Source organism: Saccharothrix sp. DSM 118769, assembly GCF_052936295.1.
The window spans coordinates 3,762,959-3,820,629 of the sequence record NZ_CP193627.1; the positions used below are offsets into that span (position 1 = coordinate 3,762,959).

Consider the following 57,671-nt stretch of genomic DNA (forward strand, 5'->3'; position numbering starts at 1 on the left):
TCACCAAGGCGTCCCTGGCGTTCTACCGGCGCGCGAACCTCATCTGACGGCGACCATGGCCTACGCGATCACCCAGACCTGCTGCAACGACGCGTCCTGCGTCGCCGTCTGCCCGGTCAACTGCATCCACCCGACGCCGGACGAGCCCGACTTCGGCACCACCGAGATGCTCTACGTCGACCCGCGCGCGTGCATCGACTGCGGCGCGTGCGCGGACGCGTGCCCGGTCGACGCGATCTTCCCGGTGGACGCCCTGAGCGCGGCGATGCGGCCCTACGCCCGGATCAACGCCGAGCACTACGCGGACCGGGACGTGATCGCGGAGGCGGCCGACCCCTCGCCGAACTTCCACGCGTGGGGACCGCCGGTGTTCGACCGCGCCCTGCCCGGCGACCTCAAGGCGCCGGACGTGGCCGTGGTCGGCACCGGCCCGGCCGGCATGTACGCCGTGGAGGACCTGCTGCTGCACACCAACGCCCGGGTTACGCTGATCGACCGGCTGCCGGTCGCGGGCGGCCTGGTGCGCTACGGCGTCGCGCCCGACCACCCGTCGACGAAGAAGATCGGCGAGGTGTTCGCCCGCTTCCACGCCCACCCGCGGCTGCGGCTGCGGCTGGGCGTCGAGGTGGGCCGGGACGTCACCGCGGCGGAGCTGGCCGCGCGGCACGACGCGGTGGTCTACGCCGTCGGCGCGTCGGCGGCCCGCCCGCTCGGCGTCCCCGGCGAGGACCTGCCCGGCAGCCTCGCCGCCACCACCGTCGTGGCCTGGTACAACGGCCACCCGGACGTGCCGGCGGACGCGGTGGACCTGTCGGCCGAGCGGGTCGTGCTGGTGGGCACCGGCAACGTCGCGCTGGACGTGGCGCGCATCCTGACCGCCGACCCGGACGCGCTCGCGGGCACGGCGATCGCCCCCGGCGCGCTGGCCCGGCTGCGGACGAGCGAGGTGCGCGAGGTCGTGCTGCTCGCCCGGCGCGGCCCGGACGTCGCCGCGTACACCAGGCCGGAGCTGCTCGCCCTGCTCGCGCGGGACGGCGCGGACCTGGTGGTCGACGCGCACGACCCGGAGGTGCTGCGGGCGATCGACGCCGCCGCGCCCGCCGACAAGGCCGGGCTGCTGCGGGACGTGCCGCGCGAGGCCGTCGACTGGTCCGCGCCACCGCCCGCCGGGCGGCGCGTCGTGCTGCGGTTCCGCTCCGCGCCGCTGGAGGTCGTCGGCGACGAGGAGGTGCGCGGCCTGCGCGTGACCGGCCCGGACGGGGACGTGGAGATCACCGCGGGCCGGGTGGTCCGCGCGGTCGGCTACCGGGGCACCCCGGTGCCCGGCCTCCCGTTCGACGAGGCCGCCGGCACCGTCCCGCACACCGGCGGGCGGGTGGAGGGGCGGCCCGGCGCGTACGTCGTGGGCTGGATCAAGCGCGGCCCGTCCGGCGGCATCGGCGCGAACCGGGCGTGCGCGGCGGAGACCGTGGGCACGCTGCTCGACGACGTGGTCTCCGGCAGGCTGCCCGTCCGCCCGCGACCCACCGGCCTGGCCGGGCTCGTCTCCCGTTTCCGCCGCTGACCTGCGGTCCATCCGGCCGGGTGTGTTCGCCGCACCCGGTCGCGGGTACCCGACGACCAGGAACCGAGTGGTCTTCGTGATGGAGGAACCCGTGGCGGACGAACTGTCGGGGCGTGGCGCGAGCGTCCCGCACCAGGTGAGCGCGGAGCAGGTGAACGCCGGTGGGGCGACCGCGAACGAGGTGGACGCGGGCCAGGTGAACACCGTCGTCGAGGCGCAGTTGGACAAGGCGGCCGAGGAGGTGGCGCGGCGCTTCGGCGAACGCGTCGACCAGGACGTGGTGCGGCAGGCGATCGGCGACGCCTACGGGCGGCTGGCCCGCCGCTCCCGGCTCGTCGGCTTCCTGCCGCCCGTGGAGGTGGGCGCGGAAGGCGCTGAACGCGAGGGCGTCGAACGGGAGGGCGCGGAACGGGGACCGGTCGCCTGAGCCGCCGCCCCGCGCGGGACGGCGGCCCAGGCAGACGGATCAGGCGGTGCCGGGCGCCACGGGAACCTGCTCGGGCACGTCGCCGCGGGTGCGACGCCGGTCGAGGCGGTCGAACAGGGACAGCAGCGGCGTCGCCATGATGGTGGTCACCAGCGCCACCACGACCAGCGCGCTGAACAGCGCCGGCGTCACGATGCCCGCCGCGAGGCCCACGTTGATCGCGATGAGCTGCATGAGGCCGCGCGCGTTCATCAGCGCCCCCACCCGCAGCGCCACCGGCTGCGGCTCACCCACCGCGCGTGCGGCGAGCCAGCAGGCGCCGAACTTGCCGACGACCGCCACGACGACGCACGCCACCGTGAACAGCAGCAGCGACCCGCTGCCCAGCAGCGCGAAGTCGGTGTTGAGCCCCGAGTAGGTGAAGAACAGGGGCAGGAACAGCGCGCCCACCGGCGTCAGCGCGGACACCGCCCGGTCCAGGGCCTCCGAGCGCGGGAAGACCACGCCGAGGCTGAACGCGCCGAACACGGCGTACAGGCCGATCGTGTCGGTGTACCAGGCGGCCAGGAAGAGCACCGCCACCACGACCAGCAGCAGGTTCTCCGCGGTGAACCGCTCGGTCAGCACGACCGCGCGCCCGTGCGAGCGCAGCAGCACCACCAGCAGGCCGGCCAGCAGCACCGACCCGCCCACCGCGATGGCGACCGGCCAGGCGTCGCCGGTGGCCATGCCGAGCACCCCGGCCAGCAGCACCCACGCCAGCGCGTCGTCCACCGCGCCCGCGCCGAGCGAGATGGCGCCGAAGCGGGTCTCCTGGAGGCCGCGCTCGGTGATGATGCGGGCCAGCATCGGGAACGCGGTGATGGCCAGCGCCACGCCGACGAACAGCGCGGACACCAGCAGCGGGACGTCGTCCGGGAACACGTCGGCCCGGCCGTCTGCGAACCAGGTCAGCGCGCCGCCCAGCAGCAGCGGCACCAGGATGCCCGCCGCGGAGATCACGCCGGCGGGGCGGGCCACGCCGCGCACCCGGTCGATGCGGAACTCCCAGCCCGCGCGGAACATGAACGCCACGAGCCCGATCTGGCCCACGACGTACAGGACGGGCCTCAGCTCCTGGGGGAACAACCCGGCTTCCACCCCGGGCAGCAGCGCGCCCAGGACCGAGGGGCCGAGCACGACGCCGGCGACCATCTCGCCGACGACGGGGGGTTGCCCGACGGCGCGCAGCAGGCGCCCGACGAGCCGGCAGGTGAACAGGACGACCACGACCGCTAGGAAGAACGCGGGGGCAAGTTCGGTGGGGGTCAACGCGCCTCCAGTGTCAGTGGACCACCGGGCAGCGCCCGGCTCGGTCGGTATCAGCGGCGGCGGAAGTGGCGGTGGTGGTGGTCGGTGCGGGAACGTCGGGAGCGGCACCACTCGGGGTGGCACCGTCGAGGGCGGCGAAGTAGCGCTCGGCCAGGCGCAGGCGGCGGGCGTCGAGCACCATCACGGTGCCCAGCACCAGCTGCACCAGGCTGCGCGTCACGTCCTCGCAGCGGTCGCGCAGCCGCACGAACAGGCGCAGCGCCGGCAGCACCCCGGGTCGGGGCTCGGCACCGCGCGGCACGAGCAGGCACGGCGCGCGGTTCGGGATGGACCGGGTGTGCGAGGCGGTCGACTCCAGGCGGAAGCGGCGCAGCACCTCGCGGACGCAGGCGCGCATCGCCAGCGGCGCCAACCGCCACGCCGGGCAGGGCCGGTTGGCGGCCACCCCGAACGGGATGTGGTGGGCGTCGCGGGCCGACAGGTCCCGCCAGCGGTCCGGGTCGAACTCGTCGGGCCGGTCGTAGCCGGTGGCGTGGTAGTCCGGGTAGCTGAAGCACACCACCGTCCCGGCGGGCAGCGAGGTCCGCTCGTCCAGCCGCACCTCGCCGGTGGTGACGCGGTGGGCGATGCCGAACAGCGGGTACAGCCGCAGCACCTCGTCCAGGACGTGGTCGAGGTAGCGGTCGTCGTCGGGGTCGGCGACCAGCCTGCGCTGCACGTCCGGGTGCCGGGCGACGGCCAGCAGCAGGTGGGCGGTGCCCTCGGCCATCTGCACCACGGCGGTGTTGAAGAACGTGCCCTGGAGGTAGTGGACCTGCTCGGCGGTGGTCAGCGAGGCGGGCAGCTCGTGCGGCACGTCGCCCGCCTCGACGCGGGCCCGCAGGTACCGGGTCAGGCGCGCCCGGCGGCGCGGGTGGCGCAGGCCGGTGCACTTGAGCGAGGTGACGACGTCGTTCGCGTGGCCCACGACCAGGTCGCGGGCGTGCGGCGGGCACGGTTCGCGGAACACCAGCTCGTGGAAGTACTCCGCCCACACCGGCATCACCAGGTCGCGCAGCCGGACCAGGCTCACCCGGTCGTCGGGCAGGGCGTCCAGCGCGGTGGCCGCGGCGCGGGTGGCGGCCTCGGCCAGGGTCGCCGACGCGCCGCCGACGATCCGGCGGGTGGTGCGGGCGACGTCGTCGTAGCGCGGGCCGTCCTCCAGGTGCTCCTGGTGCACCTCGGGCCCGGGGGACAGCCAGTACCAGAACAGGTCGGACAGGCCCGCGCCGCGGCTGCGGCCGTTGACGGCCGGGTCGGCGTACACGCGCTCGAACACCTCGGGCCCGTACCGGTCGTCCGGCAGCACCACCGCGCGGTCGCCGTTGACCAGCTCGAAGACCCGGACGCGCAGCGCCACGACCCGTCGCGGCAGCCACCGGGTCGCGCCGACCACCGCGGCGGCGGCCAGCAGGGGCAGCACCTTCACGACGCACCCCGGCGGTCGCCGGTCGGGGTGTCGGTGCCGGCGCGGCGCACCACCTGGTCCGGCGCCAGGTCGGCGTTGCCGCGCGCCCCGCACAGCGCGAGCGCGTGGTCGTACTCGTCCAGCAGCTCCTCCAGCACCCGCCGCACGCCCGCCTCGCCGTCGGCCGCCAGGCCCCACACCACGGGCCGCCCGATGCCCACCGCCGCCGCGCCCAGGGCCAGCGCGACGGCCACGTCGGTGCCGCGCCGCACCCCGCCGTCGAGCAGCACGGGCACCCGCCCGCCCGCCGCCGCCACGACGCCGGGCAGGGCGTCCACGGCGGCGGGCACCGCGTCGCACTGCCGCCCGCCGTGGTTGGACACCACGACGCCGTCCACCCCGTGCTCCACGGCCAGGCGCGCGTCGGCGGGGTGCAGGACGCCCTTGAGCAGGATCGGCAGCGACGTCGTCGCCCGCAGCCGCGCCACGTCGTCCCAGGACAGCTCCGGCGACATGGCGATGTCCCGAGTGCGGCCGGGCGGCCCGCCCGGCAGGTCGCGCATGTTCTCCGCGGCGTAGCCGGGCGGCAGGTCGGTGAAGCCGTTGCGCAGGTCCCGCTCGCGCCGCCCGAACACCGGCGAGTCGACGGTGACCACCAGCGCGGTGCACCCGGCGCGCTCGGCCCGCCGCACCAGGCACTCGGTGACCTCGGGCTCGGGCTGGAGGTAGAGCTGGAACCACACCGCCGCGCCGGGGTCCACCGCCCGCGCGGCGGCGGTCACCTCGGCCACCGCGGTGGTGGCGGCCATGCCGGTGACCAGCACGACGCCCGTGCCCGCCGCCGCCCGCGCGGTGGCCAGCTCGCCCTCGGGGTGGGCGAGGCGGTGGAACGCGGTCGGCGCGACCAGCACCGGCGCCGAGGCGGGCGCGCCGGGCAGGTCGACGGAGGTGGCGCGCACGCCGCTGCCGCGCAGGACCCGGGGCAGCAGCGCGAGCCGGTCGAAGGCGCGCTCGTTGTCGGCCACCACCCGCTCCCGTCCCGCGCCGCCCGCGACGTAGTCGTAGAACGCCGGGTCGAGCACGTCGCGGGCCCGCTCCCGCGCGGCGGCGAGCACGCCGGTCACGCGCGTACCGCGGACGCGGCAGGCACTTCGGCGGCGGGCACTTCGGCGGCGGGCACCTCGGCGGCGGCCGACTCGGCGGGGGAGCCGAGGTGGGTGCCGAGGAACGCGCGCAGCGGGGCGCGGTGCACGGCCTCGCTGTCCCACTCGTTCTCCAGGTTCTCGGTCACGTGGTGCTCGGCGACGAACTCGCCGCCCCGGTAGAGCCGCACCACCGGGTGCAGGTAGCGGCCGTCGAGGCCCTGCACGTCGTCCTGGGACTTGCGCCCCGCGGTGACGTCGAACGGGTCGACCAGGTCGTGGTCCTCGCCGTACTCCAGGGTGATCACCGCGTGCGCGGCGACCTCGCCGAAGTCGCCGCGCGGCACGGCGACCCGGGTGTGGGCGACCGGCACCTCCTCCGCGTAGCGCATCCGCCCGTCCGGCGCGACCAGCAGCACGTCGCCGAGGAAGGCGAACTGCTGCCACAGCGCCGAGCTGGTGTTGATCCGGCGGACCACCTCGTCCACGGCCGCCTCGACCCGGTCGCCGAGGTCGGCGGTGGGCCAGGCCACGCCGTGGTGGCGCTGCTCCAGGATGTGGTGCAGGGCGCGCACGCCGTAGCGGAAACCGTGGATGAAACCGCTGGTCGACTTCTTGAAGTCGCGGACCTGGGTGATGGTGCCCGCGAAGTGCAGGTCGGGCACGTTCACCGACTCCCAGGTCTCGGTCTGGGCCGGGAACCGGTCGTTGATGGTCAGCTGCGGCCGGCACTCCGGGGCGAACACCGACGCGTCGAACCGGAATCCGGTGGCCAGGACGACCCGGTCGTAGCGGATTTCCTTGACCACTTCGTTCACGCGTTCGAACGACACCTTGACGTGGTAGCCGTGCTCGTCCCGCCGAATCCCCAGGACCCGGCCGTCGAGCACCGCGTTCTGCGTTTTCAGCTGGTAGGTGTCGAGGAAGTTGTTGTTCACCGCGCGCAGGTGGCCGACGAAGTGGGTCCGCCACGCCAGGCGCAGCGAGCCCGCGCCGACCACGTGGATCACCGCGGCGGTCTCGATCAGGTTGTCCGCGGTCTCGAACGCCGAGTTGCCGCGGCCGATGATGAGCACCCGCTGGTCGGTGAAGTCGGCCGGGTCGGTGGTGACGTCGACGTACCGCTCGGCCAGTTCCGCGCCCTCGAAATCGGGCAGGTTCGGCAGCGAGACGCCGGTCGCGGCGATGACCCGCTTGGCCCGGAAGACGTTGCCGTGCTGGTCACGGGCCTCGAAGTCGTCCGGTCGGGTGATCTCCACCAGTCGGGTGTCGTACCGGACGGCGAGGTCGTGGGTGGCCGCGAAGTCGGCCAGGTAGCCCACCATCTCGTCGGCGTGCGGGAAGTAGCGCGGGGTGCGCGCGGTGAACAGCGGGGTGCGCTCGTCGGACAGCAGTGAATTCCAGTCCATGCGCAGCCGCAGTTCCGGGTCGTCCCACCCGGTGTGCACCTTGTTGCTGGAGATCAGCGTGCGGTGCCGGGGGAAGCGGGTGAAGAACGTGCCCGGCGCACTTCCCGATTCCACGACCAGGTAACTGCGTCCGGCACGAGCGAGGAAATATCCCGCCTGCAACCCCGCCGGACCTGCGCCGATCACCAGGTACTCGAACTCCTCCGTGCTGGGCACCGGAATGCTCCTCTCATCCGACGGGCATTTGCGGCGGCTGGTTGAGACTTAAACAACGCCTTGGTCAATACTCAAGGTGATCTAGCTCACATACTTTTGGTGTAATCCGATCAGAATGGACGGGCAAAAATTCTGCTCCGAACGGTCGCAATCGATGTCGAGACGCTGTCGGTTTCCCCGGCGTGCTCGGCGCGGTGGTAGTGAGTCGCCCGAGAGATTCGGAGGTCCCATGTCGGAAGAGTCCGTTTTCCCGCAGGCGCTGCTCGACGAACTGGCCCGCGACCCGGTCGCGCCCGCCTTCGAGCACCGGGGACGAGCCACCTCCCGCGGCGAGCTGCTCGACCTCGTCCGCCGCACCGCCGCCGCCCTGCGCGCCGCGGGCGCCGGACCGGGCACGGGCGTGGCGCTCGCCACCGGCGTGAGCGCGGCCGGGTTCGCCGCCCAGGCCGCCGCGCACGTGCTGGGCTGCCGGGTCGTGGGCGTGCGGCAGGGGCTGCCCGCCGCGCACCTGCGGCACGTGCTCGGCGACGTGGGCGTGCTGGTGGTCGACGCCGAATCCGACACCCCGCCGCTGCGCGCGGCGGCGGGGGCGGCGCGCGTCGTCGTGCTGGAGCGCGACCTGCCGGCCGACGGCGAGCACCTCGTGCCCGCGGGGCGGCCCGGCGACACGGCCCTGGTGGTCCTCACCAGCGGCAGCACCGGCGTGCCCAAGGGCGTCTCCTTCACCTACGCCGCGCTGACCGGCCACTGGTCGTGGCAGCCGGCGCGGTGGACCGACCGCACCCGGGACCTGGCCGCGCGCTACGACCGGTTCCTGCTGTTCGGCACCCTCGCCAGCGCCGTGGTGTCCGAGCACCTGGCGCTGTGCCTGCTCTCCGGCGGCACGGCCGTGGTCGCCGAGGGCGCGCCGGACCTGCCGCGCGACTTCGGGCGGCTGCGCGTCACCGCGTGCCTGCTCACCGTGCCCCGGCTGCACCACGTCCTGGACACCCTGCGGCCCACCGACGCGACCACCCTGCGGTCGCTGCTCGTGGCCGGGTCACCGCTGGCGCCGCACCGGTTCGCCCAGGCGGTCGAGCTGCTGGGCGACGTGGCCCACCACGGCTACGGCCAGACCGAGCTGGGCATGGTGTCGCTGCTGACGGCCGCCGACGTGCGGCGGCACCCCGGTTCGCTCGCCTCCGTGGGCAGGCCGTGGGTCGGCGTGGACGTGCGGGTGGTCGACGAGGGCGGCGCCGACGTGCCGCCGGGCGCGACCGGCGAGGTCCTGGTGCGCACCGCCAACGCCTTCCGCGGCTACTGGGGGGACGCCGCGCGCTCCGCCGAGGTCCTGCGCGACGACTGGGTCCGCACCCGCGACCTCGGCCGGCTCGACGGCGACGGCTTCCTGCACCTGACCGGGCGGGCCCGCGACGTCGTGTTCGTCAACGCGGTCCTGCACTACGCGGGCCCCATCGAGAAGGCCCTGGCCTCCCACCCGGACGTGGACCAGGCGTACGTCGTGGGCGCGCCCGACGAGCGCACCGGCGAGGCGGTGCACGCCTTCGTCATCGCCCGCCCCGGTGCCTCGCCCGACGGGGACGCGCTGCGCGCGCTGGTCGCCGCCGAACTGGGCGACGGCGCGGTGCCCGCGACCGTGACGACGGTGACCGCGGTGCCGATCGCGCCCAGCGGCAAACCGGACAAGGCGGCGCTGCTGGCGTCGCGCCCCGAAGCGGTGAACGGCGTTTGACGACGTGCCGGCGAGGTACTTGCGGGTGGTGACCGGGGGCACCGCATGACCGCTCCGTCGGCGTGGGCGCCGCTGCGCCGCGCCGCCTACCGCGCGCTGTGGCTGGCCCAGTTCGCGTCCAACACCGGCACGTGGGCGCAGACCGTGGGCGCGCAGTGGCTGATGGGCGACCTCGGCGGCAGCACGCTGGAGGTCGCGCTGGTCCAGGCGGCCACGACGCTGCCGGTGTTCCTGCTGGTCGTGCCGTCCGGCGCGCTCGGCGACGTCCTGGACCGCCGTCGGGTGCTGATGTGCGGCCAGGCGCTGATGCTGGCCGGCGCGGCGTCGCTGGCCGTGCTGGCCGCGAGCGGCGCGGCCACGCCGGTGGCGCTGCTCGCGCTCATCGCGCTGATGGGCGTGGGGCAGGCGCTGTCCATGCCGTCGTTCCAGGCGATCCAGCCGGAGCTGGTGCCGCGCGCGGAGATCCCGCAGGCGGCGCTGCTCAACGGCGTGAACATGAACGTCGGCCGCGCGATCGGGCCGGCGCTGGGCGGTGTGCTGATCGCGGCGTCCGGGCCGGAGGCGGCGTTCGCGTTCAACACGGTGTCCTTCCTCGGCGTGCTGCTGGTGCTGTGGCGGTGGCGGCGCCCGGCCGACGCGCGCCCGCTGGGCGCCGAGCACGTGGTCACCGCCGTGCGCACCGGGGCCCGCTACGTCCGCAGCTCGCCGCTGTTCTCCCGGGTCCTGGTGCGGTGCGTGCTGTTCGTCGTGTTCGGCAGCGGGCTGTGGGCGCTGCTGCCCGCCCTGGCGCGCGGTCCGCTCGGCCTCGGCGCGGGCGGGTACGGCGTGCTGCTCGGCAGCGTCGGGGCCGGGGCGATCGGCGGCGCGTTCGTGGTGCCCCGCCTGCTGGACCGGATCGGCAAGAACACCCTGATCACCGCGGCGACCTGCGCCTACGGGGCGGCGACGGCGTTGGCCGGGGTGACCGCGAGCGCCGCGGTGGCCGTCGTGGCGATGCTGGTGGCGGGCGCGGGCTGGATCGCCGTGCTGTCCACGCTCAACGCGACCGCGCAGGTGCTGCTGCCCGCCTGGACGCGGGCCCGCGCGCTGGCCTACTACCAGCTGATGCTGATGGGCGGCCAGGCGTTCGGCGCGGTGGTGTGGGGCGCGGTCGCCGGCGCGCTGGGCGTGGGGTGGGGCGTGGTCGTCCCGGCTGTCGCGATGGTGCTGGTGGTGCTCGTCGCGGCGCGCCTGCTGCCGCTGACCGACCGCAAGCTCGACACCACGCCCGCGAGCCTGTGGGACGCGCCGCCGGAGGTCGGGGACGCCGCCGCCGGCCCGGTGCTGGTGACCGCGGAGTGGCGGGTGCCGGCGGAGCGGGCCGCGGCGTTCACCGAGGCGATGCGCAAGGTCGGCCGGTCGCGCCGGAGGACCGGCGCGACCCAGTGGGGCCTGTTCCGCGACTCGGAGGACCCGGAGCTGCACCTGGAGACCTTCGTCGTCGAGACGTGGCACGAGCACCTGCGCCAGCACCTGGAACGCGGCACCGCGGTCGACCTCGCCGTGGAGGCGGCGGCGCGGGAGCTGGCCACCGGACCGCCGCGCGTGCGGCACCTGCTGTGGGTCCGCCCGGGGGCCGCCCCGCCGTCCTGAGCGCGATCCCGCGCCCGACCGCCCTCAGCCGTTGTCGGGGTCGACGTTCGAGTAGTCGGCGAGACCGACGCTGCCGGTCGGGCCGGCCTCGGGGTGCACCGACCCGCTGTCGCTGCGCCCCGGCGTGCCGTCGCCCTCGTCGTCCAGGGGGCCCGACGCCTGCTCGTCCAGCGGCGCGCGGCTCACGTCGTCGTAGTCCTGTCGGGGTGCGTTCCCGCGTTCGTCGTCCATGCCGGGCGGCTACCCGGGTCGCCGGAGGACAAACGGCGCCCGGTGGGCAGGCGACGCCCGGCCGGTGAACGGGGTGCCCCCGGCCGCGGGGCGACCGCGCCGGTACCCGACCGGTGCCCCGTACCGCCGGAGCAGTTCTCCGCATTACTGCAGCCCCGCATTTCCGGGGGAGACCGGACGGTGTCGCAATTCTGCCGTCCGGTGAATTCCGAGGCATGTCGCATAATCCTCCGATCGGCGTCCGACTCCCCACTGAATGCTAATGCGAGGCCGGTCCCGGATGCCCTGTTAATAACCGTTGCCGCTGGTAGCAACGGTGTGAAAAATATCTAACCAATTCCTGCTCACTCGGACGGCTTATTGACGGGGCCTGTGTTCGGGAGTTGAGTTCGGGGTAGCGGGACGGGTGGACTTCGTGCGGTTCGCACGAAGCAGACTGCCGTACGCCGCATTCATCCGGGAGTTCCCATGACCATGTCAAAATCCCTTGAACGCACACTGGACCAGCGCTTCGACCTCTACGACATCGACAAGAACGGGTACATCGAGGAGTCCGACTTCCGGGAAGCCGCCAAGGTGCTCGCCGGCGCGTACGGGCTGCCGGCCGGGTCGGACCGGGCCGCCCGCCTCGGGACCGTCATGACCGACATGTGGACGAACCTGTCCAGGACCAGCGACGCCGACGGCGACGGCCGCATCGACCGCGCGGAGTTCAAGCAGGGGTTCGCGCAGCAGCTCCAGGGCGGCAAGGAGGCGTTCACCGCCACCTACCAGCCGTTCGTCGACGCCCTGATGGAGATCACCGACGCCGACGGCGACGGCCGGATCGGCCTGGACGAGCACACCCGGTGGTACACCGCGGTGGCGGGCGTCTCCCCGCAGGAGGCCGCCGAGTCGTTCCGCCGCCTCGACCAGGACGGGAGCGGGTTCGTGACCCGCGACGAGATCTCCCGGACCCTGGTGGAGGACTTCTTCAGCGCGAACGTCGAACCCTGACCCCCGACGCCGACCCGATCGCCGCCACCACCGGGCCGGGCGGGTGCGCGACACCGGTCACCGGGTCGCGCACCCGCCCGGCCCGGTGGTGCGGGTCGCGGGGCCGGGTCACCTGCCGCGCACCGGGGCGCCCAGCGGGGGGAACGCGTTGCGCAGGTCCTGGACGGTGCCGCCGTTCACGACGGCCAGGGCGGCGAAGTGGCGGACCACGCCCTGCGGCGGGCGCAGCAGGGGGCGGTCGGAGGAGTCCGCCGGCCACTCCACGTCCCCCGTGAGGGTGCGGGCCGGGATGAGCCAGTGGTCGCCGCGGACCGCCCTGCCGCCCTCGGCGAACCAGACCTGCACGCCGTCCTCCAGGTCCAGCCACTCACCGGTCCGCAGGGGCACGGTGGCGGTCCGCTGGTCCCAGCGGCGCAGGAAGGGGTGCTTCGCGGCGTTCCGCCCGACGTCCGGGGGCAGGTCGCCGTCCACCTCCACCCGCAGGCGCTCGGTGTCCACGTCGGTCACCCGCACCAGGGGGCCGGGCTCGTCGCGCGCCACGTACGCGTCGTCCAGGAGCTCCACCCAGTCGCCCAGGTCGAGGTCGAGCTTGCCGTCCCGGCCGCGGTCGGTGAGGGTGATCGCGCCGTCCCCCACCTCGGCCACGCCGAAGACGACCGAGCCGTTCTCCCTCGACCACTTGAACGCGTCCGGCGTGTGCACCTCCACCCGGTACAGCTGGTTCTCCTCGCCCCGGTACCGGGCGTCCGGCGCGGCCAGGCACGGGTCGTCGTCGGCCCGGGAGGGGCGTTCGGTGCGGGCGGCGAGCAGGGCGGTGGACCGCCAGGCGGCCACCTCCTCCTCGTAGTCGTCCAGCCCGCCCGGCACCGCCAGCACCTGCCACGCCACCTTCAGCCGCGCGGCGGTGTCGAGCAGCGCGGGGCCCAGCGCGGTCTCGCGCACCGCCGGGTCCTGCACGTGGGTGACCAGCCGCTCGACCACCCTGAGGTAGACCACGAACGCCGCGTCCGGCAGCCCGTCGTCCTCGCCCTCCCGGTCGAGGTGGGCGTCCGGCTGGTCCCAGTAGGTCCACGGCCGGGGCGCGGCGGCCTCGTCGTCGCCGACCGCCCTGCCCGCGTCCGGGCGGGTCGCGTCGACCAGGACGCCGTCCACGTAGTAGCGGCCGGGGGAGATGGTCAGGTCCGCCGGGTCGCTCTCGGCGACCCGCGCGACGCCGAAGCCCAGGGCGTCCCGGGGGCCGCCGTGCCGGCCGATCAGGTCGGCGGCGAGCGTGCGCGCGCGGTGCAGGTCGAGCAGGACCTGCTCGTTGGCGTCGGAGTCCAGCTGGAGCCTGCCCTGCTGGGCGAGGACCGCGGAGTACCGCCGCTCGGGCCGGAAGCCCAGTTTCGAGAAGTCGCCGTGCACGGGACACCTCTTCCTCAGGAGACGAAGACGATCGCCGCGGTGGTGCCCGCGGGCAGGAACTCCTCCAGCCGGGCCCGCAGGTTGTCCTCCCGCTGGGGCTGGAACAGGTCGTGGAACGCGCCCAGCTCGGCCCCGTCCTCGGCGCCGCGGGCGATCTCCCGCGGGCACCCGGCGGCGAGCTGGGCGTAGTCGGGCCGGCCGTACCGGGTGCTCGCGAAGCGCGGCCGGTGCCCGGTGTCGCACCGGTACCGCCGGGGCGTGCGCGACCCCGGTGCGACGGAGCAGAAGCGCAGGCACCCGATCCCGCGCCGGGCGACGTGCAGCAGCCCGTGGAAGACGCTGTCCTCGCCGATCCGGACGGCGTGCGCGTGCACCTCGCCGATGACCGTGGTCCGGTGGACGGACAGCACGGCGTGGGCGTGGGAGCACTCGGGGCCGGACAGGGCCTCGCGGTCCCGGCCGGTGGCGTCCAGGACGCTGTCGGACAGGTGGATGCCGATCGGCTCGGTGCGCACCTCGTCGCCCAGCACCAGGATCGTGCCGATGACGCTGCGCTCGACCTCCACGCACACCGCCGGGCTCTCCACCACCAGGCTGGGTTCCTCGGGTCGCACCGGGCCGCAGTCCGGTTCCAGCGTCCACCCGGGCACGAGCGTGCTGTGCCGGATCACCACCCGGCCCACGGGCCCGCTGACGTGCACGCCGCGCCCCGTCACCAGCAGCCCGTCGAGCACCACGCCGGGCGGTCCCGGACGGCCGCGGTCGTCCGGGTCGTGGCGGTCGTCGTCCTCGGTGGCCCGGATGATCAGCGCGTCCGGCCGGTTGCTGTACCAGTCCAGCAGCCGGATCACCGGGCGCGCCCCCTCGGCCGCGCGGACCTCCAGCCGGTCGCCGCGGTCGAGCACGAACTCCAGCTGCTCCTGGAACGCGACGCTGCCGGTGATCTCCAGGACCGCGTCGGCGGGCGCCTCCCCGGCCTCCTTCTCCCGCCGCCAGCGGCGGTAGGCGTCCATGATCCCGGTCTCGTCCCCGTCGGGGCCGATCCGGTACACCCGCGCGCCGGGCCGCTCGGGGCGGTCGCGCGGGTACTCGCCGCCGCCGGTGTCGTCGCTGAACGCGTGGTGGTAGGTCACCCACACGCCGCGCTTGGGCGCGCACCGGGCGCCGAACGCGATCCGCCCCAGCACCGGGTCCACCACCACCTGCCGGCGTCGCGGCCGGTACCGCCACCGGGACAGGTCGGCGACCACGACGTCGACCGGCGGCACCGGCGAGTCCTCGTCGTCGCGGAAGACCTCGAAGCTCTTGCCCGGCCCGTAGTGGTCGGCCAACCGGTCCCGCAGCGCGCGGCGGGTGATGAAGCCCGGCACGTTCTCCGCGGTGGCGAGGTGGGTGGGCGACGGTTCCGGCACCGGCCTGGTCACCAGCGGGGTGTCGTTGCCCAGGATGGAGAACGTGTAGAGGTTGCGCGCCCGGTCGACGCAGTAGGCGGGTGCGCGGGTGACGGAGTGCGGCTCGAGGCGCCAGGCGTGCAGGCCCACGACGGCCGGTGTGCGCGCCCGGCCCGCCGTGCGGGCGACCCCGTCGAACGGCGAACCGAGCTGGTCCAGGTCCGCCCCCCGGCGCAGGTCGGCGGTGCGGCCCGGGGCGGCGAGCTGCCGGGCGTCGGCGAGGTCGGGCCGGTCGGGGTAGAGCCGCACCGGCTGCGAGCCCGCCAGCAGCGGGCCGACCTCCACCGCCCGCGCCGGCCACCCCGCGACCGTCCGGGCGATGTCCTCCAGCAGGGGCAGCGTGCCCTTGCGCCGCCTGCTGGTCACCGTCGCCGCCACGTCCGCGCGCGGGGCGAGTCGGGTCGACAGCAGCCGGGCCGCCGCACCGCCGCCCGCCACGGCCTCCTCGTACCCGCGCAGCGCCCGGTAGCCCACCAGGTCGCCCAGGTAGGGCACCGCCCAGTCCGCGCAGGTCTCGATGAACCAGTCGTCGTAGAGCTGCTCCAGGTCGGTCTCGACCAGGTCCACCTGCTCGGCGATCACCCCGAGCAGCGCCCGCAGCGCCCCGCCGGTCTCGGCGTCGCGCCTGCGGTGGAACTGCGGCAGCAGGTCGAACAGGCGGTCGGGTTCTCGGCTCACGGCCGGGCCTCCTTGAGGATCAGCGTGTCCGGCACGGCGGGGGAGAGCAGGACCAGCTGCGCCGGCCGGACACCGCGGAAGACCACCACCGAGGAGCCGGGTGCCAACAGGTCCCCGGTGGTGATGCCGGGGTTGAGCCGCAGCAGCTCGCGGACCGCGATGCCGTGCTTGGCCGCGACCGCGGTCAGCGTCTCCGGGGCCGGCACGCGGTAGCGGGTCTCGTCGAACACCGCCTTGCGCGCGGGCACCGTCGTGCGCGGCGCGGTCAGCGACGCCACCAGGTCGTCCAGGCCGGCGGGGGTGATGCCGCCCGGCACACCCGCGAACGCGTCCACGTCCACGTGGTCCACGCCCGGCACGGCCTGCGCGATCGCCAGCACCTCCGACAGGTGGGCGGGCTGCCCCAGCTCCCGGTTGCGGAACCCCAGCCGGTCCAGCAGCGCCGCCCGCACCGCGGGCTCGACCACGTCCCACCGGTGGTCCGGGTGCACCCCGATGTCCGCCGCGACGACCAGCAGCACCAGCTCGCGCACCGCCACCCGCACCGGCGGTCCGGCGTCGCCGTGGGCGGCCAGCGCCGCGCGCAGCGTCGTGACGATGTCCGAGTCGTCGTACAGGGCGATGTCGTCCACCCCGGCCACGGTCAGGTGCACGACCTGCCGCGCCCCGTCGGACAGCTGCCGCGCCGAGGCCCGGCCGATGCCCGCCCGCGCCCGCGCGAAGTCCTCGTGGTCGGCCACCGACACCAGCCGGTCGAACGCGGTGACGCCGAGCGGCACCTGGCGGCGCAGCAGGCCCGCGTCGTCGGGGTCCGCCCCGCCGTGCGCGGGCAGCGGGTTGGTCACCCCGGACACGCCCAGCGGCCGGGTCGCGAGCTGGGTGATGCGGTTCGCGCCCACGTTGCCCGCCTCGCCCAGGCCGACGCGGTAGCGCGCCCGGACGTTCTCCACGCCGGTGGGCAACCGCGCGCCGCGCACGCCGTCGCCGAACGCCACCACCAGCGAGCCCGCCTCGCCGGGGCGGGTGGTGTGGACGCGCTCGGTCGGGCCGCGCCCGGCGAAGCTGTCGACCTCGCGCCGGCGCACGCCGTCCACGCGCACCTCCAGCGTGCTCTCCGCGCCGCGCGGGTCGTCCGAGGCCAGCCACGTCAGCGGCCCCTGGCGGAGCAGGAACCGCTGACCCGGCACGCTCGCGTCACCGCTGCCGATCGGCTCGTCCCGGCTCGCGCCGTGCGTCGCGCGCACCACGTTGGCGTTGATCCGCACAGTCTCCCGCCGGTAGGTGTACGCCAGCGGCACGGCCAGGGTGAGGGTGGTGTGCACGCGGTCGCCGGGCACCGCCTCGTCGTGGTCCTGCGTGACGGCCGCGATCATGGCCAGCTCGGTGCCGGGGACGCCGGTCGGCCTGCCCGGGATGTCGGTGCGCTCGCCGGTGACCACCAGCCGGCGGCCCGGCGCCAGCCCCTCGTGCAGGTCGGCCAGCTCGACGACGGCACCGCCCACGTCGTCCGTGATCGGGTCCTCCGCCAGGGTCAGGGGCTCACCGCGCAGGTACACGGTGGTGTCGCGGACGTCGGACAGCCGGGTGTCGCGCGCGTCGAGCCACGGGCGGTCCAGCACCAGCTCGGTCACCTTGCCGCTGATGCCGAAACCCTGCTTGGCGATCGTGCGCACACCGGTGACCCGGGCGGTGACCAGGGCCAGGCCGGGTGCGCCGGGCGTGGCACCCGTCTTGCGCGGTCGCTCCACCACCACCCAGCCGCCGACGCCCACGCCGTCGTACACCGCGTCCAGGGTGAGCACGGTGGCCGGGACGGGCGCCTTGCCGGCGATGGTGACCGACACCGCGGGCAGCGGCCGGTCGGCGGACGCGGGCTTGCGGGTGAGCGTGACCTCGATCAGCCGCTCGGTGCGCGGGTCCCGCCGCTGCCGCCGCTGCTCGTCGTCGGGGGCCAGCCGGACCGGTTCGGCGAGCAGGTCCGGGATCGTGACCGCGACCCGGTCGGCCGCGTCCACCTTGGACAGCGTGATCCGGTGCTCGGGCAGGTGCGCCTCGGTCCGCAGGGTCACCGCGCCGTCGGCGCCGACGGCGTGCGCCACGCGTCCCGGCCCGAAGTCCCGCTCGCCGTCGGTGGTCAGGTCGTCGACGACGTCGCGCCAGGCGTTGGCGTCCAGCTCGAAGACCAGCTCGGCCGACGTCGGCGTGTCCCGGGGGACGGGGTCGGCCGCCGGTCCCGGGTCGGGGTCCGGGTCGGGGTCCGGCTGCTCGGCGGCGTCGTAGAACGCGGTGACCGTGAACCGCTGCGTCGCGTCCAGCTCCCACTCGGCCGGTCTGGCGGGGGAGCCCGCCGGCGGGTTCGGGTTCAGCGGGGCGGTGGCGGCGAACGGCGTGGCCACCTGCCGCATGGCCAGCAGCTCGCGCAGCGCCCGCGGCGCGCTCAGGTCGACCTGCCGCCACGCCGGGTAGAGCGCGTCGGCGAGCCGCCGGTCCAGCGCGGTCAGCAGGCGCGCGGCCAGGTCGGACCCGGACGCGTACAGCTCGCGGACGTCGCGGCGCAGCCGGCCCGCGTTGTCCGGTGAACGGGAGGGCGGGGTGCGCAGGGCGCCCAGCAGCGCGCCCAGGCCCAGCAGCGCCGACCCGGGCTCCCGGTCGGGCGGCGGCGCGCCCGAGCCGTGCTCCCCGGTCGGCCCGTGCTCCCCGGTGGCCCTGCGCGGCCTGCCCAGGCCGAGCGCCTCGTGCAGGCCGGGTTCCTCCGGCTGCGGCGGTTCCAGGCCGCGCGCCTTGTCGTGCTGCTCCACGAGCGCGGCCCGCCGCTCGCCCAGCCAGGCGTGCACGTGCGCGTAGTGCTCGGCCACGGCGCGTGCCTCGTCCAGCCGCGCCAGGTCCGCGGCCAGGCGTTCCGCGTAGTCGGTGGGGGTCGGCAGCTCGCCGGGGTCGTCCGGGTCGCGGCCGAGGTCCTCGCGCAGCGGCCGGAGCACCCCGTCCACGAAGCGCCGGAGGATGACGCTGCGCCGCATCACCTCGTCGGGCTCGGCGAACAGCTCGTCCAGGTACGCCTGGAGGGCGCCGCGCAGCGTGCGCAGGTCCTCCAGCACCAGCGCGGGCTTGCCGATGGCGGTGGTGTCGGACTCGCGGTCCACCACCACGTCGGCCACCACCTCCAGCTCCTGCCGGCCCGCCTCGCTGCCGAACACCCAGAGCAGCCGGTCGCCCGGCTTGACGTTGGTCGTCACGCCCGCGACCCGCACCACCCGCCGCCGCGCCAGGTCCTGCCTGGTCAGCTGGTACGGCCTGCGCGTGCGCACCCGCAGGTCGTTCCAGGAGTGGCGGGCCACCAGGTCCTCCACGCCCTCGAACGCCTGCGGCTCCTCACCGGGACCGGGCACGCTCTGGGCCCGCGACCCGCGCGGGACGTGCGCCTCCGCGTCCCGGCCCGGCGTGGGGTCGGCGTCCACCGCGTAGGCCAGGTAGGTGCCCGCCGCGACGCCGGGCCGCGGCAGGTGCCCCACGAGCCGGCCCAGCAGCGCCAGCGAGCGCTGCTCGGTGGCGGTCCGCAGGTAGCCCTCGCCGGCGATCCGCTCGGTGTAGAAGGTCAGCAGGTCGTTCAGCACCGCCGAGGCGTCCAGCAGCCCGATCGCCGGGTCGTCGGTCGAGCGCACGGTCAGCGCGTTCAGCGCCGGGTAGGCCGGGCTCGCCAGCCGGGCCAGCGCCGTCGCGAGGAACTCGGCGTGCGTGCCGACCCGGCGCGTCAGCGCGGCGTGGCCGGGTGGGGTGTAGACCTCCAGCGGGGTCCGCGCGACCGCAGCCGCCCGGCAGTCACCGCAACCGCAACCGCTCACCGCCCACCTCCCAGCACGATGGTCAACCGGCCGTTCTCCGGGCGGTCGGGGTCGTCGTCCAGCTGGGCCACCTCCAGCGGTCCCAGCCGCAGCACACCGCTGTCCGGCACGCCGGCGTCGCGGCCGAACAGCCGGCGCAGCACCGACACCCGCGCGCTCACCACGCCGGGCACGGCCGCCGCCGCGGCGACCAGCGCGCTCACCCGCACCGGCTCGCCGAACGTCAGCGCGTCCGGGTGGAAGAACCCGCGACCGCCCAGCGCGGCCCGCAGCGCCACCAGCACGTGCCCGCGCTGGTGGCCCTCGGCCGCGCACACCACCAGCTCCACCTCCAGCGGCACCAGCACGGCGGGCCCGACGGTCACCCGGTGCCCGATCCGCCGCACCCGCGCCAGGACCCGTTCCACGGTCCCGATCAGCGCGGCGTCCGCCTCGGCCCGGCCGACCGGGTCCACGGCGACCTGGACCTCCCGGCCCGAGCCGGTCCACCTGCCCCGCGCGGCGGCCCGCCGCACGCCCGGCACGCGCGCCGCCAGCGCCGCGTAGTCGCCCGGCGTGACCGCGCGCAGCAGCTCCCGGCGCAGGGCCAGTGGCGCGAGCTGCCTGACCTCGTCGAGCGTCTCCGGTTCCACGCCGCTCACCGCGGCCAGCGGGTTGCGCACCCGGTCCACCGCGTCGCCCTGGTCGCCGCAGCACAGCACCAGGTGGTTGACCGCCTCGGCGCCGACGTTGCCGGCGGTCCCGTTGCCGACCCGGTAGGACGCCCGCAACCGCGTCCCCGGTCGCGGTTCGGCGCCGTGCCTGCCGTCGCCGAACCGCAGGACCAGCCGCCCGGACTCCTCCACCTCGCCGACGAAGTGCCGGTCGCGGGGTCCGCTGGAGAGCAGGTCCCGCACGGGCGTCCACACCGGCGCGTCGTGCTCCGCCCTGTCGTGTCCGGTCCTGTCGTGCTCGGTCCTGTCGTGCTCGGCCCCGTCCTCGGCGTGCTCGCGCAGCACCACGGCGGGCAGCGCGGCGCGCGGGTCCGCGGTCAGCGCCGACCCGGCCGAGCCGCGCAGCACCGGGTCGTCCGGCGACAGGCCCGCGACGTGCTCCTCGCCCCAGCTCTGCCGCAGCTCCCAGGCGACCCCGGCGTCCAGCACCCCGCCCGCGAGCGCGCGGGTCCGCAGCACGTCCAGCCGGCGCAGCTTGGCGGCCAGCAGGTCGTCCCACCGGCCCAGCAGCTCGCGCAACGCCCGCGCGGGCCGCTCGCCGAGGCGCAGCGCCGCCAGCGTCCGCTGCCCGAACAGCACGGTGAGCGCGTTGACCTGCCCACCGGTCAGCCGCTGACCGGTCGCCGCCCGCCGCCACAGCTCCCGCAGCCACCGCCGCACCCGTCCCGGGATCGCGGCGAGCAGCGCGGCCTGGCCCGCGGCGACGCGCTCCGGTGCCGGGAAGGGCACCCGCTGCGTCACCGGGGCCTCGCCCAGCACCGGCCGGAACCGCCGCCGCACCACCGGGTACACGACCTGCGCCAACAGCGTGCGCACGGCGTGGTGCTGCTCCTCGGCGGTACCGGGCACGACCACCTCGCGCTCGCCGTCCAGGTCCAGCGCGATGCCCGCCCGGTCGGTCGCGGCCACGCCCAGCACGTCCGACAGCCCGCGCACCTGGTCCGGCGTCAGCGGGTCCCGGGCGGCGGTCCGGTCGATCAGGCCGTGCAGCAGCGACACCACCGGGTCCGCCGGGTCGTCACCGCCGCAGCCGCACGCGGGCCGCTCGCACGTCGGCGGCACCACCGGCGCGGGCGGCACGGTGAACTCCTCCACCGGGCCGCCGCAGGCGTCGAGTCGCCGGCCGTGGTCCACCAGCACCGCGTTGCCGCGCGCCACGCTCACGTCCGGGATCGGGCAGCAGTCCTGGCCGCCGCGCGAGGACAGGCGCACCGCGAAGGTCGTCGCGTCCTCGACGTCCCAGGTCACGTGGACCACCGGCTGGTCGTAGAGCTCGTCCACGTCGGGGGTCGCGGTGACCAGCCGCACCGCCTGCCGGTGCGCCGGGTCGGCGTCGGCGGGCGCGCCGCTGTCCGGGCCCAGCACCTCCTCCAGGACCAGCACGTCACCCGGCCGCAGGCGCAGCGCACGCCCCCTCGGCCGGTGCCCGCCGGTCCTCTCCCCGTCTCCGTCGCGGTCGTCGTCGCGGTCTCCCTCGCGGTCGTGGTCGTGGTCGACCCACTCGTCGCGCAGCGTCGCCCCGGTCGTCCCGGCGGGCAGCGCGCACTCCTCCTCGCCCCACGTCCAGAAGCGGATCTCGTCGTGCGCCGGCCACAGCCGCAGGTCACCGGGGTCGACCGGCTCGAACAGCTCCCACACCGCGCCCGGCGGCAGGTCGGTGACGACGTCCTCGCCGACCACCGTGCCGAGCTCCGGGCGGTGCAACGGGTCCACGTCGCTCAGGTCCAGCGCCAGGAAGCGGAAGTCGCCCGCGGTCAGCACCGCCTCGCGGCACGCCTCCAGCACCACGAACGTGCGGGCGTTGCACCCGTCGTGCATCGCGTAGTCCACCAGCCGGGTGTGCCGGCGGACCGACGTGCGGCGGCGCGCGGTGTCCAGGTACGCCTCGGTCGCGATCGCGTCCTGCTGGTACGACAACCGGTCGCCGACGTACGCCAGCAGCTCCACGGCGGTCACCCCGAGGTCCGGGGCGTGCCGCTCGACCCAGCGCGGCACGGTCAGCGCCATCCGGGCCAGCAGCAGCCCGCGCAGCGACGCGTAGTCCCGCGCCGTGTAGTCGATGACCGGGCGCGCACCGGCCCGCGGGGGCGGCGCGGGGTCCGGCGCGCAGTCCTGGTCGGTCGGGCACATCCGCCGGAAGTCGAAGTCGGCGCCCGCGTAGCGCGGGTCGAAGCGGCGGTACGGGGTGGTGCCGGGGAACCCGTGCTCGTCCGGCTCCACCACCGACAGCCGGTAGGTCGAGCTGTCGCCGACCCGGTCGACGCCGACCAGCAGCCGGTCGTCCAGCTCCGGGTCCTCCTCGTCCACCAGCTCGACCGAGGTCGCGACGATGCCGCGGACCCGCCGCCCGCCGTCGACGCGGATGTTCTCCGCGCCCAGCCCGCGCGGGGCCCGGCCGATGAACGTGACGGTGAGGGTGCGCCCGTCGTCGGAGACCTCCACGGCGTCCACGCCGTTGCGGTGCCGGGCGCGCACCCGCTCCCGCCTGCCACCGGTGCTGCCGGTCATCACGCGGCCCCCCTCTCGAACGTGTCGGCGCGCCGCGTGCCGGTGGGGCGGACGACGTAGACGAGGTCCACGCGCAGCGTGCTGTCCTCGCTGACCACCTCCAGCGACTCGACGTCGATCACGTCGCCGAGCCAGCGCTGCAACCCGGCCTGCACCGACACCCGCAGCGCGGCGGCGAACTCCGGGCTGTTGGGCGCGAAGACCAGGTCGAGCAGGCCGCAGCCGAAGTCCGGCAGCATCACCCGCTCCCCGGGACTGGTGAACAGCAGCTGCTCGACCATGTCGCGGACGTGCTCGTCGTAGCCCCGGTCCGCGGTGCGCCCGCGCCCGTCCACCCGGAACGGGAAGGCGATGTCGGTGCGGTTCACCGGCCCACCGCCCGCTGCTGGACCACGACGACGTTGGGCGGTCCCTGAGGGACCTGCTCGGCGCTCTGGCACAGCCCGACCGAGCCCTGGAGGATCGCGGGCTGCCCGTCCAGGGTGATCCGCCCCGACGGGGCGACCCACCGGACCGCGGTGCAGGGCTGGGGTTTGCCCGGGGTGAACGAACACCCCACGACGGTGTGCACGTCGGCGAGCGTGGCCACCGGCTGACCGCCGACCAGCACCCGCGAGCGCGCGGGCAGCAGCGTGGCCTGCCCGCCGTGCGGGCACGTCACGGTCGCGTTGACGTGCAACAGGTTTCCCGACATCGTTCCCCCTTCAGGTGACGGCGAGTGCTCCCTGGTTGATGGAGACGGTCGGCCCGACGAGCGAGATGGACGCGCCCTGGCCGTTGCTGATGACGATCCCGCCGTCGTTGACGGTGATCGTCGCCCCGCCCGCGGTCCTCAGCGTGATGCCGACACCGGGCACGTCGGACAGCACGATCGAGTGCTGCCCCGTGGTCTGCAGGACCGTGTTGGGCGAGGTCGGCAGCCCCGTGTTGGCCGCCGCCGGGAGTTCGGCCGCGCTGCCGTACCAGCAGCCCGTCCAGATCGGGAAGTCCTTGTCGCCCTGCTCGAACTCGACCCACACCCCGGCGCCGACCGGCGGCACGGCGTAGTGGCCCATCCGCGGCCCGGCGACCGGCAGGCACGGCAGCGCGAAGGTCGACGGCGACGTGCCGTACACGTCCGGCACCAGCGCCTGGATGCGTCCCCGGCGCTCCGGGTCCACGTTGTTGGACACGGTGCCGCGGTACTTGCCGAGGTACCTGGTCGGTTCGGTCATCTGCTCCCCTTCACGGCCGCACCAGCGGGGTCAGCGAGATCAGCCCTTCCCGGGCCAGGGTGAAGTTCTGCGTGTAGCTGCCGCGCTGGAGGTTGTGCGTGACGCTCTTGACGTAGTAGAGGCCGTCGTAGGCGATGCCCGCGCCGCGCACGCCGACCAGCTCGCGCGCCCGCAGCACGTGCCCGTAGCGCACGACGTCCAGCTGCCCGGACCCGGACACCGCGTCGGCCGACTCGGCGGCCTTGGCCAGCGCCTCCGCCAACGCCTGCGGCGCGTCCTTCTTCGCGGTGTCCTTGATGACGGTCTTCTTCAGCGCGGGCGCGGGTTTGAGCGCCATGCGCGGGCGCAGCACGCTCACCTCCGGGACCGGCAGCGGCAGGGAGATCTTCGTGGTGGGGATGTGCACGCTCACCTCGGGCTGCTCCCGGGCGGTGCCGTCGAAGCTGAACGTCAACTGGTCCACCGTGGACGACGCGTCGGAGTTCACGGTCAGCGCGGGCTGCGGCACCCCCAGCCGCACCTCCGGCCCCCAGTAGGCCCGGCTGACGCCCGGCACCGGACCCGGGTCGAGGTAGAAGACGTACCCGTTGGCCTTGGCGATCTCGTCGAGGTAGGCGAGGTCCGTGCCCTTCTGCGACGGCACCTGCTCGGTCGGCGCCTTCACCTGCGGGAAGATCTCCGGCACCACCACCGGCACGATCCCGTGGGTCGCGTACTCCCCGATGACCACGGCCGCGCGCGCGGCGGGGGAGGTGGCCGGGAACTGCCGGTTCTCCCTCTCCTGGAGGTCCATCAGCACGGTCAGGTCCTCGCCGGTGACCGTCAGCGTCGACTGGCCGGGCTCGTTGCTGATGCCCACCTCCTGTCGGATGCACACCCCGTCCATGATCACGTTCGGCACGCCGCGCACGGTGACCACGAGGATCACCCGCGTCTCCGGGTCGAAGAACCCGGCGGGCAGCAGCGCGTTGCGCAGGACGCCCATCTTCGACAGGTCGAACGCCAGCTGGAACCCGCTGCGCTGGCCCGCCGAGACGGTCACCTGCGCGGACAGCAGCGCGTCGGTGACCTCCCGCGGCACGGGCACCGGGATGCGCGGGCCCATCAGCAGGGTCAGGTGGACGGGGGCGAGGTCAGGCATTGGGCATCGTGATCCTGAGCAGTCGTCCGGGCTCGGTCAGGTCGTCCGGGTCGACCACCGGGTTGGCGTCCGCGATCCGCCACCAGGCCTGGGCGTCCCCGTAGTAGCGGTGGGCGAGCAGGTCGACGCGGTCGCCGGCGGTCACCTCGTGCTCGCTGACCGCCGTGCCGGCGTCCGGCGGGAGCAGCCTGCGGGTCAGGTGGGGAACGGCCTCCCCGTCCGGCATGACGTGCACGGCCGCGGGCACCCCGTGGTACCGACTGCCGCGCGGGTACGACGTGGGCGAAGGAACGGCGGCGGCCATCGCGTCCGCGGGGTTGGTCATGGTCGTCTCCCGTTCCTAGATGCTCCGGAGCCCCAGCGTTTCGAGCCGTCCCGGTGTCGAGGCCCCGGCGAACCGCTCCTTCTGCGACAGGTAGGCCAGGTAGAGGTCCGCGCCCCGGTGCCCGGCCGGCAGGTCGTTGACCGAGAGGACCCGCAACCCGATGCTCACCGTCGCCCGGTAGGGGTTGAGGGCGGCGTCGAAGGCTTCCTCGGTGATGGTCAGCTCGGTCAGGCGGACGGGCATGACCCGCTTGGCGCCCCAGACGAACAGGGTGAGGGGCATCTCGACGGGCGTGATCTCCAACGTGCCCAGGCTCGCGAGCCGGAGGTTGGTGGTGATCTGGGTGGTGGTCGGGTGGACGAGCATCTCGAGCGTGGCGAGCTGCGGGTGGATGCCGAACTCGCCGGGCAGGTCGGGCTGGTCGGAGGCGTCGATCTCGGCCGTGAACCGCCAACTCTCGATGGCCGGGCCCTTGAGGCGCAGGGCTTCGGTCCGGTCACCCTGCTCGGCCCCGGAGGCCTGGGGCGCGAGGCTGCGTTCGAGCGTGTCGGGGTTGAACTGCATCACGATGACGCGGCGCGTGCCCTGGTCGGGGTCGATGACGATGCCTGCGCGCACCGGTTTGGGTATGTCGAGGTAGCGGGTCATGAGCCAGGAACACCACCCCGGTCGAATGCTGCGAGAACATTACGTGCAATATCGCGCAGACGTCGGTCCGGATCTTCCTGCGCTGTTGTCTGTAGCAATTCTCGATACTGGGGGAAAGGTACGTACGACATAGCCCATATAGCTGCTTCCCGCAGGCGCGTATCCTTGTTGGCCAAGTTGTCCCTGATCTCGTTGAAGAGAGGTTGGTTGAAGTTCTCGGAAGCTCCTATCCCGGCTTGGACGAGCGCCCGTGCTTTATCGGCTGCGCGACGCGTTCTGCGGGCGGACTCAAGCAGTTCGTCGGTCGAGAAGGTGTTGAGGTGCTTCGCGGTCAATTGTGCGGCGGCGTCTACGGCTTGCGGGTCGTCACCGCTGACCGTCACGGCGGGGGTATTGGACAGGTCGTCGATCAGGAAATGGAGGGTCAGGGCGGGGCCGGCCGACCACTGGACCTCATATGGGATGCCTTGGCGGGGATCTGCCGGGATTTCCCCGCGGCAGGGCCACCCCAGCGCGTCCGCGAATCGTTCGACTTCCGCTTCGGCGGTCGACGGATCGGTGCGCAGGACGAGCGAACGGGCTCGATGTCGTTTTTCGATCACGGGGTCGACTCTCCTCTGGCTTGGTACATGCGCACGAAGGTCTGCCAGTCTATCCCTCGGCGTTTCGCGTCTTGCCAGAGCTGGAACATCTTGACTTCCTTGGGGGCGGTGCCGTACATGGCGTGCACCCTTTTTCGTATCTGGTCGTACAGTTGGTCCTCTGTCGACTTCTTCGAAGACCGGTCGACCTTGATGTCCAGAGTTTTTATCCACGCTTCGACGATTGCCATCTCCGCCTTCATCATTTCTTTGGCGGGGTTGCTGAGTTGGCTTTCCTGCATGCCTGAAAGTCTGCCGTGGTTGAGATAGTCGTCGAGTTCGGTTGCCGCAGCCTGGGCGCCGACCGGCGTCATCTGAAACTTGGGCAGCTCCTGGCTCAAGTCGCCGCGCATCGCCGTCTCGATCATCAGGGCGCTTGTCGTCGTCGCAGATATGCTGCGCATCCCTTCGACATCGCTGAAGATGTCGGCAAGTTCCGCCGCCAACTGCATGTCCGGTCCATGGCTGCGACCACCCTTCAAAAGCTCGGCTATCTGGGAGGTTATGGTTCTGCCAACGCCCAGCTCACGCAGGTTGCTGATGATCTTCAGGTAGCTCTCCTTGTGCTTGGTGTTCGTGCCCGAAGTGGGGATGGCGGCTGACCCGCTCTTGCTGGTCTTCGACGCTGCGGGAAAGTTGACCCGCACGACCTTGTTTCTTATTCGCTGGAAGCGGCTCATCAGGGCTTTGAAAAAACCCTGGTAGCGGGTGACCGTGATGGGGTCCCCCCGGCTGCGCTTCAAGTCGATGTCCTCGTGGACGAACGTGTACTCGGCTGGCATGCCGCGTGAGTACCGCTGGATCGCTCCGAACCCGACGCCTTCCTCGACCTTGAGGACGGTTCGCGGCTTGGGGTCGACTCCGCGCAGCTCGGTCGTCCTGGTTATGCCGGTGGCAGCTCCGGTGGCCGAGGTGCGCGAGTAGACCACTTCGCGGCCGACTCTGCGGAGGAAGAGCAGAAGCCGATCCCGGTCGACTGTGGCGCCGTTCGAGAAAACTTCGGTAGGGTTTAAACGTGCCCGAATTCTGAAGTTCTCATTGCCGGTGGTGGACAGTTCATTTAGTCGGTACCAGGCCCGGAACGAAGTCAGAACAGTGCGGAGTGTTCCATTGCGCATCCCTCGTCGCAGCATGGAATCGATCCTGGGCCTGATCTTCGCGACGATGAGGTCCAGGCGGCGTTGCTTCGCTTGTGGGGAGTTCTTCTGTTCGTCGCGCTTCTGCTTGGCGTCCTGCCGCTGCTTGGCCTTGGCCTTCATGCGGTCGCGGAAGTTCCGGTACTTGTCCCTCAGCTTCTTCGCAGTATTCATGAGCGACTTGCCGATCTTGCTGTTCGCGACCTTCTTCCCGACCTTCTTCAGCGTCGTGGCGACCCGCTTGACCCCGTTCGCCACGGCCCTCTTCGCCTGGTTCGCTCGACTCCGGGACGAACCGGCCTCAGGACGAGCTGGACGACCAGGACGGCCGGGGCGCTCAGGGCGGCGACCGGGCGCGCCGGAGCGCGTGGGACGGGCGACGGGACGTCCGGGGCGCGGGCGACCCGGAGGGCGGCGGAGGGCGGCACCCGCGCGTTGCGCCCCGCGACGAGCCGCGTTGACCGCACGACCGGCGGCCTTGCGCGTGCCCTTCCCAGCCCGCTTCAGGCCGGCCATGATCTTCTTGGCCATCCCCTTCAAAGCGTTGCCCACGCCCTTGGCCGCACCGGCCAGCTTGGCCATCAGGAAGTTCGTGATGAACTCCAGCAACGCCACCACACCGGCTGCCACGGCCGCCGCGAACAGGCAGGCGGCGGGGCCGGCCTTGACCGCCTTCACGAAGGCGATGAAAGCCCCGACCGCGGCGATGATCTTGCTGATCGTCCCCCACGCCGCCATCAGGCCCTGGACCACGGCCAGCACCGCACCGGCGGCGGGGACGATCAGGGACACCAGCCGCTCGACCACGACCATCACGATCATCACGGGCAGCGCCGCGATGATCGCGTCCCACACCATCTTGCCGATCTTGGCCATGTTGATGCAGCCCTTGACCAGGACGTCGATCACGGTCTTGCCCAGCCCGACGATCGCCTGGACCTTCTCGTTGAACCACTGCCGCACGGCCACCTTGATGGCGTCCCACAGGTGGTTGCGAATTCCCTCGACCGCCGCCGCACCGAGTTTGCCCAGCCACGCGCCCACGCCCATCGAGGCGATGTCGGCGATGATCGCGGCGAACTCGCCGAGCATCTGGATCGCGGCCTTGGCGAACTCGATCGCGGCGTTGACCGCGCTGCGCACCACCTCGACCGCCGCCTTGAGGCCCTTCTCCAGCAGGCGCAGCAAGCCGGTCAACGCCTCGGCCAGCTTGTTCAGCAGGAACTCAACGCCCGCCTTCAGGGCGTCCGCCAGCTTGTTCACGGCGGCTACGGCCGCGTCGCGCGCGGCCTCGATGCCCTTGCGCATTCGCGCGGCCAGCTCGGGGAAGAACAGCGCCAGGACGTCGCAGAGCTTGAGCAGCACGGTCGCCAGCGCGTTGATCAAACCGATGATCGCGTTGCGGGCGGCGTCGATCAGGCCGGTGACGATCGAGGCGAAGGTCTTGATGATGCCGTTGACCAGTGCGACCGCGGCGTCGAAGATCGCGGTGATCGCGTTGAGCAGGCCCTCGAAGAAGCTCTTGACCTTGGAGGCGATCCAGCTGAAGAAGCCGCCACCCTCCGACTCCCTCTGCTTGGCCTCCTTCTCCTTGCGCGCCTTCTCCTCGGCCTGTTCGCGCTCGTGCTGGATCTTGTCGTTGTCGTCCTCTTGACGCTGCTCGGCCTCCTTGTCGGTGTCCTCCTTCTCCTCGTGGATGCCGGTCCGCGACGCCTCGTGCTCCTCGGTGGCCTCGCTGTTGCTCTCCTCGACCTTGGCGTCCTGCTCGGCCCGCCACCCCTCGCGCTGCGCCTGCACGTCCGCGGCGACCTTGCCGCGCTCGTCGGCCTGCGCGGCGCTGTTCTCCTGGACCTGCTGCGCGACCTGCGCCTCGTGGTCCGCCTTCGCCTGGGCCTCGCCCTGCTGCCTGGTCTGCCGTTCGGTACCCATCTGGGCCTGGCCCCGCGCCACGCCCGCCTGGATCTCGGCTCCCCGCTCCTGCTGTGCGACGACAGCGACGCCCTGGTCGGCACCACCCGCCTGGACCGGGCCGCCACCCCCGCCGCCCTCCGCCGAGGGCACCTGGGCGGTCAGCGTCTCCGGCGGCGCGTTGGGGAAGACCTGGTCCTCGCCCATCGGCTTGGCCGACTCCTCGCGACCCGCCGTGTGCAGGGTGGTGGAGGCGTTCCGCAGTTCGGTCGTCTGCTCGTCGGTGCGCGCCGGGTCGTGCTCGCCGGTCAGCTCGACCTTCGGGGCCGGCCCGACGGTGGTGTTCAGCGCCGGATCGGTGGTCGGGACGTTGTCCACCGCGTCCTGGACGTCCCGGACCTCCTGCTCGGACATCTGCCCCTCGGCGTTGCCCGCCACGTGCGGCCGGGGGACCTGCTGCGCCTGGTTCCCGCCCTCGACGCGCTTGGCCTCGGCCTGGCGCTGCTCCTCCGCGGCCTGGGTCTCCTTGGCCTTGGTCAGCTCCACCTGCACCGGGTCGCCGGGCGGCGCGGCCTCGGGCGGGCCGGTCAGGACCTGCGGGGCGCCGGACGGGCGGGTGGTCGTCGGGGGAGCGGCCTGCAACGCCTGCTGCTCCTTCGCGACGTCGTTCGACGCCGCCGCGTCCACCTGGGACAACGAGGTCTGCATCGTGTCCGGCGGCAGGGTCGCCACCGTGGCCAGCGCCCCCTCCGGCGGCTGGCCGGACACGTCCGGCAGGGGTGCCTGCCGCTGTTCGGCGGGCGCGGGAGCCGCTGCGCCACCGCCACCGCCACCGCCACCCCCACCACAGCCGCCGCCGGCTCCCGCGGCTTCGGGCTCGGCCGGGGCGGGGCCGCCGTCGCAGCCGCCACCGCCGGGTTCCAGTGACGCCTCGGGAGCCGGACCCGCGTCCACGTCCGCTGCGCCCGGCGTGTCGACCCCACCACCGAGACCCGGACCCGCGCCGCCACCGGGACCGGGACCGCCCGCCAGGTCCGGAGCCGGACCAGCCCCGCCCGCGGGTTCGGGACCGGCGGCGGGACCGGGGTCGCCCGCGAACGCGGTGGGCTCGGGGGCCGCAGGGTCGACCGAGGTCGCCGCGCCACCAGGTTCGGCGACCTCCGCCCGGCCGTTGTCCGCGCCCATCGGGCCCAGGGGTTCCGGTGCGGCGGTGACCGGTTCGGCAGCGGGTTCCGGGCCTACCTCGGCGTCCAGCGGTTGCTCGGCGGGCGGTTCTTCCTCGGTGACCGGCGGGGGAGGCGCTTCGGGGGTCGCTTCAGGGGTCGGTTCGGCTTCGGCTCGTTCCGGTGGGTCCTGCTCCTCCGCCTGCTCGGCCTTGGTCGGCGGCGGGCTGGGGAAGGTCGGGGCCTGCTGCGGTGGCGGCGACCCGCTCGGGGGCAGGGTGATGCGGTCGGCGGTGGGGACGGTGGACACGTCCAGGTCGGTGGCGGGCAGGTGGTCCTCGGGTTTGAGGGCCGGCGGTTCCGGGGGTTCGTCCTCGGCCTTGGGCTCCTCGGGCTCCGGTACCGGCACCTCGGTGTCCGCCGCCGGGTCGAGGCCGATCGGTTTTTCCTGCTCCTCCACCCGCTCGTCCTGCCCGGGACGTTCCAGCAGGCCGTGCTGCACGAGCGGGCTGTCCGGGGCCTGCGCGGCTTCCTCCACGCGTTCCGGGGCCGCTTCACCGGGTTGGGTCGCGGCGGGCGCGCCCTCGGGCGCGGGTGTCGCGCCGGCGGGTGGCCCCTGGCCGGCAGGCTGTTGTGCGCCCGGTGCGCCGGGCTGGTGCGCGGCTGCGACCTCCTCGGCGGGCGCTTCCCCGGCCGGTGCCTCCTCAACCGGGACCGGGACCGGGGCCTCGACAGGGGGTTCTTCGGCGGGCTTCTCCTCCTCGGCTTCCTTCTCCTCCTCGGGCTCCGGGACGGGTTCCGGTTCGGGCTCCCCGGGCCGGGGTTCCTCCTCCGGCTCGGGCTCGACGCCCGGTTCGGGTTCCGGCTCCACACCCGGCTCGGGCTCGGGAACGGGTTCGGGTTCGGGCTCCGGCACGGGTTCCGGCACGTTCGGCGTCTCCACCGGACCCGGCGTGGTGCCCGCCTCCTCCACCAGCGCCAGCACCCGCGCGTAGTCCGACGACGGCAACCGCCGTTCCAGCCGGGTCAGCACCTCCACGCGCAGCTCCGGCGTGAACCGCGCCAACTGCGCCCGCACCCGCCGCGACGCGTCGGCCGGGTCGCCGCGCAGGCTGCGCAGCACGCCCGCGACCAACCGGTCCACCAACGTCGCCGGGTCGAGCCGCTCGGTGCGCATCCGGTCGGCGTCCACGGTGGCGTACCGCATCCACGCCGCACCCTGCGCGCCGCGTGGGACCGGCGAGGGGGACACCTCGTCCGACCGCGCCACCCGCTCGGCCTCGACCTCCAGCGGTTCGGTGGGCAGCGACACCGCGCCCGCGTCACGTCCCTGCGCCACCGCCCCAGACGGGTACGGGGCCTGCGCGGTGTGCAGGAGCTCGTGCACCAGCAGCCGCCGGCCGTCGGGGGTCTCCGGGCGGAACATGCCGTGCCCGAAGAAGATGTCCCGGCCCACGGTCACCGCGTCCGCGCCCAGCAGGTCGGTCACGGCCGCCGCGTCCCGGTCGTGGTGCACGCGCACCGCGCTGAAGTCGTGCCCCAACCGGGTCTCCAGCTCGCGCCGCAGACCGAGGTCGATCGGGTGCCCCGGTGACGCCAGCACCTCGCGCAGCTCGCGCAGCGGCCGGACCGGGGCCGACGACCGGTCCTTGCCCTTGCCCGCTTCACCCGGCGTGCGCGCCACCGCCCGCGTCACGGCGCGCCCCCGCCCAACCCGCTGTGCACCGACCGCGCCAGGGCCACGCCCAGCACCCGCGCGGACGACGTCCGGGGCACCGCGGGCACGCCCGCCACCACATCCGCGTCCACCGGGACGTCGACGGGGGCGCGCAGCAGCAACCGGGTCAGCTCCCGCCGGAACGACTCGACCAGCACGTCGGCGTCCACCCGGCCGAAACCGGTCACCACCAGCTCGTCGATCTCCACCGTCACACCCACCCGGCCACCTCCGCCGAGGTGAGCGAGCGGTCCAGCTTGAGGTACTCGGTGCGCGCCGCCGCCAGCACGTGCCGCATCCCCAGCGGGACGTCCTGCTCCGCCGCCAGGAACGCCGCCGACAGCGCGATGTTGCGGATGCTGCCGCCCGCCACGGTGAGCTGCGCCAGCCGGCGCGCGTCCACGCCCGCGGTCGGGGTGTCGGCCGGGATCACCCGCCGCCAGATCTCCGCGCGCTCGTGCTGCCCGGGGAACGGGAAGTCCACCACGAACCGGATGCGCCGCAGGAACGCCGTGTCGAGCGCCTTCTTCATGTTCGTGGTCAGGATCGCCAGGCCCCGGTAGGACTCCATGCGCATCAGCAGGTAGCTGACCTCGATGTTGGCGTACCGGTCGTGGCTGTCCTTGATCTCGCTGCGCTTGCCGAACAGCGCGTCGGCCTCGTCGAACAGCAGCAGCGCGCCGCCGCCCTCGGCCGCGTCGAACACCCGCCGCAGGTTCTTCTCGGTCTCGCCGATGTACTTGCTGATCACCTGGGACAGGTCGATGACGAACAGGTCCAGCCCCAGTTCGCCCGCGAGCACCTCGGCGGCCAGCGTCTTGCCGGTGCCGCTGCCGCCCGCGAACAGCGCCGTCACGCCCAGACCGCGCCGCAGCACCTGCTCGAAACCCCACCGCTGGTACACGGTGGACCGCTGCCGGACGTGCGCGAGGACCTCGCGCAGGACCGCCCGCTGCGCCTCGGGCAGCACCAGGTCCGCGGTCACCGCACGCGGCTCGATGCGCTGCCCCAGCTCGTCCAGCGCCAACCGCGCCTGGTCCAGGCCCGCGCGCCAGGCCAGCTCGGCCGGGTCCCCGGAGGCGCGCCGCACCGCCGTCCCGGCCGACCGGATGACGTGCGCGGGCAGCGAGAACTGCGCCACCAGGTCGCGCAACCGCTCCTCGGGCACCCCCGCCCCACCGCCGTTCGACGCCGAACCATTCAGCGCCGAACCGTCCAGCGCCGAACCGTCCAGCGCCGACCGCCACAGCGCGCGCTGCTCGTCCTGCGTGGGCCGGTCCAGCACGACCCGGGGCCACGGTCGCCTGCCCGCCGGCACCGGGTCGTCCGCCGACACCACGACCGGCACGCCCAGCCCGTCCACGAACGCCCGCGCCGCCGCCTGCTCCCGACCGGTCACCTCGACCAGCAGCGCCGACGGCAGCAGCAGGGCCTCGCGCTCCCACAGCGCGCACAGCGCCTCGCGCTCGACGGCCGTCGAGGGCACGTCGTCGGACGACAGCGCGTGCAGCGCCACGCCCGCCGACCGGGCGGCGCTCGCGGCGACCTCCCACCGGGTGTGCCGGTCGGCCCCGACGAGGTGCGCGTGCGGCCCCTCGGCCCACCACCCCGCCACGGCGCCGGCCGCCTCCCGGTGCGACCCGGGCAGGTCGTCGGGCACGTCCACCCGCGACACCAGGCCGCGCAGCCGGTCGTCCAGGTAGGGCACGCCGAGCAGGAAGTGCAGCACCCGTTCGTCCACGCGCAGCCGCGCGGCGGTCAGCACGGGACCGGGGTCCGGTTCGACCAGCCGCCACCGCCGCAGCGGCGCGACCGGCGTCGTCGCGCTCCAGTGCGCGTCGTCGAACGCGGCGAAGGCGTGCGCGAACGTCGGCACGGGCGCGTCCGGGCGCAGTTCGGCGGCGACGGCCAGCAGCAGCACCCGGCGCTCGAACGTGCTCAGCCCGAAGCACGAGCACACCGCCTCCAGCGCGCTCAGCCCGCCCCCGTCCGCGCCGACCGCCCCGCCCTCGCTGTCCACCCCGTCCGCGCCGACCGCCACGTCTCCGCCGACCGCCCCGTCCCGACCGGCCAGGACGGCGTCGACCGCGTCCACGAGGGCGGACCGGTGCCGGTCGCCGTCCTCGGACCACCCGCCCCCCACCGCACTCACCCGGTGACGTCGAGGGTCGGTCCGGTGAACGTGCCGCCGGAGTGGATCAGCGGGCTCTCCGCGCCGTCCACCCGCACCCGCACGAGGTAGGTCCCCGCCGCGACGTCCCGCACCGGCACGGTCTGCTCGGTGCCCGGCGACGCGGGGAACGGCGCGGTGAACTGGTGTCCGCGCGGCCCGCCCGCGGGCGCCTGCTCGTCCAGCAGCAGCAGGACGCGCTGCTCGGGCGCCACCGGGAGGTCCAGCTCCACCCGCACCGCGGTGCCCGCTACCAGCGCCACGTCCAGCACCCGCGGCCGGCGCACGTACGGCACCGCGTTGGACTCCAGCCAGGGGCGCGTCGACCCGCCGACCCGCACGTCGTGGCGCAGCTGCACCGGCCACACCCCGGCGGGCAGGTCCGGCGGCTGCGCGAGCACCACGGCGTCGTCGCGCACCCGCACGACCTCCGCGTCCAGCCCGCCCACCAGCGCGCCCACCCCGGGGCCGGCGAGGTTCGCACCGAGCAGCACCAGGTGCCGGTCGGCGGTGACCGGGCCGTCGTCGGGCGGCGTGCCCGCCGGGGCGTCCGGCGCGACCGACAGGACCCGGTCGAGCACGGGCCTGGTGAACGCGGTGACCGCGATCCGCCGGTCCAGCACCGGTGTGCCCGACGACGGCGTCGACAGCCCGTCGAGCAGCACGGCGCTCGCCAGGTACGGCACGGACAGCGCGTAGGGCGTCTGGAGCATCGTGGACCAGAGCTTGGACAGGTCGTCGAGGTCCACCTGCGCGGGCGTGAACCGCACGAGCTGCGGCGACGCGCCCAGGTCCGAGCCGAGCAGCGGCGGCCTGCCCACCGCGTCCTGGATGTCGGCCCTGGTCAGGACCGGCTGCTCGTGCAGCGCGGCGGCGACCGCGCCGAGCAGCCGCTGCGGCACCAGCTCGACCTCGTCGCCGAAGAAGCTGATCAGGTAGTGCAGGTCGATCGCGGCCTGCGGGCGCTTGAGCACCGTGCCGTCGGGGCCGCGGGTGACCGCGTCCTGGTTGCGCAGCGCGGCGTTGGGCGTGACCTGGTAGCAGAAGACGGTGACCAGGGCGTCCGTCGTGGGTTCCGCGGGCGGTTTGGTGGTCGAGACGTTCGCGCCGACCTCCACCGCGGTGACCGCGCGGGCCAGGAAGCCCTGAAGCGCCCTGGTGACGGTGGCGACAGCCAGGAAGTTGCTCATCGGTGCTCGTCCTCGCGGGTGAGGTAGCGCTCCAGGCTCAGCACCGGTTCCGGCCGCCGGGGCGCGGGGCGGGCGGGGCGGGCGCGTTCCGGGGCCGCCGCGACGACCTCGACCCGGCCGATGGACACCCGCACGACGGGCTCCGGGGCCGCCAACGGCGGGGGAGCGGGGGCCCGCCGGGGCTCGACCGCGGGCGGCGGCACGACCGCGCCCGCCCGCCGGGGTCCGCGTCGGGCGACCGGTGGCGCGGTGGGCCGCACGGTCACCTCCACCGTCTCCGACCGCTGCTCCAGCACCGTCTCCCGGACCACCTCGTGCCGGGTGGCGCGCTCGGTGGTGACGCGGGTGCCCGACACCTCGACCCGGGTCTCGCCGGGCACCGGCACCGCGCGGGGCACGGCCACCGGCGGGATCGGTGCCGGCTGCCCGGCCGGTCCGCGCGCACCCGCCGGGCCGGGGACGCCGGGAGCGGGCGGCCCGGCGGTCGGGAACCGGGGGAGCGACGGGGGCGACCACACCTCCACCTCGACCTCCGACTCCACCTCGACGTGCTCGAACACGTGCGGCAGGCGGGGGCGCGCGACCGGGCCCGCCGCCGGGAACCCCGGCACGGCACGCGCCAGCAGGCGGTCGAAGTGGTCAACCACGGCCCACCAGTCCCAGGTAGTGGCGGCGGCGGACGGGGCTCAGCGCGAGCACGTCCGGTTCCGTCCAGCCGTAGGCGGAGGCGAGCGCGTGCACGTCGTCCAGCAGCGACCGCGCCCAGCTGTCCAGCTCGGCCCACAGGTGGCCCACGACGTCCACGGTCGCGGTGGTGCGCAGCCCGCACTCCACGCACGGCATCACCACGCGCACGTCGGCCGCCGGGTCCGCCTCGGCCGCGGCGTCGGCCACCAGACGCACCACCTCGGCCGGCACCACCCCGGGCACCGGCGGCCCGTCGTGCGCCGATCGCCCGTCGTGCGCCGATCGCCCGTCGTGCACGGGCCGCCCGTCGTGCTCCACGGCGAGCACGCACCGGCGCAGCAGCACGTCCCGCGCCGCCGCGGGGTCGAGCGCCGCCGGTTCGAGCGCCGTCGGTTCGAGCGCCACCGCCGGGTCGGCCGCCACCGCGAGCAGGTCCGCCGACGTGGGCAGCCGGAACCGCACGAGCCACGGCCCCGACCCGACCTCCAGCACGTCCGGCACGTCGACCCCGGCGTCGAGCACGTTGGCCACGTCGAAGTCGAACTCCTGCTCGGTGCCGCAGCCGGGGCACGCCACCAACCCGGTCAGCCGATCCCCGAACAGGGCGCGGCGCAGCCCGAACAGCCGCCGGTCCCGCGCGCCCACCGCCAGGTCCGGCGACGCCTCGCCGGTCAGCGCCTGCAACAGCAGGGCGCGGCGCACCGGTCCGGCCGCCAGGCCCGACTCCCACGTCGCGAGCAGTTCCGCCGGGCCGCGCACGGTCAGGCCGGGAACTGGAAGGACGGCTCTTCGGGCTCGGCGACCTCCGGGTCGCGCTCCCACCCCTCGTGCTCCAGCTTCAGGCTCTGGATGGCCACCGCGTTGGCGTTGGCGTCCAGCTCGCCGACGATCTGGTACTCGGCGACCCAGGCCCGGTAGACCTTGTAGGCCACGGCGACCTGCCCCGCCTCGTTGAGCACCTGGATCACGATGTCCTTGCGGAAGTCCCGCAGCGACGACTCCGACCCGCGACCCTGCCCGACCGACCAGACCTTGTTGGCCCAGCGGTCGAACTCCGCGTCGTGGGTGACGCCGCGCTCCAGCGTGATCGCCTCGAACTCGGTGCGCCCCGCGGACTTGCGCGGTGAGCTGGCGTCGCCCCCGCTGCGGTGCTTCACCACCTCGGTGGTCCGCTTCAGCGGACTGATCTTGGACACCCCGGCGACCGGACGACCGTCCCACAGCACCACGAACTTGAAGTTCTTGTAGGGGTCGAACCGCTGGGGGTTGACGATGAACTCGGCCATGCGAACCTCACACCTCGATCTGCCCGGCCAGCTGCTCGATCCTGACGACGACGAACTCGGCCGGCTTCAGCGGTGCGAAGCCGACGAGGATGTTCACGATCCCGTTGTCGATGTCGTTCTGCGTCGTGGTGTCCTTGTCGCACTTGACGAAGTACGCCTCGCGCGAGGAGGCGCCCTGGAACGCGCCGCGCTCGAACAGCGTGTTCAGGAACGCGCCCACGTTCAGCCTGATCTGCGCCCACAGCGGCTCGTCGTTGGGCTCGAACACCACCCACTTCGTGCCGCGGTAGAGGCTTTCCTCGATCATCAGCGCCAACCGCCGCACCGGGACGTACTTCCACTGCGAGGCCAGCGCGTCCGCGCCGTCCAGCGTCCGCGCGCCCCACACCACCGGGCCGATCACCGGGAACGACCGCAGGCAGTTCACGCCGAGCGGGTTGAGCAGGCCGTTCTCGGTGTCGTTGAGCGGCACGGTCAGCGCGCGCGTGCCGGTGAGCCGGGCCTCGGTGCCGGCGGGCGCCTTCCACACGCCGCGCTCGCCGTCGGTGCGGGCCATGATCCCGGCCACCGCGCCGCTCGGCGGGAACGACCGCAGCCGACCGGTCAGCGGGTCCACCTGCTCCAGGTGCGGGAAGTACAGCGCCGAGTGGTCGCCGCGCACCGCGTCCAGCGCGGGCAGCCCCGCCCGCGCCCTGGTCAGCGTGTTCCACGCCACCGGGCTGTCCACCAGCAGGAACGCCCGCTTGTCCACGCACAGCCGCTGCGCCTCGGCCAGCACCGCGACCTGCTGGTCGACCGACTCGAACCCGCACACCTCGGGCAGGCACAGCAGGTTCACGTCCGGCACGTCGCGCAGCGCGTGCAGCCCGGTCTTGAGCAGCTCGTTGCCGATCAGGTCGGCCGGACCGGGGACGTCCCCGTCCCGGCCCTCGGTCCCGTTCACCGCGTAGGCGGTGAAGTTCGGGGCCGCGTTGAGGTTCAGCGCGGCGGAGACCGGGCCGCCGAACTCCAGCACGGTGCCCGGGTCGTCGGAGCCCGACACCACCTGGAGGCGGTTGCCCATCGGCACGACGCGCGCCGCGCCGAACGTCCGGGAGCCGGGGGTGTCCGGGATCGTGCGCAGCGCCGCCTCCAGCGCCAGCGCCAGCTCGAACAGGTTCACCGGCGCGCCACCGATCCGCGTCCTGCGCACGGTGTCCTCACCGCGGACCTTCACCTCCAGGTCCCCGTCCGGGATGGCCGGCAGGTCCTCGCCGAACGCGCCCGACACCGTGCCCACCGGTTCCGGCCGCAGGCCGGACCCCTTGTCGTCCACGGTGATCAGGTCCGAGCGGGAGTTGACCACCGCGACGACGTGGCGCGGGTGCGCCGGGTCGGGGGAGACGTCCGCGAAGGTCTCACCGCCGACCCGCAGGGTGTAGGTCTCGTCCGGCGTCGGCGTCGCGTAGTCGATCGACACCCGCAGGCCGTTGCCCCAGGCGCCCGGTTCCTTCGCGCGCACCTCCAGCGCCTCGCCCGGCGCCTTCGCGGGGTTGTCGGTGCTGTTCTTCAGCACCACCGACGCGGGCTCCGCGTTCGAGGCGACCCGCACCACGACGCCGACCGACCCGCCGTTGAGGAAGAACTGGCGCACCGCGTAGCTGACCGGACTGCGGGCGGCGACCCCGCCGAACCGCCGTTCGAAGTCGGCGAAACCGGTGATCGTGACCGCCTCGTCCACCGGACCGCGCGTCGTGTAGCCGACGAACGCGCACACCGACGTGGACACAGCGGTAATCGTGCGAACCCGGCTCGGCAATTCCTCGATGTACACGCCGGGGTAGGTCGGTGAAACAGGCATACGCCCTCCACGATTCCTCGACACTGCTGTGTGCGGAGGAAAGGGCAGGAAGCAAGCCCGAACGGCCCCTCTGGTCCCCAGTCCCCCCGGCGCAAAGGATCAAACCCGATCATTTACCCGGAGGTGCCGGGTGTCAAGCGGGTGAGCGACGTTGCGAAGAATCTGATCCTAATGGGTGAACGGGAACCGATCATTCCTTGGTCGTGCGGAATCCATTGTTCTCGTGCTCTGTTTCTCGATTCAGTCCCGGGTTTTGCAAGTCGTTGGCGTCTTCGGACCCGCGGGGTGACCCGGTGAGCGATGTCCGGTGGAGCCGAACCGCCGTCCGGGACGCCGGGACGTCCCGGACGGTGATCCGGTCTCCGTCGCAGACGGGGTGTCAGCCGTTCGCGAAGTAGATCCTGGCTCCGGCGCAGCTGTCCGGGCAGTGGAGCTCGGCCCGGTACGTCGAGTACACCCGATTACGCCAGATGTCGTGGTTGCCGCTGCTGCGGTTCTCCCGGACGACCTCCGGCGAGCCGGGGACCGCGACATCGCGGACGAGGACGAACGAACGGCCGACGACCCCTGTCGTGGCGGCGTGGAAGATCGTGGAACCGGCCGTGTTGATCGGTGGGGTCACGCAGGACCACTGCGTGACCCTGCAGTGCACCTGATCGATGGCGAGCGCCGAGCCCGGAACGGCCAGCGAGATCGCCATCGCACCGGCGGACGCCAATGCCGTGGACAAGATCCTCGTTCTCATGTGCTCCTCCTCGACGGGCCCGCCGGGTGCCGCGGTCGACCGGGTTCCTGCGGTTCGGTGGTCGACAGCCGGGCGGGCCGGCGTGTTCCACTGTGCGCCGCCGACTCCGCAGGTTTTCCGAAATTTTCAACAATCCGCTGGTCAGGTCTGGTTTCACGGCACACGGTATTGATCGTGCGCGTGCACCCCACGACCTCCGCGGTCGACGGGTGGAATTTTCTCCGGGCGGTACAGACATGTTGGAGGTGTTCACAGAGAACGGCGGTCAGGTGGGGCCGGCGGACTCGCCGAGGCTGTCCAACCGTCCCTGGACGCACTGGGCGTCAGCGTTGCGCCCCTGTTGCCGGTACAACTCCTGTGCTTGTCGCCACGCGGCGCGAGCCCGGGCGCGCTGGCCGAGGGCGACGTGGGGGTGCCCCAGGTTGTCGAGGGTGCGGGCCGCCTCGGCGTTGTTGCCGAGAGCGCGGTACAGGTCGAGGGCCTGGCGGTAGTGCCTGACCGCTTGGCGGTGCTGGCCAGTGCGGTGGGCGATGTACCCGAGGCTGTCCTGGGTGGCCGCCTCGCCGTCGCGGTGGTGGTGCAGGCGGCACAGGACGAGGGCGGCCCGGCAGTGGTCGCGGGCGGTGTCGTAGTCGCCCAGCCGGGCCGTGTACCAGCCGGCGGTGTTGAGTTCGCGCGCTTCCCCCACCGGGTGCCCGAGGGTGCGGTAGAGGCGCAGGGCGTGGTGGGTGTGCTCCAGGGCTTTCCGGTCGTCCTCTTGGAATTCCCAGGCCCGCGCGAGTTCATGGTGGGTGTGCGCCTGTTCGGCAAGGTCGTGGTGCCGTTCTGCCGAGGCGAGGGCATGGTGCAGGTGTTCGACTGCCTGCTCATGCCACCCCGATTCCGCGTAGGTGTGGCCGAGGAGCCGGTGGGCCACGACGGGGGCGGCGGGGTCCGGCAGGTGGGTGGCGGCGTCGGCGGCGGCTCGCCACACGGCCAGCGCGTCGGGGTGGTGCCCCCGCCACTGGTGGAAGGTGGTCAGGGTCCAGGCCAGGTGCCACACGGCTTCGTGGCGGTGGTGGGCGCTGGCGGTGTGCTGGGCGGCCAGGAGGTGCGGGTGGTGGGTGTCCAGCCAGGCCATCGCGGCCGGCTGGTCCGGCAGCGGGTGCGGGTGGGTTCTGTGGGCGGGCGGATCGAGCCGGATCGGCCGACGGTGCGGGTTGAGCAGGTTTTCGGCGGTGTGGGCGGTGTGCCGGTAGAAGTCCACCACCCGCTCCAGCGCTGCTCGCCGCACCGGCTCGGAGAGGCTGCTGAGGGCGGTGGTGGCGGCGTAGGCGCGGACCACGTCGTGCATCCGGTAGCGGCCGTGCGGGTGTTGGTCGAGCAGGGAGTGGTTCTCCAGGGCGCGTACGACCTTGCGCGTGCGGGCTTCGGGCAGAGCGGTGAGGGACGCGGCGGCGGGCAGGTCGAAGTCCGGGCCGGGCGCGATCCCGAGCAGGGCGAACACCGCGCGCTGCACATCGGTGAGGTGACGCAGGGACCATGAGAGCACCGCGGGCAGGCTGGCGGTGGGATCGGTCTCATGGTCGAACGCCTCCAGTCCGAGATCACGCAGTTCGGCGGCCAACGCGGCCAGCGGAACCCGTGAACGGGTCACGGCGTGGCGGGCGGCGATCGCCAACGCCAGCGGGTGGTATCCGCACAACTCGACCAGCTCTCCGATCGCTCCCGGTTCGGCGTCGACCCGCTGTTCCCCCAGGCGTCGGGCCAGCAGGGTGCGGGCCTCGTCGCGGGTGAGGACGCCCAGTGACAGGTGACGGGCGCCGTACCGGTCGATCAGGGAGGACAAGGTGGTGCGTCCGGTGACCAGCACGGTGCAGGTGGGGGTGCCCGGCAGCAGCGGCAGGACCTGGTCGGTGGTGGCCGCGTTGTCCAGCACGACCAGCACGCGCTTGCCGGCGATCACGCTGCGGTACAGCGCCGCCTGGGCCTCCAGGTCAGTCGGGATGCCATCGGGTTCGACACCGAAGGCATCGAGGAACCCGCGAACCGCGGCCACGGGGTGCAAGGGCCGGTTGCCGGGGCTGAAACCGCGCAGGTCGACGAACAACTGCCCGTCGGGGAAGCGGTGGGCGTTGCGGTGCGCCCAGTGCAACGCCAACCAGGTCTTGCCGACACCGCCCACTCCGCCGATCGCCGCGATGACGACCTCTCCGGCGGTCGCTGTCCTCGACCTGGGCGTGGCTCCCGCTCTCGCGGACGGGTGTTCGCCCGGCTTGTCGGTCGACAGCTCGTCCAGGTGGACCAGTTCGGCGGCACGACCGGCGAACGGCCGTGGTGGCGCGGGCAACTGCCGGGGCACCGGGCAGCACGATCCCGCTGTCGCACCCACCGTCGCCGAGGACAGGGTGGGGTCCGCGGTGAGGATGCGGTGGTGCAGCTGTCGCAGCTCCGGTCCGGGGTCGGCACCCAACTCGTCGGCCAGCCGGGTGCGCACGTCCTGGTAGAGGGCCAGGGCTTCGGCCTGACGTCCACCGCGGTACGAGGCGAGCATGAGTTGGGCGGCCACGCGTTCGTCCAACGGGTGCGTGGTCGCGCGGAGTGTCAGCTCGGGCAGGACCTCGGCGTGCCGCCCGAGCCGCAGTGCCAGGTCGAGGCGTTCGGCGTCGGCGGCGAACCGCTCCAGCTCCAGCCCTTCCCGCACTGCGACGGCCCAGGGCGTGTCCAGATCCGCCAACGCCCCGCCCCGCCACAGCGCGCGCGCCTGCCCCAGCAGGTCCAGGGCACGGGACGCTTCCGCCGTGGTCCGTGCCTGGGCGACCAGACCGCGGAACCGGTGCACGTCCACCTGGTCGGCATCGGTCAGCAGGACGTAACCGCCTCCACGTCGCTCGATCGTCACCGCTCCCGCGATGTCGGCGGCGACCAGCGCTTGACGCAGGTGGGACAGGTAGTTGCTGACCAGTTGCCGTGCCCGGTGCGGCGGCTGTTCTCCCCAGACCCGGTCCACTACCTGGTCGGTCGTCACAACCTCGTTGGCGTCGGCCAGGAGCGCCGCCAGCACGCATCGCCGGCGGGCGTGCCCGAGATCCACCCGGGAGCCGTCGACGAGGAGCTCCACCTGACCCAACAGCCGCAGTTCCACCGTCATGGCGGCACTCTCCCCTCGACCACCGCTGGGCTTCCCATTCCCCCCCACCGGACAGGCGATCCGCAGGGTGCCGTGCACGCCCTCCACTCATTCGCTCAGACACCGGGATCAGCTCCGCGGCAACGCGTCGAACTGTCGTTGGACGCGATCGGCGGCAGCGTGGTGGTGTTGCTCGCGGTACACCTCCAGCGCCGCGAGCCACAGGGCTCGGGCCTGCTCGTACTGCTCCAGGGCGGCGTGCGTTGCACCCAGCCGGTCGCGGACTGCGGCGACGTGGTAGGTGTAGCCGAGAGCATCGAGCAGGGCGAGTGATCGCTGGTAGCAGTCGATCGCCTCGCGGTGGTGGCCGGTGTGGTGAGCGATGTGCCCCATGGTTTCCCACACGTCCGCTTCGCCGTCGGGGTCGGGGTGCCGGCGGTAGAGGAGGAGTGCGGCCTGGCAGTGCTCACGGGCCCGGTCGTGGTCCCCGAGTCGGGTGGCGCACCACCCGACGGCGTTGAGTGCGGTGGCTTCTCCTCCGGGATCTTCCAGCACGCGGAAGAGGCCCGCGGCGTGCACGGCGTGTTCCAGTGCCTGCCGGAAGGCCCCTTCCTGCTCCGGGGGTTGCAGTTGCCAACTCCGCACCTGCCAGCTCCGCGCGAGCATCAGCCGGGTGCTCGCCCCGTTGACGTGGTCCTGGTGCTGTTCCGTCAGGACGAGCGCCCGTTGCAGGTGTTCGACGGCCTGTTCGTGCTGCCAGAGGTCGGCACAGCAGTTGCCGAGGCGCCTGAGGGACACGGCCAGGACCGCGGGGTCCTGGAGGTGTTCGGCGGCGTCCAGCCCGGTCTGCCAGACGGCGAGGTGGTCGCGTCGGCGCCCTCGTCTGACCAGGAAATCGCTCAGGCACCAGACCAGTTGCCACGCCATCCGGTACCAACCTCGTGAAGTAGCGGTGCCCAGTGCGGCCAGGAGGCAAGGGCTTTCGTCGTCGAACCAGGTCAGGGCCGCAGACAGGTCGGGCAACGGGTGGGGGAGGTACGAGGGTTCGGGTGGGTCGACCCACGGCGCGCGTCGGTGGGGAGCGAGAAGTCCCTGGCCGGTGTACGCGGTGTGCGCGTAGAACCCGACCAGCCGCCGCAACGCCGCCTGCCGCGCCGGCTCGGCAGGCTCGTGGCCGGCGAGGGCGGCCGCGTAACCGCGCACGAGGTCGTGCATGCGGTAGCGACCGCGGCTGTCGCGGCTCACCAAGCAGGCGTCCTCCAAGCCGCGCAACAGCGCCCGGGTCCGGGCGAGGGGGAGACCGGCGAGGTTGGCGGCGGCGGGCAGCCCGGTGTCGGGACCGGGGGCGGTGCCCAGGTGCGCGAAGACCTGCCGTTGCTCGGCGGTCAGGTGGTGCAGGGACCACGACAGGACCGCGGGCAGGCTGGCGGCGGGTTCGTCGCTGTCGAGCGCGATCAGGCCAGTGTCCCGGAGTTCGTCGACGAGTTCGGTCAGGGTGGTTCCAGGCTGGCTGTGGGCGCGTGCCGCGAGGATGCCCAAGGCCAGCGGGAACCCGCCGCACAGCAGGATCACGTCGTCCACCGCCGACGATTCGGCTCTCGTGCGCTCCTCGCCGAGGCGGCGGGTGAGCAGGGAACGGCCTTCCGGCGGGGAGAGCACGTCCAGGTACAGGTGATGGGCACCGTGCGCGGTGATCAGGCCGGGCAGTCGGTGCCGGCTGGTGACCACCACCGTGCAGGTGTTCCCACCGGGCAGGAGCGGGACGACCTGGTCGGTGGTGGCGGCGTTGTCCAGCACGATGAGCATCCGCCTGTTGGCGACCAGGCTGCGGAACAGCGCGGCCTGGGCGTGCGGGTCGACGGGGACGCGGTTGCGCGGCACACCGAGGGCGTCGAGGAAGCCTCGCACGGCCACCGCCGGCTCCATGGGCTGTGAGTCCGGGCTGAAGCCGCGCAGGTCGACGAACAGCTGCCCGTCGGGGAACCACTCGGAGTGCTGGTGCGCCCAGGTGATCGTCAGCCAGGTCTTCCCCATGCCGCCCGCCCCGGCCAGTGCGCAGACCACCACGGTGCGTCCGGCGGTGGAGTCGTTGAGCGTGACGAGGTCGAGTCGCCCCAGTTCATTGTCGCGGCCGACGAACGGCTCGGGTGCGGCCGGGAGTTGCCGGGGCACGATCGCCGGGTCGGTCGCGGCCGGCTCAGGGGCCGCAGCAGCAGGCGATCCGGGTGACGTGGTTCCGACCGCCGCAGCGCCCGTCGGGGAAGGCGGTGCCAGTTCCGCGGCGTCGGTGAGGACTCGTTGGTGCAGCAGGCGCAGTGTGGCGCCGGGATCGGCCCCGAGTTCGTCGGCCAACCGCAGCCGCAGCCGGTCGTAGTGCAGCAGTGCTTCGGCCTGGCGGCCACCGCGGTGCAGGGCGAGCATCAGTTGACCCGCGACGCGCTCGTCGAGTGGGTGTTCCCGGGCACGGGCGGTCAGCTCGGGGAGCAGTTCGACGTGGTTGCCCGAGCGCAACCGCAGGTCGACCCGATCCACGTCGGCCGAGAAGCGCTCCCGCTCCAGTTCTTCGCGCACGGTGTTGATCCACGGCGTGTCCAAGCCGGCACAAGCCGGTCCCCGCCACAGCCGTGAGGCCCGCTCCAACAGGGTCACCGCGCGGGATTCGTCGGCCTGCGACCGGGCCAGGCCCACCAACTCCCGGAAGAGGTGCAGGTCCACCGCACTTTCGTCCATCTCCAGCACGTACCCGGTGGAACGCCGTCGGATGGGCGCCGGGCGGTCGTCGACGGTCAACACCTTGCGCAAGCGCGAGAGGTAGCTGCTGACCACTTCCCGCGCCCGGCGCGGCGGGTCGTCCGCCCACACCCGGTCGACGAACTGCTGCACTGTCACCACTCGGTTCACCTCGATCAGCAACACGACCAACACGCACTGCTGTCGAGCGTGCCCCACCTCCAGTCGCTCGCCGTCGACCAGACCTTCGACATTGCCCAACAACCGCAGTTCCACCGAACCTCCCCGTAGGGACCTCCCTACCGCCGCGCCCTCGCGGTCGACACCGCTGACCGGTCGATTCCAGCGATCCGGCAGGCAGCACGAGAACACGGCGTGATCACCGAACGCCAGTCGTTCACCGTGAACGCGTCCCGGCAGGAGGTCGGGCGGGAATCGACAGGAGAACCCGTGAACACCTATCGACGGATGGCCGTGACGGTCGCTTTCTGCGCCGCGTCCTCCATGGCGGTGCCGCACCAGGCCGGTGCCGCACCGCACACCGGTGCGGCGATCGTCAGGGCTTCAGGACTGGCGTCGTGCACGCCGCGCCACCTCGACGCCGAGTACTGGGCGACCTGCACCGCGGGCCGCACGCCGTCCAGGGTGCGGGTGGGTGGTCTGTGCAGGCAACCGACCGGGGACGACACGTGGCGCTGGACGGACTGGATCACCGTCTCCGGCAGCAACAGCACACCGATGCAGGGCCGGTGCGACATCGAGGTGCACGACTCCGCGGTCGAGGTCCAATCGCTCTGAACACCGGGCGGGAACCGCCCGGACACCGACTCGGTCACTTCTCGATCGCCCTCGGCGACCGTGAGCGCGCTCTTGTGGCGTGAAGCGCTGCGGCTGTGGATCACCTGCATGTCGGTTACCCGGGCACAATGCCGCGCGTGGAGCCGATTACCGAGGCGGAGGTTCGGGTCGTCCCGGCCAACGAGGCGTCGTGGGACGACGTCGAGGCCGTTTCGGGGCTTCCGACCTCGGTGAGTGCTGCTGCCGGCGGTTCGAGCTCGGGAATTGATCCGGCGGGACAGCCGCAGGAGGGGTGGGGCACCGCTTAGCGGGAGCAGGCCGCTCGCGGTCGAGCGGGCGCGTCCACCAACGGGTTGATCGCCTACGGCGAGCCGGCGGGGTGGGTGGCCGTCGAACCCCGGATCGCCTACTCGGAGTTGCGGACGCTCCGCGTTCCTCGGGGTGGTCGGAATGAAGACAAGACGACGGCGTGTGGGCCGTGACGTGCTTCGTGGTCCGCAAGGGGGGCCGGAGGCACGGGGTGACCTACGTGCTCGCCCGCGCCGCGGTCGCGTACGCGCGCGACCGCGGCGCCGAGGCGGTGGAGGGGCACTCGACGACGACCCGGTCGGGCAAGCAGGTCACCCGGGGCGAACTGCACGTCGGTGCTCACCAGGTCTTCGAGGGCGCCGGGTTCGTCGAGGTCGGGAACCCGGCGGGGTTCACCCCGTCAGCCGGAACGTCGCGTCCGCCCTCCCCGTCGCGTCCGTGATCGGGTCGAGCCGCAACTGGTAGCCGTAGTGGCGGATGTGGCGGTCCGGGTGGTTGTACGACTGGAACGACGCCCACGACGAGGAGGCCAGCCCCGCCACCTGGCGGAACGAGGCGTCACCGCCGAACGTCGCGGTGCCGTCGTTCGCGGCCAGCACGAAGTCGAAACCGTAGTGCCGCAGGTAGTGACCGGGGTAGTTGACCGACTGGAACGACACCGTGCCCGTCCCGGCCAGGCCGGTCACGACGCGGAACTGGGAGTCCTGCACCGGGCTCACGTTCGGGTCGATCCGCACGTCGAAGTCGGCGTGCCGCACGTACCGGTCCTGGTGCGTGTACGACTGGATGCGGCTGACCGGTGCGGACGCGCCCCACTTCGCCAGCACCCGGCCCTCCTCGGCGGCGGTGAGGTTGAGGATCGAGCCGTGCCGCTTGCGCGTGCCGCCCAATGAGAAGTCGGTGCGGGTGGCGAAGTTCCGCGTGCTGCCCAGGTTCGACGACGTGATCGGCATGTACCCGCGCCCGGTGGCGTACTGGTCCAGCCACAGCGCCCACTCGGTGCGGCCGTTGAAGCGCATCCACATCGGACCCTCGACCACGGTGCCGCCGGTGGCCCCGTTGGAGATCCCCATGTGCGACAGGTTGCCGATGGTGGTCCACGTGCCCAGGATCGAGTTGCTGCCCTCGACGGTGATGTGGCCGTCGGCGGAGGCGCGGAAGTAGCGGTACCCGCCCACGCCCTCGGGCGACTCGACCACCTGGGTGTCGATGACGCCCTGCCCCGCGCCCCGGTCGAGGTAGAGCACCGGCGTGCTCACGGACCGGAAGTCCCTGGTGCGCACGTAGTAGATGCGGTGCTTCTTCACGCCGTTGAGCGTCGCGTTCGTCGCCCAGTAGACGACGTAGTCGCCGGACGCCGGGTCGTGGATCGCCTCGGGGGCCCACGCGTCGCCCGCACCGGGGATGCCGCCCGCCACGTTCAGCAGGCGCGGCGCGGACCAGGTGACCAGGTCGGTGGACTCCCACACCACCAGGGACTTGCTGCCGTTGTTGGCCGCGTCGGACCACGACGTGCCGCTCGCGATGCGCAGGTCCGTCGCGATGATCCAGTACCGGTCGCCGGCGGGGGAGCGGACCAGCGCGGGGTCGCGCACGCCGCGCGTGCCCACGGTGGACAGCAGCACGGGCGCGCCGTTGTTCAGGTCGGTCCAGCGCAGGCCGTCCCGGCTGTGCGCCAGGTGCAGCTGCTCGCCGGTGGCGTGCTCGCCGGTGAAGTGCGCCATCAGGTAGCCGGTGAACGGCTCGGCGGCCGACGCGCGCGGGGCGGTCGGGGCCGACCAGGACGTGAGCAGCAGGGCGGCGGCGGCGAACAGGGCGCCGACCCTCGTGGTCGTTCGGGACACAGCGGGACTCCTCGTCACAGCGTCGGGACGATCGGGCTGATGGTGCCGTCGGCGTTGAACGCCATGCGGTCGACGGTCACCTCGCGGTTGGTGCCGTTGCCGGCGGGCACGGCGAACCGGTGGTAGGCCGCGTACCAGGTGTCGGTGCCGGGCACCCGCACCACCGAGTGGTGGCCGGGCCCCTTGACGCCGAGGTCCAGGCGCTTCTGGAGCACGACCCCGCGCTTGGTCCACGGGCCCAGCGGCGACGGGCCGGTGGCGTAGGCGACGCGGTAGTCCTCGTCGCGCGTGTCGTTCTCCGACCACGTGAAGTAGTAGGTGCCGTTGCGCTTGAGCACGAACGACGCCTCGCGGTAGCCGCTCGGGGTGGCGGTGCGCACCTGCGCGGGGTCGAACGACACCATGTCCGCGTTGAGCGGCACGACGTGCGCGGCGCCGTTGCCCCAGTACAGGTAGGACCGCCCGTCGTCGTCGGTGAACACCATCGGGTCGATGGCCTGCCCGGCGTACGCCCCGGCGCGGACGAGCGGGCGCCCGAGCGCGTCGCGGAACGGGCCGGTGGGCGAGTCGGACACCGCCACGCCCAGGTGCTTGCCCGTGTCGCCGAACGCCGCGCCGCCGCTGAAGTACAGCCAGTACCGGCCGTTCTTCGCCACCACCGCCGGCGCCCACGCCGAGTCGTCCGCCCACGACACGTCCGGGCCGAGGTCGAGCACCGGGCCGTGGTCGGTCCAGTTCACCAGGTCGGTGGAGGAGAACGCCTTGTAGTACGGCGAGGCCCAGCCCGCGTAGCCGTCCGTCGTGGGGTAGAGGTGGTAGCGGCCGTCGAGGTGCACGATGTGCGGGTCGGCGAACAGGCCGGGGAGCACCGGACCCCTGGTCGTCTTCGGGGTCCACGGCGCGGTGAGCCGGAACGAGCTGTCGGCGCGGAAACCCGCGGTGTCCTGGTACGGGTCCACCCACAGCTCGAAGTCGCGGTGCCGCAGCCGCCGGTCCGGGTGGCTGAACGGCACGAGCGACACCGAGCCGGTCACCGACCCGGCCGCGGCGCAGAACGTCGCGTCCTCGCGGAACCGCGCGTCACCCGTGTTCGGCTCCAGGCGCACGCGCCAGTCGCGGTGCCGCAGGAACATCCCGTTGGCCGCCTGGAACGAGGAGCACGACGGCGAGGCCAGGCCGTTGACCGCGGTGAACGTGGCGTCGGACTTCACCCGCGCCGTGCTGCCGGCCGTCACGGGGTCGAGCCGGCCGAGGAAGTCGACGTGCCGGACGTACCGGCCGGGGGAGTTGACCGCCTCCAGCGACCTCGCGCCGGCGGGCAGCGGGGCGGCGGAGGCGGCGGCCGGCAGGGCGAGCGAGGCGGCGAGGACGAGGAGCGACACCGCGCAGGCGCGGGCTCGTCGGTGCATGGTCTGCTCCGATCTGCGGTGGTCGGGGCGACAAGCTCTTGTTAGCGCTAACAACCGAGGGTGCGGAGCGGCGGTGTCGACGAGTGGGGTGGGTCACCTTCGTAACGCGGGGAGTGCGGCGTTGTCAACAGCGGCTCTCGGGTGACGGTGTTAGCGATAACGCGATCCGGTCGGCTCCGGGTGCCGCGTCGACCGCGTCGAGCGGGCTAGCGCGACCCGGCGAACAGCACCTCGGCGGCGGCTTCCCACTGCTCGACCAGGTCGGTGGTGGCGGGTGCGCGCAGCCACTGGACCTGGAGGCCGTCCATCATCGCCACGACCTGCCGGGCCAGGGAGCCCGGTGAGCCGGTGAGCCCCTTGGCGAGGTCGGTGAACACGGCGAGCGTGCTGTCCTGGCGGGCCGCGAAGTAGGCGTGCGCGGGGTGGCTCGGGGCCAGCGACTCGGCCTCCAGCACGGCGAACAGCCGCACGATCTCCGGCTGCGCCGCGTTGCGCCGCACCAGCGCCGAGCACATCCGCCGCAGGTCCACGCCGGTGAGGTCGACGGGCGGCGCGGGCGCGCCCAGTTCGGCGGCGAGCGTCCGGGCGTCCTCGGCGTCGCGGTGCTCCAGGACGGCGATGAGCAGGCCGTCCTTCGACCCGACGTGGTGCAGCAGGCCGGGCACGGTGAGGCCGCAGTCGTCGGCGACGTCCTGCATCGACAGGCCCCAGAAGCCCCGTTCGGCGATCAGCCGGGTGGTCACCTCGACGATCTGCCGCCGCCGCTCGGCCGCCGGCAGGCGCGCACGGTCCCGCCGGGCCGGTTCACCCGCCACGGTCGCACCCCCTGCCGTCCGGTCGCGCCCAGGGTACCGTGGGCCGAGTACTTAGTAGGTACTCAGTAACGCGGGACCACGAAGGGAACACCGTGAGCACCGACGACCGGCCGCCGCACCTGTCCACGGCGGAGAAGGCCGCGCTGACCAGCGGCGGCGACTTCTGGCACACCACCGCCGTCGCGGGCGTCCCCGCGATCACCCTCACCGACGGGCCGCACGGCGTCCGCGCGCAGCGCGCCGGCGGCGACCACGTCGGCCTGCTCGACAGCGAGCCGGCGACCTGTTTCCCGCCCGCCGTCGCGCTCGGCTCCACCTGGGACCCCGACCTGGTCCGCCGGGTCGGCGAGGCGCTCGGCGAGGAGGCCCGCGCGATGGGCGTGCACGTCCTGCTCGGCCCCGGCGTCAACCTCAAGCGCACCCCGCTCGGCGGCCGCAACTTCGAGTACTACGCGGAGGACCCGCTGCTCGCCGGCGTCCTCGCGGTCGAGTGGGTGCGCGGCCTCCAGAGCCGGGGCGTCGGCGCGTCGCTCAAGCACTTCGCGGTCAACAGCCAGGAGACCGACCGGATGCGGGTGAGCGCCGACGTCGACGAGCGCACCCTGCGCGAGGTGTACCTGAGGGCGTTCCGGCGGGTCGTGCGGGACGCCCGGCCGTGGACCGTGATGTGCGCCTACAACAAGGTCAACGGCGTCCACGCCTCCGAGCACCACTGGCTGCTCACCGAGGTGCTGCGCGACGAATGGGGCTTCGACGGTCTGGTGGTGTCCGACTGGGGCGCCGTGGTCGACCGCGTCGCCGCCGTGCGGGCCGGGCTCGACCTGACCATGCCCGGTCCCGACCCCGCCGGGGACGAGGCCCTGGTGCGGGCGGTGGAGGACGGCACGCTCGACGCCGCCGCCCTGGACACCGCCGCCGACCGGGTCCTGGCCCTGGTCGACCGGGCGGTCGCCGGGGCCGACCCGGCGGCGACCCGCGACGCCGACGCGCACCACGCCCTCGCCCGGGAGGTCGCCGCGCGCGCCGTCGTGCTGCTCAAGAACGACGGCGGCCTGCTGCCGCTGCCGCGCGGGGGCGTGTCGGTCGCGGTCGTCGGCGAGTACGCGCGGAGCCCGCGCTACCAGGGCGGCGGCAGCTCGCAGGTCAACCCGACCCGGCTGGACGACGCGCTGACCGCGATCAGGGGGCTGACGTCCGCGCCCGTCGCGTTCGCCGCCGGCTACTCGCTCGACGGCGACGACGGGAACGGCGGGGCGCTCGCCGCCGAGGCGGTCGAGACCGCGCGGGCCGCCGACGTGGCGGTGGTCTTCATCGGCACCGCGCAGGAGACCGAGGGGCTCGACCGCGCCTCGCTCGACCTGCCCGCCGACCAGGTCGCGCTCGTCGAACGGGTCGTGGAGGCCAACCCGAGGACCGTCGTCGTGCTGTCCAACGGGGCCGTCGTGCTCACCCGCCCCTGGGACCGCGCGGTGCCCGCCCTGGTGGAGGGGTGGCTGCTCGGCCAGGCGGGCGGGAGCGCGCTCGCCGACGTGCTGTTCGGCGTGGTGGACCCGTCGGGCCGGCTCGCCGAGACCATCCCGCTCGCGCTCGCCGACCACCCGTCCCACCTGGACTTCCCGGGCGAGGCCGGGCACGTCCGCTACGGCGAGGGCCTGCACGTCGGCCACCGCGGGTTCGACGCGCGCGGGCAGGAGGTCGCCTACCCGTTCGGCTTCGGCCTGTCCTACACCACCTTCACCTACGGCACGGCGAGCGCGTCCACCGCGGACGGCGGCGTCGAGGTGCGGGTGCCGGTCACCAACGACGGCGACCGGGACGGCCGCGAGGTCGTCCAGGTGTACGGGAGCGTGCCGGGCTCGGCGGTGCGCCGCGTGCCGCGCGAGCTGAGGGGCTTCGCCCTCGTCGAGGTCCCGGCCGGGCGCACGGTCGAAGCCGTGGTGCGCATCCCGCGCGCCGACCTGGAGCACTGGGACCCGCGCCTGGGGCGGTGGGTCGTCGAGGGCGGCGAGCACGTCTTCGAGGTCGGCGCGTCGTCGCGCGACCTGCGCGCGGCGGTGTCGGTCGTGGTCGACGGCGACGACACCAGGGTGCCGCTGACGGCGGACTCGACGCTCGCCGAGTGGCAGGCCGACCCGAGGGGCGCGCAGGTGTTGGGAGAGGCCCTGGCCGACGGCGGGGGCGGGATGTTCGCCGACCCGCAGGTCTTCGCCTTCCTCGGCAGCCTGCCGCTGGGCCGGCTCGGCGCGTTCCCGGGCAGTCCGCTCGACGCCGCGCGGGTCGCCGACCTGGTCACCCGGGCCAACCCCTGAGGCCAGGCCGCCGACCGGTCCGTTCGGATGATCCCCAGTGCGCCGCAACACGAAGCTGACCAGGAGCTTTCACGCTCTGCGACACTGGGCGGATGGACAGGGCACCGGGCTACGCCACCGCCTCCCCCGCCGCGGTCCTGCGCCTGCTCAGGGACGGCCGGCCCCGCACCCGGGCCGACATCGCGGCCGAGACGGGGTTGGCGCGGTCCGCCGTCCGCACCCGCCTGGAGGCGCTGCTGGACGCGGGGCTGGTCGTCGGCGGCGGCATCGGGCAGTCCACCGGCGGCCGGCCGGCCGACCTGTTCTCGTTCAACGCCGGCGCGCGGTCGGTGCTGGTCGCCGACGTCGGCGCCACCCGCGCCACGGTCGCGGTGACGGACCTCGACGGCCGGCTGTCGGCGGTCGAGGAGGTGCCGCTGGACATCGCGGACGGTCCCGCCGCCGTCCTGCCGCTGCTGGTCAAGACGTGGCGCGGGATGCTCCCCGACCTCGACCCGGCCACCCTGGCCGGTGCGGGCATCGGCCTGCCCGGTCCGGTGGAGCACTCCAGCGGCCGGCCGAACAACCCGCCGATCATGCCCGGCTGGGACGGGTTCGACGTGCCGGGCGCGGTCGGCGCGGAACTCGGCGTGCCGGTCCTGGTCGACAACGAGGTCAACCTGATGGCGCTGGGCGAGCACACCCGGTGCTTCCCGGACTCCCGGCACGTGATCGTCGTCAAGATGGCCACCGGCATCGGCGCGGGCTTCATCAGCAACGGCGTGCTGCACCGGGGCGCGGCCGGCGCGGCGGGCGACCTGGGGCACGTGCACGCGCCCGGTGCGGGCGACGTGCTGTGCCGGTGCGGCAACACGGGCTGCCTGGAGGCCGTGGCGGGCGGACCGGCGCTGGCGTCGGCGCTGCGGGCGCGGGGCGTGGAGGCGTGGACCGCGGCGGACGTGGTGCGGCTGGTGCGCGAGGGCAGCGCCGAGGCCGGTCGGGTGGTGCGCCAGGCGGGCCGCGAGGTGGGCGAGGTGCTGGCGGCGTGCGTCAGCATGTTCAACCCGTCGCTGATCGTGGTGGGCGGCCTGGTCGCCCAGTCGGGGGAGATGCTGCTGGCGGGCGTGCGCGAGTCGGTCTACCGCCGCTCCCTGCCGCTGGCGACCCAGGACCTGCGCATCGTCACGTCCAAGGCGGGCACCGAGGCGGGTGTGCTGGGCGCGTCCGTGATGGTCGTGCAGCACGTGCTGTCGGCCGAGGTCCTGGACCGCCGGCTGACCTGACGCCCCCGGCGGCCCTGGACCCCGGCGGCCCTGGACCCGCCTGGCGGTCCCGGACCCGCTCGGCGGCCCTGGACCTGTCCGGCGGACCTGGACCCGCCCGGCGGTCCCGGACCCCCGGCGGTCCCGGACCCGCGCACGGGCCGGGACCGGGATCGCGCGGTCACAGACCGGCGGGACCCCTCGCGGCGACCTCGGCCCGCGCCTCGGCCGCCCGGTCCTGGGCGCGCCGCCCGCCCGTGCCGCGGGCGGTGTCGTCGGCGAGCGCGGCACCGGCCGCCGGTGCCGGCGCGGTGTGGTCGCCGGTGATGCCGCCGCGGACCCGGTTGTCGGCCGCCACCTCGGCCACCGGGTTGTTGGCGGTCAGCCGGAGCTCGCCGTTGATCACGTTGTCGTGCAGCGTGGTGCGGCCGGTGGTGCTGGAGACGACGACGTCCCGGGCGAAGTAGCCGCCCGAGGCGCAGGTGTCCAGCGCGCCGTTCGGCCCGAGCTGGATGCCGCCGAGGCTGCCCGCGAACGTCGCCCTGCCCTGCACCGCGCCACCGCACACGACGCTGCCGGTGGCGTTGTTCAGCACCGACAGCGCGCCGTCCACGAAGGTGTCGTGCAGGTCGGTGAAGTACGCGCCGCTGGTGCCGACGTCGCCGGTGATCTCGCTGCCGGTCACGCTGACCTCGCCGGACCCGGCCGTCAGGTCGCCGTCGATCGACGAGCCGCCCTCGACGAACAGGAACCCGTCGGCCGCCGCCGAGCCCCTGGGCTCGACCACGACCCGGCCGGTGCCGGTGTTCTTCAGGAACACGCCGAACCCGCCCGGCGCGAGCACGACCTGCCCGTCGACGCGGGTGTCGGTGGCGTCGAGGTACCCGTCGGCGGCGACCCGGACCTCGCCGTTGACCGTGCCGCCCGTCACCACCAGGTTGGCGCCCGCCGCCACCTGCACGTTGCCGGTGACGGTGGTGCCGGCCAGCGAGCACGACCCCCCGGCGGGCACGAGCAGGTCGTTGGGGACCGTCACGGCCCCGCCGCTGCCCACGCAGTGCGTGACCAGGCCCGCGTGGGCGGTCGGGGCGAGCACCGCGGCGGCGGCGACGACGCTCAGGGTCGCGAGTGCGGATGCGGTCCGTCTGGCCATGGTCGTTCTCCCTGCTGGGTGCGGACGGGGCTGGAGGGGGTCAGGTGCCGATGTCGGAGCGCGAGGCGGCGCGCACGAGGACGCCCTGCTCCCGCCGGGTCAGCAGGCCGCGGGCCACCAGGTCGCCGGTGACGCGCTCGACGTGCCGGACGAACGCGCCGTGGTCGGCGTGCCCGCCGTGCTGGTCGATCAGGTCGCTGACGGTGCAGCCGTTCCCGGTGTCCCCGTTCGGGACGCCGGTGTCGTCGTCCCCGATGACCACCGTCCGCCGCGTGTCGGAGTCGGGGCACGCGTCCTGCCCGGGGGCGACGACGGTGAACGACAGCGACTTCTCCGGCGCGGTGTTGCCGGCCCGGTCGGTGGCCCGGTAGCGCACCGCGTGCGCGCCCTCCGCGCGCACCGCGACCGGCGCGGTGTAGCGGGTCCACGCACCGCCGTCCACGGTGTGCTCGATGGAGTCCACGCCGGAGCCGTCGTCGCCGGCGGTGATCGTGACGGTCGCGGTGCCCAGGTAGTTCCCGACCGGGTCCCGCTCCCCGGTCACCGCGCCGGCCGTCGTCGGCGGCGTGGTGTCCTCGACCGGGCGTTCCACGACGGTGAAGCCGCTCATGCCCTCCGCGGAGGTGTTGCCGGCGTTGTCGGTCGCGCGGTGGTGGACCATGTGCGCGCCGGGCGCGGTGACCTCGACCGGCGCGGTGTAGGGCGTCCACGGACCGCCGTCCACGGTGTACTCGGTGCTGCGCACGCCGGAGCCCGCGTCGGTGGCGGTGACCGTCACGGTCGCCTCGCCGAGGTAGTGGCCGTCCGCGTTCCGCTCGCCGGTCACCTGCGCGGCGACGACCGGCGGGGTGGTGTCCTCGGCGGGCCGTTCGACGACGGCGAACCGCGCGGACCCCACCGGTGACGTGTTGCCGGCCTCGTCCGTCGCCCGGTACTGCACCGAGTGGTCGCCCACCGAGGTGACGCGGACCGGCGCGGTGTAGGGCTCGAACCCGGTGTCGTCGACCTGGTACTCCACCAGGGCGACGCCGGACCCGGCGTCGGAGGCCGTCACGGTGACCGCGGCCGCGCCCAGGTAGTCGCCGTCGGCGTTCCGGTCGCCCGCGACCTGGGCGGCGACCTCGGGCGGTGTGGTGTCCTCGCCGCCGCCCTCGGTCACCACCAGCTCGCCGACCATCGTGCTGTGGCCCGGGATGGTGCAGTGGTAGCGGTACCTGCCGGGCGTGAGCACGACGTCGACCTGGTGGCGGCCGTTGGCGCTGTCGAACGGGTTGGCCAGCACGTCCACGTCGACGTCGTGGTTGTAGCCGGGCGTCTCGGTGTCGAAGGTCAGCGTGTGCGGCATCCCGGTGGTGTTGCCGGTCGCCTCGCTGTTCTCGAACACGAGGGTCGCCGCGCCCGCCACCGCCCCGGCGGGCGCGGACCTGTAGCGGGTGATGTCGT

At 73.8% G+C, this 57,671-nt stretch carries 42 protein-coding genes (2 of these 42 running past the window's edge); 10 read left to right on the forward strand and 32 right to left on the reverse strand.

Going from position 1 to position 57,671, the window contains the following annotated elements:
• The 3 genes from ACRAKJ_RS16480 to ACRAKJ_RS16490 form a co-directional block, all read left to right on the forward strand.
• On the forward strand, nucleotides 1-47 hold the 3' portion of the coding sequence (locus ACRAKJ_RS16480; RefSeq protein WP_438923049.1) for a diiron oxygenase. 871 nt of this gene lie to the left of the window's left edge; 47 of the gene's 918 nt are visible here — the last part of the coding sequence; the start codon falls outside the window, past its left edge; its stop codon occupies nucleotides 45-47.
• A gap of 8 nt (nucleotides 48-55) precedes the next feature.
• Nucleotides 56-1,564, forward strand: a complete 1,509-nt coding sequence (locus ACRAKJ_RS16485) for an FAD-dependent oxidoreductase (protein ID WP_438923050.1) — start codon at nucleotides 56-58, stop codon at nucleotides 1,562-1,564.
• Nucleotides 1,565-1,655: 91 nt separating this feature from the next.
• Complete coding sequence (locus tag ACRAKJ_RS16490) at nucleotides 1,656-1,991, forward strand: hypothetical protein (RefSeq protein WP_438923051.1); 336 nt, start codon at nucleotides 1,656-1,658, stop codon at nucleotides 1,989-1,991.
• A gap of 39 nt (nucleotides 1,992-2,030) precedes the next feature.
• Here the strand turns inward: ACRAKJ_RS16490 and ACRAKJ_RS16495 are convergent, their stop codons facing one another.
• The 4 genes from ACRAKJ_RS16495 to ACRAKJ_RS16510 are packed head-to-tail and all read right to left on the reverse strand — an operon-like array spanning nucleotide 2,031 to nucleotide 7,516.
• Nucleotides 2,031-3,302: a cation:proton antiporter domain-containing protein gene (locus ACRAKJ_RS16495; RefSeq protein ID WP_438923052.1), complete on the reverse strand. Its 1,272-nt coding sequence runs from the start codon at nucleotides 3,300-3,302 to the stop codon at nucleotides 2,031-2,033.
• 13 nt (nucleotides 3,303-3,315) lie between these two features.
• Complete coding sequence (locus ACRAKJ_RS16500; protein ID WP_438923053.1) at nucleotides 3,316-4,770, reverse strand: cytochrome P450; 1,455 nt, start codon at nucleotides 4,768-4,770, stop codon at nucleotides 3,316-3,318.
• Nucleotides 4,767-5,873 (reverse strand): alpha-hydroxy-acid oxidizing protein, encoded by a 1,107-nt coding sequence (locus tag ACRAKJ_RS16505; RefSeq protein ID WP_438923054.1) that lies wholly within the window; start codon nucleotides 5,871-5,873, stop codon nucleotides 4,767-4,769. The genes ACRAKJ_RS16500 and ACRAKJ_RS16505 overlap by 4 nt, the downstream gene beginning before the upstream one ends.
• Complete coding sequence (locus ACRAKJ_RS16510; RefSeq protein ID WP_438923055.1) at nucleotides 5,870-7,516, reverse strand: NAD(P)-binding domain-containing protein; 1,647 nt, start codon at nucleotides 7,514-7,516, stop codon at nucleotides 5,870-5,872. Before ACRAKJ_RS16510 ends, ACRAKJ_RS16505 begins: the two co-directional genes overlap by 4 nt.
• Nucleotides 7,517-7,745: 229 nt before the next feature.
• On the opposite strand from ACRAKJ_RS16510, the gene ACRAKJ_RS16515 reads away from it, so the two are divergent.
• Together ACRAKJ_RS16515 and ACRAKJ_RS16520 are read left to right on the forward strand one after the other, a co-directional pair.
• Nucleotides 7,746-9,248 (forward strand): AMP-binding protein, encoded by a 1,503-nt coding sequence (locus tag ACRAKJ_RS16515; protein WP_438923056.1) that lies wholly within the window; start codon nucleotides 7,746-7,748, stop codon nucleotides 9,246-9,248.
• Between the two features lie 45 nt (nucleotides 9,249-9,293).
• A complete protein-coding gene (locus ACRAKJ_RS16520; RefSeq protein WP_438923057.1) occupies nucleotides 9,294-10,880 on the forward strand; it encodes an MFS transporter in 1,587 nt (528 codons plus the stop codon).
• Between the two features lie 24 nt (nucleotides 10,881-10,904).
• On the opposite strand, the gene ACRAKJ_RS16525 is transcribed toward ACRAKJ_RS16520, so the two are convergent.
• Nucleotides 10,905-11,111: a hypothetical protein gene (locus tag ACRAKJ_RS16525; protein ID WP_438923058.1), complete on the reverse strand. Its 207-nt coding sequence runs from the start codon at nucleotides 11,109-11,111 to the stop codon at nucleotides 10,905-10,907.
• Nucleotides 11,112-11,579: 468 nt separating this feature from the next.
• Here ACRAKJ_RS16525 and ACRAKJ_RS16530 point away from each other — a divergent pair, with 468 nt between their 5' ends.
• Complete coding sequence (locus tag ACRAKJ_RS16530; protein ID WP_438923059.1) at nucleotides 11,580-12,107, forward strand: EF-hand domain-containing protein; 528 nt, start codon at nucleotides 11,580-11,582, stop codon at nucleotides 12,105-12,107.
• Nucleotides 12,108-12,215: 108 nt separating this feature from the next.
• Here the strand turns inward: ACRAKJ_RS16530 and ACRAKJ_RS16535 are convergent, their stop codons facing one another.
• From ACRAKJ_RS16535 to ACRAKJ_RS16640, 22 genes are all read right to left on the reverse strand, one after another.
• Nucleotides 12,216-13,511, reverse strand: a complete 1,296-nt coding sequence (locus ACRAKJ_RS16535) for a DUF6519 domain-containing protein (protein WP_438923965.1) — start codon at nucleotides 13,509-13,511, stop codon at nucleotides 12,216-12,218.
• 14 nt (nucleotides 13,512-13,525) lie between these two features.
• The gene (locus ACRAKJ_RS16540) at nucleotides 13,526-15,640 is read right to left on the reverse strand and encodes a hypothetical protein (RefSeq protein WP_438923966.1); all 2,115 of its coding nucleotides are present in this window, start codon (nucleotides 15,638-15,640) and stop codon (nucleotides 13,526-13,528) included.
• A complete protein-coding gene (locus ACRAKJ_RS16545; RefSeq protein WP_438923967.1) occupies nucleotides 15,637-19,479 on the reverse strand; it encodes a putative baseplate assembly protein in 3,843 nt (1,280 codons plus the stop codon). Before ACRAKJ_RS16545 ends, ACRAKJ_RS16540 begins: the two co-directional genes overlap by 4 nt.
• Complete coding sequence (locus ACRAKJ_RS16550) at nucleotides 19,476-22,700, reverse strand: putative baseplate assembly protein (RefSeq protein WP_438923968.1); 3,225 nt, start codon at nucleotides 22,698-22,700, stop codon at nucleotides 19,476-19,478. Before ACRAKJ_RS16550 ends, ACRAKJ_RS16545 begins: the two co-directional genes overlap by 4 nt.
• Nucleotides 22,700-23,068 (reverse strand): GPW/gp25 family protein, encoded by a 369-nt coding sequence (locus tag ACRAKJ_RS16555; protein WP_438923969.1) that lies wholly within the window; start codon nucleotides 23,066-23,068, stop codon nucleotides 22,700-22,702. The genes ACRAKJ_RS16550 and ACRAKJ_RS16555 overlap by 1 nt, the downstream gene beginning before the upstream one ends.
• Nucleotides 23,065-23,394 (reverse strand): hypothetical protein, encoded by a 330-nt coding sequence (locus tag ACRAKJ_RS16560; RefSeq protein WP_438923970.1) that lies wholly within the window; start codon nucleotides 23,392-23,394, stop codon nucleotides 23,065-23,067. Before ACRAKJ_RS16560 ends, ACRAKJ_RS16555 begins: the two co-directional genes overlap by 4 nt.
• A 10-nt stretch (nucleotides 23,395-23,404) precedes the next feature.
• Entirely contained in the window at nucleotides 23,405-23,914 is a 510-nt protein-coding gene (locus ACRAKJ_RS16565) for a phage baseplate assembly protein V (protein ID WP_438923971.1), read from the reverse strand.
• A gap of 10 nt (nucleotides 23,915-23,924) precedes the next feature.
• Complete coding sequence (locus ACRAKJ_RS16570) at nucleotides 23,925-25,055, reverse strand: hypothetical protein (RefSeq protein ID WP_438923972.1); 1,131 nt, start codon at nucleotides 25,053-25,055, stop codon at nucleotides 23,925-23,927.
• Complete coding sequence (locus ACRAKJ_RS16575) at nucleotides 25,048-25,380, reverse strand: tail protein X (RefSeq protein ID WP_438923973.1); 333 nt, start codon at nucleotides 25,378-25,380, stop codon at nucleotides 25,048-25,050. The genes ACRAKJ_RS16570 and ACRAKJ_RS16575 overlap by 8 nt, the downstream gene beginning before the upstream one ends.
• Before the next feature lie 15 nt (nucleotides 25,381-25,395).
• Nucleotides 25,396-25,998 carry a hypothetical protein gene (locus ACRAKJ_RS16580; protein ID WP_438923974.1) on the reverse strand — a complete coding sequence of 201 codons (603 nt, stop codon included), beginning with the start codon at nucleotides 25,996-25,998 and terminating at the stop codon, nucleotides 25,396-25,398.
• 26 nt (nucleotides 25,999-26,024) lie between these two features.
• Complete coding sequence (locus tag ACRAKJ_RS16585) at nucleotides 26,025-26,630, reverse strand: hypothetical protein (RefSeq protein ID WP_438923975.1); 606 nt, start codon at nucleotides 26,628-26,630, stop codon at nucleotides 26,025-26,027.
• The gene (locus ACRAKJ_RS16590; protein WP_438923976.1) at nucleotides 26,627-32,572 is read right to left on the reverse strand and encodes an eCIS core domain-containing protein; all 5,946 of its coding nucleotides are present in this window, start codon (nucleotides 32,570-32,572) and stop codon (nucleotides 26,627-26,629) included. The genes ACRAKJ_RS16585 and ACRAKJ_RS16590 overlap by 4 nt, the downstream gene beginning before the upstream one ends.
• Entirely contained in the window at nucleotides 32,569-32,814 is a 246-nt protein-coding gene (locus ACRAKJ_RS16595; protein WP_438923977.1) for a hypothetical protein, read from the reverse strand. The genes ACRAKJ_RS16590 and ACRAKJ_RS16595 overlap by 4 nt, the downstream gene beginning before the upstream one ends.
• Complete coding sequence (locus ACRAKJ_RS16600) at nucleotides 32,805-34,745, reverse strand: AAA family ATPase (protein ID WP_438923978.1); 1,941 nt, start codon at nucleotides 34,743-34,745, stop codon at nucleotides 32,805-32,807. Before ACRAKJ_RS16600 ends, ACRAKJ_RS16595 begins: the two co-directional genes overlap by 10 nt.
• Nucleotides 34,742-35,953, reverse strand: a complete 1,212-nt coding sequence (locus ACRAKJ_RS16605; protein WP_438923979.1) for a DUF4255 domain-containing protein — start codon at nucleotides 35,951-35,953, stop codon at nucleotides 34,742-34,744. The genes ACRAKJ_RS16600 and ACRAKJ_RS16605 overlap by 4 nt, the downstream gene beginning before the upstream one ends.
• Nucleotides 35,950-36,600: a hypothetical protein gene (locus ACRAKJ_RS16610; protein WP_438923980.1), complete on the reverse strand. Its 651-nt coding sequence runs from the start codon at nucleotides 36,598-36,600 to the stop codon at nucleotides 35,950-35,952. The genes ACRAKJ_RS16605 and ACRAKJ_RS16610 overlap by 4 nt, the downstream gene beginning before the upstream one ends.
• Nucleotides 36,593-37,399, reverse strand: a complete 807-nt coding sequence (locus ACRAKJ_RS16615; RefSeq protein WP_438923981.1) for a hypothetical protein — start codon at nucleotides 37,397-37,399, stop codon at nucleotides 36,593-36,595. Before ACRAKJ_RS16615 ends, ACRAKJ_RS16610 begins: the two co-directional genes overlap by 8 nt.
• Nucleotides 37,400-37,401: 2 nt before the next feature.
• Nucleotides 37,402-37,926 (reverse strand): phage tail protein, encoded by a 525-nt coding sequence (locus tag ACRAKJ_RS16620; RefSeq protein WP_438923982.1) that lies wholly within the window; start codon nucleotides 37,924-37,926, stop codon nucleotides 37,402-37,404.
• Nucleotides 37,927-37,933: 7 nt separating this feature from the next.
• Nucleotides 37,934-39,694 carry a phage tail sheath C-terminal domain-containing protein gene (locus tag ACRAKJ_RS16625; RefSeq protein WP_438923983.1) on the reverse strand — a complete coding sequence of 587 codons (1,761 nt, stop codon included), beginning with the start codon at nucleotides 39,692-39,694 and terminating at the stop codon, nucleotides 37,934-37,936.
• Between the two features lie 451 nt (nucleotides 39,695-40,145).
• Entirely contained in the window at nucleotides 40,146-40,511 is a 366-nt protein-coding gene (locus tag ACRAKJ_RS16630; protein ID WP_438923984.1) for a hypothetical protein, read from the reverse strand.
• Between the two features lie 265 nt (nucleotides 40,512-40,776).
• Nucleotides 40,777-43,641, reverse strand: a complete 2,865-nt coding sequence (locus ACRAKJ_RS16635) for a BTAD domain-containing putative transcriptional regulator (RefSeq protein ID WP_438923985.1) — start codon at nucleotides 43,639-43,641, stop codon at nucleotides 40,777-40,779.
• A gap of 108 nt (nucleotides 43,642-43,749) precedes the next feature.
• Complete coding sequence (locus tag ACRAKJ_RS16640; protein ID WP_438923986.1) at nucleotides 43,750-46,626, reverse strand: BTAD domain-containing putative transcriptional regulator; 2,877 nt, start codon at nucleotides 46,624-46,626, stop codon at nucleotides 43,750-43,752.
• A 174-nt stretch (nucleotides 46,627-46,800) separates the two neighbouring features.
• Here ACRAKJ_RS16640 and ACRAKJ_RS16645 point away from each other — a divergent pair, with 174 nt between their 5' ends.
• Together ACRAKJ_RS16645 and ACRAKJ_RS16650 are read left to right on the forward strand one after the other, a co-directional pair.
• Entirely contained in the window at nucleotides 46,801-47,148 is a 348-nt protein-coding gene (locus ACRAKJ_RS16645; protein ID WP_438923987.1) for a hypothetical protein, read from the forward strand.
• 520 nt (nucleotides 47,149-47,668) lie between these two features.
• Nucleotides 47,669-47,899: a hypothetical protein gene (locus ACRAKJ_RS16650; RefSeq protein WP_447009029.1), complete on the forward strand. Its 231-nt coding sequence runs from the start codon at nucleotides 47,669-47,671 to the stop codon at nucleotides 47,897-47,899.
• Here the strand turns inward: ACRAKJ_RS16650 and ACRAKJ_RS16655 are convergent.
• The 3 genes from ACRAKJ_RS16655 to ACRAKJ_RS16665 all read right to left on the reverse strand — a co-directional run bounded on the left by ACRAKJ_RS16655 (nucleotide 47,850) and on the right by ACRAKJ_RS16665 (nucleotide 51,525).
• A complete protein-coding gene (locus tag ACRAKJ_RS16655; protein WP_438921740.1) occupies nucleotides 47,850-49,301 on the reverse strand; it encodes a glycoside hydrolase family 43 protein in 1,452 nt (483 codons plus the stop codon). The genes ACRAKJ_RS16650 and ACRAKJ_RS16655 overlap by 50 nt on opposite strands.
• 14 nt (nucleotides 49,302-49,315) lie before the next feature.
• Nucleotides 49,316-50,710, reverse strand: a complete 1,395-nt coding sequence (locus ACRAKJ_RS16660; protein WP_438921741.1) for a family 43 glycosylhydrolase — start codon at nucleotides 50,708-50,710, stop codon at nucleotides 49,316-49,318.
• Nucleotides 50,711-50,916: 206 nt separating this feature from the next.
• Nucleotides 50,917-51,525, reverse strand: a complete 609-nt coding sequence (locus ACRAKJ_RS16665) for a TetR family transcriptional regulator (RefSeq protein ID WP_438921742.1) — start codon at nucleotides 51,523-51,525, stop codon at nucleotides 50,917-50,919.
• Nucleotides 51,526-51,617: 92 nt separating this feature from the next.
• On the opposite strand from ACRAKJ_RS16665, the gene ACRAKJ_RS16670 reads away from it, so the two are divergent.
• Together ACRAKJ_RS16670 and ACRAKJ_RS16675 are read left to right on the forward strand one after the other, a co-directional pair.
• Complete coding sequence (locus tag ACRAKJ_RS16670; RefSeq protein ID WP_438921743.1) at nucleotides 51,618-53,834, forward strand: glycoside hydrolase family 3 C-terminal domain-containing protein; 2,217 nt, start codon at nucleotides 51,618-51,620, stop codon at nucleotides 53,832-53,834.
• A gap of 92 nt (nucleotides 53,835-53,926) precedes the next feature.
• Nucleotides 53,927-55,096, forward strand: coding sequence for an ROK family protein (locus ACRAKJ_RS16675; protein ID WP_438921744.1), 1,170 nt, complete (start codon nucleotides 53,927-53,929; stop codon nucleotides 55,094-55,096).
• A 160-nt stretch (nucleotides 55,097-55,256) separates the two neighbouring features.
• Here the strand turns inward: ACRAKJ_RS16675 and ACRAKJ_RS16680 are convergent, their stop codons facing one another.
• Both ACRAKJ_RS16680 and ACRAKJ_RS16685 read right to left on the reverse strand, forming a co-directional pair.
• Nucleotides 55,257-56,228, reverse strand: coding sequence for a hypothetical protein (locus tag ACRAKJ_RS16680; protein ID WP_438921745.1), 972 nt, complete (start codon nucleotides 56,226-56,228; stop codon nucleotides 55,257-55,259).
• Between the two features lie 40 nt (nucleotides 56,229-56,268).
• On the reverse strand, nucleotides 56,269-57,671 hold the 3' portion of the coding sequence (locus tag ACRAKJ_RS16685; RefSeq protein WP_438921746.1) for an OmpL47-type beta-barrel domain-containing protein. The gene runs 148 nt beyond the window's last position; only the last 1,403 of its 1,551 coding nucleotides appear in the window; the start codon falls outside the window, past its right edge; its stop codon occupies nucleotides 56,269-56,271.

Coding starts and splice junctions, on each gene's coding strand:
- ACRAKJ_RS16575 (WP_438923973.1), bottom strand. CDS start 25,380: ATGACCAACCCCGCGGACGCGATGGCCGCCGCCGTTCCTTCGCCCACG.
- ACRAKJ_RS16550 (WP_438923968.1), bottom strand. CDS start 22,700: ATGACCGGCAGCACCGGTGGCAGGCGGGAGCGGGTGCGCGCCCGGCAC.
- ACRAKJ_RS16605 (WP_438923979.1), bottom strand. CDS start 35,953: ATGAGCAACTTCCTGGCTGTCGCCACCGTCACCAGGGCGCTTCAGGGC.
- ACRAKJ_RS16635 (WP_438923985.1), bottom strand. CDS start 43,641: ATGACGGTGGAACTGCGGCTGTTGGGTCAGGTGGAGCTCCTCGTCGAC.
- ACRAKJ_RS16660 (WP_438921741.1), bottom strand. CDS start 50,710: ATGCACCGACGAGCCCGCGCCTGCGCGGTGTCGCTCCTCGTCCTCGCC.
- ACRAKJ_RS16570 (WP_438923972.1), bottom strand. CDS start 25,055: ATGCCTGACCTCGCCCCCGTCCACCTGACCCTGCTGATGGGCCCGCGC.
- ACRAKJ_RS16675 (WP_438921744.1), top strand. CDS start 53,927: ATGGACAGGGCACCGGGCTACGCCACCGCCTCCCCCGCCGCGGTCCTG.
- ACRAKJ_RS16485 (WP_438923050.1), top strand. CDS start 56: ATGGCCTACGCGATCACCCAGACCTGCTGCAACGACGCGTCCTGCGTC.
- ACRAKJ_RS16565 (WP_438923971.1), bottom strand. CDS start 23,914: ATGACCGAACCGACCAGGTACCTCGGCAAGTACCGCGGCACCGTGTCC.
- ACRAKJ_RS16530 (WP_438923059.1), top strand. CDS start 11,580: ATGACCATGTCAAAATCCCTTGAACGCACACTGGACCAGCGCTTCGAC.
- ACRAKJ_RS16520 (WP_438923057.1), top strand. CDS start 9,294: ATGACCGCTCCGTCGGCGTGGGCGCCGCTGCGCCGCGCCGCCTACCGC.
- ACRAKJ_RS16515 (WP_438923056.1), top strand. CDS start 7,746: ATGTCGGAAGAGTCCGTTTTCCCGCAGGCGCTGCTCGACGAACTGGCC.
- ACRAKJ_RS16620 (WP_438923982.1), bottom strand. CDS start 37,926: ATGGCCGAGTTCATCGTCAACCCCCAGCGGTTCGACCCCTACAAGAAC.
- ACRAKJ_RS16680 (WP_438921745.1), bottom strand. CDS start 56,228: ATGGCCAGACGGACCGCATCCGCACTCGCGACCCTGAGCGTCGTCGCC.
- ACRAKJ_RS16525 (WP_438923058.1), bottom strand. CDS start 11,111: ATGGACGACGAACGCGGGAACGCACCCCGACAGGACTACGACGACGTG.
- ACRAKJ_RS16630 (WP_438923984.1), bottom strand. CDS start 40,511: ATGAGAACGAGGATCTTGTCCACGGCATTGGCGTCCGCCGGTGCGATG.
- ACRAKJ_RS16560 (WP_438923970.1), bottom strand. CDS start 23,394: ATGTCGGGAAACCTGTTGCACGTCAACGCGACCGTGACGTGCCCGCAC.